57 protein-coding genes (2 of these 57 running past the window's edge) are annotated in these 55,710 nt (G+C 69.7%); 45 read left to right on the forward strand and 12 right to left on the reverse strand.

Translation table 11 applies throughout. The features are described from left to right. Nucleotides 1-1,023, reverse strand: the beginning of a protein-coding gene (gene tkt, locus ACIN94_RS23140) for a transketolase (protein ID WP_400709393.1). 1,074 nt of this gene lie to the left of the window's left edge; the window shows 1,023 of its 2,097 coding nt (coding positions 1-1,023); it begins with the start codon at nt 1,021-1,023; its stop codon lies beyond the left edge, outside the window. 321 nt (nt 1,024-1,344) lie between these two features. On the opposite strand from tkt, the gene ACIN94_RS23145 reads away from it, so the two are divergent. Next, nucleotides 1,345-2,298: a heme o synthase gene (locus tag ACIN94_RS23145; protein WP_400709396.1), complete on the forward strand. Its 954-nt coding sequence runs from the start codon at nt 1,345-1,347 to the stop codon at nt 2,296-2,298. 167 nt (nt 2,299-2,465) lie between these two features. Further along, nucleotides 2,466-3,608, forward strand: a complete 1,143-nt coding sequence (locus ACIN94_RS23150; RefSeq protein WP_400709399.1) for a PrsW family intramembrane metalloprotease — start codon at nt 2,466-2,468, stop codon at nt 3,606-3,608. A gap of 120 nt (nt 3,609-3,728) precedes the next feature. Here the strand turns inward: ACIN94_RS23150 and ACIN94_RS23155 are convergent, their stop codons facing one another. Next, nucleotides 3,729-4,718, reverse strand: coding sequence for a heme A synthase (locus ACIN94_RS23155; RefSeq protein ID WP_400709402.1), 990 nt, complete (start codon nt 4,716-4,718; stop codon nt 3,729-3,731). 211 nt (nt 4,719-4,929) lie between these two features. Between ACIN94_RS23155 and ACIN94_RS23160 the strand changes: the two genes are divergently transcribed. The 11 genes from ACIN94_RS23160 (at nt 4,930) to ACIN94_RS23210 (ending at nt 15,304) form a co-directional block, all read left to right on the forward strand. Further along, complete coding sequence (locus tag ACIN94_RS23160; protein ID WP_400709405.1) at nt 4,930-6,069, forward strand: NAD(P)/FAD-dependent oxidoreductase; 1,140 nt, start codon at nt 4,930-4,932, stop codon at nt 6,067-6,069. Next, nucleotides 6,069-6,437, forward strand: a complete 369-nt coding sequence (locus ACIN94_RS23165; RefSeq protein WP_400709408.1) for a (2Fe-2S)-binding protein — start codon at nt 6,069-6,071, stop codon at nt 6,435-6,437. The genes ACIN94_RS23160 and ACIN94_RS23165 overlap by 1 nt, the downstream gene beginning before the upstream one ends. Continuing rightward, nucleotides 6,434-7,816, forward strand: coding sequence for an NAD(P)/FAD-dependent oxidoreductase (locus ACIN94_RS23170; RefSeq protein WP_400709411.1), 1,383 nt, complete (start codon nt 6,434-6,436; stop codon nt 7,814-7,816). The genes ACIN94_RS23165 and ACIN94_RS23170 overlap by 4 nt, the downstream gene beginning before the upstream one ends. After that, nucleotides 7,813-8,706, forward strand: a complete 894-nt coding sequence (locus tag ACIN94_RS23175) for a dihydrodipicolinate synthase family protein (RefSeq protein WP_400709414.1) — start codon at nt 7,813-7,815, stop codon at nt 8,704-8,706. Before ACIN94_RS23170 ends, ACIN94_RS23175 begins: the two co-directional genes overlap by 4 nt. A 75-nt stretch (nt 8,707-8,781) precedes the next feature. After that, nucleotides 8,782-9,783 (forward strand): proline racemase family protein, encoded by a 1,002-nt coding sequence (locus ACIN94_RS23180; protein ID WP_400709417.1) that lies wholly within the window; start codon nt 8,782-8,784, stop codon nt 9,781-9,783. Between the two features lie 101 nt (nt 9,784-9,884). After that, nucleotides 9,885-11,054 carry a branched-chain amino acid ABC transporter substrate-binding protein gene (locus ACIN94_RS23185; RefSeq protein ID WP_400709420.1) on the forward strand — a complete coding sequence of 390 codons (1,170 nt, stop codon included), beginning with the start codon at nt 9,885-9,887 and terminating at the stop codon, nt 11,052-11,054. 64 nt (nt 11,055-11,118) lie between these two features. After that, complete coding sequence (locus ACIN94_RS23190) at nt 11,119-12,012, forward strand: branched-chain amino acid ABC transporter permease (RefSeq protein WP_400709423.1); 894 nt, start codon at nt 11,119-11,121, stop codon at nt 12,010-12,012. Next, nucleotides 12,009-12,974 (forward strand): branched-chain amino acid ABC transporter permease, encoded by a 966-nt coding sequence (locus ACIN94_RS23195; protein WP_400709426.1) that lies wholly within the window; start codon nt 12,009-12,011, stop codon nt 12,972-12,974. Before ACIN94_RS23190 ends, ACIN94_RS23195 begins: the two co-directional genes overlap by 4 nt. After that, entirely contained in the window at nt 12,971-13,738 is a 768-nt protein-coding gene (locus ACIN94_RS23200) for an ABC transporter ATP-binding protein (RefSeq protein ID WP_400709429.1), read from the forward strand. The genes ACIN94_RS23195 and ACIN94_RS23200 overlap by 4 nt, the downstream gene beginning before the upstream one ends. After that, nucleotides 13,731-14,438, forward strand: coding sequence for an ABC transporter ATP-binding protein (locus tag ACIN94_RS23205; RefSeq protein ID WP_400709432.1), 708 nt, complete (start codon nt 13,731-13,733; stop codon nt 14,436-14,438). The genes ACIN94_RS23200 and ACIN94_RS23205 overlap by 8 nt, the downstream gene beginning before the upstream one ends. 185 nt (nt 14,439-14,623) lie before the next feature. Next, entirely contained in the window at nt 14,624-15,304 is a 681-nt protein-coding gene (locus tag ACIN94_RS23210; protein WP_400709435.1) for a GntR family transcriptional regulator, read from the forward strand. Between the two features lie 5 nt (nt 15,305-15,309). Here the strand turns inward: ACIN94_RS23210 and ACIN94_RS23215 are convergent, their stop codons facing one another. The 4 genes from ACIN94_RS23215 to ACIN94_RS23230 all read right to left on the reverse strand — a co-directional run bounded on the left by ACIN94_RS23215 (nt 15,310) and on the right by ACIN94_RS23230 (nt 19,584). After that, the gene (locus ACIN94_RS23215; protein ID WP_400709438.1) at nt 15,310-16,227 is read right to left on the reverse strand and encodes an EamA family transporter; all 918 of its coding nucleotides are present in this window, start codon (nt 16,225-16,227) and stop codon (nt 15,310-15,312) included. Between the two features lie 63 nt (nt 16,228-16,290). Then, complete coding sequence (locus ACIN94_RS23220; RefSeq protein ID WP_400709441.1) at nt 16,291-17,664, reverse strand: glycosyltransferase family 39 protein; 1,374 nt, start codon at nt 17,662-17,664, stop codon at nt 16,291-16,293. A 200-nt stretch (nt 17,665-17,864) separates the two neighbouring features. After that, nucleotides 17,865-18,632, reverse strand: a complete 768-nt coding sequence (locus tag ACIN94_RS23225) for an ABC transporter permease (protein WP_400709444.1) — start codon at nt 18,630-18,632, stop codon at nt 17,865-17,867. 43 nt (nt 18,633-18,675) lie between these two features. Next, nucleotides 18,676-19,584, reverse strand: coding sequence for an ABC transporter ATP-binding protein (locus ACIN94_RS23230; protein WP_400709447.1), 909 nt, complete (start codon nt 19,582-19,584; stop codon nt 18,676-18,678). 180 nt (nt 19,585-19,764) lie between these two features. On the opposite strand from ACIN94_RS23230, the gene ACIN94_RS23235 reads away from it, so the two are divergent. From ACIN94_RS23235 to hisG, 18 genes are all read left to right on the forward strand, one after another. Continuing rightward, complete coding sequence (locus ACIN94_RS23235) at nt 19,765-20,532, forward strand: VOC family protein (RefSeq protein WP_400709450.1); 768 nt, start codon at nt 19,765-19,767, stop codon at nt 20,530-20,532. Between the two features lie 109 nt (nt 20,533-20,641). Further along, nucleotides 20,642-21,877, forward strand: coding sequence for a multidrug effflux MFS transporter (locus ACIN94_RS23240; protein WP_400709453.1), 1,236 nt, complete (start codon nt 20,642-20,644; stop codon nt 21,875-21,877). Between the two features lie 105 nt (nt 21,878-21,982). Next, nucleotides 21,983-22,771, forward strand: coding sequence for a helix-turn-helix transcriptional regulator (locus ACIN94_RS23245; RefSeq protein ID WP_400709727.1), 789 nt, complete (start codon nt 21,983-21,985; stop codon nt 22,769-22,771). Next, nucleotides 22,768-24,180 carry a Fe-S cluster assembly protein SufB gene (sufB, locus tag ACIN94_RS23250; protein WP_400709456.1) on the forward strand — a complete coding sequence of 471 codons (1,413 nt, stop codon included), beginning with the start codon at nt 22,768-22,770 and terminating at the stop codon, nt 24,178-24,180. The genes ACIN94_RS23245 and sufB overlap by 4 nt, the downstream gene beginning before the upstream one ends. Then, complete coding sequence (gene sufD, locus ACIN94_RS23255; protein ID WP_400709459.1) at nt 24,180-25,298, forward strand: Fe-S cluster assembly protein SufD; 1,119 nt, start codon at nt 24,180-24,182, stop codon at nt 25,296-25,298. Before sufB ends, sufD begins: the two co-directional genes overlap by 1 nt. Beyond that, the gene (locus tag ACIN94_RS23260; RefSeq protein ID WP_400709462.1) at nt 25,295-25,609 is read left to right on the forward strand and encodes a Rieske (2Fe-2S) protein; all 315 of its coding nucleotides are present in this window, start codon (nt 25,295-25,297) and stop codon (nt 25,607-25,609) included. Before sufD ends, ACIN94_RS23260 begins: the two co-directional genes overlap by 4 nt. A 41-nt stretch (nt 25,610-25,650) precedes the next feature. Then, nucleotides 25,651-26,388: a Fe-S cluster assembly ATPase SufC gene (sufC, locus tag ACIN94_RS23265; protein ID WP_400709729.1), complete on the forward strand. Its 738-nt coding sequence runs from the start codon at nt 25,651-25,653 to the stop codon at nt 26,386-26,388. Beyond that, a complete protein-coding gene (locus ACIN94_RS23270; protein WP_400709465.1) occupies nt 26,388-27,647 on the forward strand; it encodes a cysteine desulfurase in 1,260 nt (419 codons plus the stop codon). Before sufC ends, ACIN94_RS23270 begins: the two co-directional genes overlap by 1 nt. A gap of 19 nt (nt 27,648-27,666) precedes the next feature. Continuing rightward, nucleotides 27,667-28,104, forward strand: a complete 438-nt coding sequence (gene sufU / locus ACIN94_RS23275) for a Fe-S cluster assembly sulfur transfer protein SufU (protein ID WP_400709468.1) — start codon at nt 27,667-27,669, stop codon at nt 28,102-28,104. After that, nucleotides 28,101-28,466 carry a metal-sulfur cluster assembly factor gene (locus ACIN94_RS23280; RefSeq protein ID WP_400709471.1) on the forward strand — a complete coding sequence of 122 codons (366 nt, stop codon included), beginning with the start codon at nt 28,101-28,103 and terminating at the stop codon, nt 28,464-28,466. Before sufU ends, ACIN94_RS23280 begins: the two co-directional genes overlap by 4 nt. Nucleotides 28,467-28,830: 364 nt before the next feature. Continuing rightward, nucleotides 28,831-30,537, forward strand: coding sequence for a DEAD/DEAH box helicase (locus ACIN94_RS23285; RefSeq protein ID WP_400709474.1), 1,707 nt, complete (start codon nt 28,831-28,833; stop codon nt 30,535-30,537). Between the two features lie 388 nt (nt 30,538-30,925). Beyond that, a complete protein-coding gene (locus tag ACIN94_RS23290) occupies nt 30,926-32,689 on the forward strand; it encodes an ABC transporter substrate-binding protein (protein ID WP_400709477.1) in 1,764 nt (587 codons plus the stop codon). A gap of 113 nt (nt 32,690-32,802) precedes the next feature. Continuing rightward, nucleotides 32,803-33,798 carry an ABC transporter permease gene (locus tag ACIN94_RS23295; protein WP_400709480.1) on the forward strand — a complete coding sequence of 332 codons (996 nt, stop codon included), beginning with the start codon at nt 32,803-32,805 and terminating at the stop codon, nt 33,796-33,798. Next, nucleotides 33,795-34,679, forward strand: a complete 885-nt coding sequence (locus ACIN94_RS23300; RefSeq protein ID WP_400709483.1) for an ABC transporter permease — start codon at nt 33,795-33,797, stop codon at nt 34,677-34,679. The genes ACIN94_RS23295 and ACIN94_RS23300 overlap by 4 nt, the downstream gene beginning before the upstream one ends. A gap of 127 nt (nt 34,680-34,806) precedes the next feature. After that, the gene (locus ACIN94_RS23305) at nt 34,807-35,748 is read left to right on the forward strand and encodes an ABC transporter ATP-binding protein (protein WP_400709486.1); all 942 of its coding nucleotides are present in this window, start codon (nt 34,807-34,809) and stop codon (nt 35,746-35,748) included. After that, on the forward strand, nt 35,748-36,710 hold the full coding sequence (locus tag ACIN94_RS23310; protein ID WP_400709489.1) for an ATP-binding cassette domain-containing protein: 963 nt from the start codon (nt 35,748-35,750) through the stop codon (nt 36,708-36,710). The genes ACIN94_RS23305 and ACIN94_RS23310 overlap by 1 nt, the downstream gene beginning before the upstream one ends. Beyond that, nucleotides 36,707-36,970 carry a phosphoribosyl-ATP diphosphatase gene (locus tag ACIN94_RS23315; protein WP_400709492.1) on the forward strand — a complete coding sequence of 88 codons (264 nt, stop codon included), beginning with the start codon at nt 36,707-36,709 and terminating at the stop codon, nt 36,968-36,970. Before ACIN94_RS23310 ends, ACIN94_RS23315 begins: the two co-directional genes overlap by 4 nt. A 59-nt stretch (nt 36,971-37,029) precedes the next feature. Next, nucleotides 37,030-37,875, forward strand: coding sequence for an ATP phosphoribosyltransferase (hisG, locus tag ACIN94_RS23320; protein WP_400709495.1), 846 nt, complete (start codon nt 37,030-37,032; stop codon nt 37,873-37,875). Between the two features lie 156 nt (nt 37,876-38,031). Here the strand turns inward: hisG and ACIN94_RS23325 are convergent, their stop codons facing one another. Then, entirely contained in the window at nt 38,032-38,199 is a 168-nt protein-coding gene (locus ACIN94_RS23325; protein WP_400709498.1) for a DUF3073 domain-containing protein, read from the reverse strand. Between the two features lie 289 nt (nt 38,200-38,488). Here ACIN94_RS23325 and ACIN94_RS23330 point away from each other — a divergent pair, with 289 nt between their 5' ends. The 3 genes from ACIN94_RS23330 to ACIN94_RS23340 all read left to right on the forward strand — a co-directional run bounded on the left by ACIN94_RS23330 (nt 38,489) and on the right by ACIN94_RS23340 (nt 39,333). Next, nucleotides 38,489-38,683, forward strand: a complete 195-nt coding sequence (locus ACIN94_RS23330; RefSeq protein ID WP_400709501.1) for a hypothetical protein — start codon at nt 38,489-38,491, stop codon at nt 38,681-38,683. A 2-nt stretch (nt 38,684-38,685) separates the two neighbouring features. Further along, nucleotides 38,686-39,021, forward strand: coding sequence for an ArsR/SmtB family transcription factor (locus tag ACIN94_RS23335; RefSeq protein WP_400709504.1), 336 nt, complete (start codon nt 38,686-38,688; stop codon nt 39,019-39,021). Nucleotides 39,022-39,144: 123 nt separating this feature from the next. Next, entirely contained in the window at nt 39,145-39,333 is a 189-nt protein-coding gene (locus ACIN94_RS23340; protein ID WP_400709507.1) for a hypothetical protein, read from the forward strand. Nucleotides 39,334-39,377: 44 nt separating this feature from the next. On the opposite strand, the gene ACIN94_RS23345 is transcribed toward ACIN94_RS23340, so the two are convergent. Next, the gene (locus ACIN94_RS23345) at nt 39,378-39,779 is read right to left on the reverse strand and encodes an ArsR/SmtB family transcription factor (RefSeq protein WP_400709731.1); all 402 of its coding nucleotides are present in this window, start codon (nt 39,777-39,779) and stop codon (nt 39,378-39,380) included. 212 nt (nt 39,780-39,991) lie between these two features. Between ACIN94_RS23345 and ACIN94_RS23350 the strand changes: the two genes are divergently transcribed. From ACIN94_RS23350 to ACIN94_RS23365, 4 genes are read left to right on the forward strand one after another with little or no spacing between them, the layout of a single operon-like run. Further along, nucleotides 39,992-40,876, forward strand: a complete 885-nt coding sequence (locus ACIN94_RS23350; RefSeq protein WP_400709510.1) for an ABC transporter ATP-binding protein — start codon at nt 39,992-39,994, stop codon at nt 40,874-40,876. Next, entirely contained in the window at nt 40,876-41,610 is a 735-nt protein-coding gene (locus ACIN94_RS23355; protein WP_400709513.1) for an ABC transporter permease, read from the forward strand. The genes ACIN94_RS23350 and ACIN94_RS23355 overlap by 1 nt, the downstream gene beginning before the upstream one ends. Further along, nucleotides 41,607-42,752 carry a sensor histidine kinase gene (locus ACIN94_RS23360; protein ID WP_400709516.1) on the forward strand — a complete coding sequence of 382 codons (1,146 nt, stop codon included), beginning with the start codon at nt 41,607-41,609 and terminating at the stop codon, nt 42,750-42,752. Before ACIN94_RS23355 ends, ACIN94_RS23360 begins: the two co-directional genes overlap by 4 nt. Then, nucleotides 42,749-43,354 (forward strand): response regulator, encoded by a 606-nt coding sequence (locus ACIN94_RS23365; protein ID WP_400709519.1) that lies wholly within the window; start codon nt 42,749-42,751, stop codon nt 43,352-43,354. Before ACIN94_RS23360 ends, ACIN94_RS23365 begins: the two co-directional genes overlap by 4 nt. Nucleotides 43,355-43,390: 36 nt before the next feature. On the opposite strand, the gene ACIN94_RS23370 is transcribed toward ACIN94_RS23365, so the two are convergent. Both ACIN94_RS23370 and ACIN94_RS23375 read right to left on the reverse strand, forming a co-directional pair. Continuing rightward, entirely contained in the window at nt 43,391-44,239 is an 849-nt protein-coding gene (locus tag ACIN94_RS23370) for a siderophore-interacting protein (protein ID WP_400709522.1), read from the reverse strand. Nucleotides 44,240-44,403: 164 nt separating this feature from the next. Further along, nucleotides 44,404-45,453, reverse strand: coding sequence for an EAL domain-containing protein (locus tag ACIN94_RS23375; RefSeq protein ID WP_400709525.1), 1,050 nt, complete (start codon nt 45,451-45,453; stop codon nt 44,404-44,406). Nucleotides 45,454-45,631: 178 nt separating this feature from the next. Here ACIN94_RS23375 and ACIN94_RS23380 point away from each other — a divergent pair, with 178 nt between their 5' ends. The 5 genes from ACIN94_RS23380 (at nt 45,632) to ACIN94_RS23400 (ending at nt 51,257) form a co-directional block, all read left to right on the forward strand. After that, nucleotides 45,632-46,288 carry an acVLRF1 family peptidyl-tRNA hydrolase gene (locus ACIN94_RS23380; RefSeq protein WP_400709528.1) on the forward strand — a complete coding sequence of 219 codons (657 nt, stop codon included), beginning with the start codon at nt 45,632-45,634 and terminating at the stop codon, nt 46,286-46,288. Nucleotides 46,289-46,462: 174 nt separating this feature from the next. Continuing rightward, on the forward strand, nt 46,463-48,061 hold the full coding sequence (locus ACIN94_RS23385) for an ABC-F family ATP-binding cassette domain-containing protein (protein WP_400709531.1): 1,599 nt from the start codon (nt 46,463-46,465) through the stop codon (nt 48,059-48,061). A 114-nt stretch (nt 48,062-48,175) separates the two neighbouring features. Then, on the forward strand, nt 48,176-48,391 hold the full coding sequence (locus tag ACIN94_RS23390) for a helix-turn-helix domain-containing protein (RefSeq protein ID WP_012892441.1): 216 nt from the start codon (nt 48,176-48,178) through the stop codon (nt 48,389-48,391). A gap of 128 nt (nt 48,392-48,519) precedes the next feature. Beyond that, nucleotides 48,520-49,329, forward strand: a complete 810-nt coding sequence (locus ACIN94_RS23395) for an enoyl-CoA hydratase/isomerase family protein (RefSeq protein ID WP_400709535.1) — start codon at nt 48,520-48,522, stop codon at nt 49,327-49,329. 56 nt (nt 49,330-49,385) lie between these two features. Continuing rightward, the gene (locus ACIN94_RS23400; protein ID WP_400709538.1) at nt 49,386-51,257 is read left to right on the forward strand and encodes an ABC transporter ATP-binding protein; all 1,872 of its coding nucleotides are present in this window, start codon (nt 49,386-49,388) and stop codon (nt 51,255-51,257) included. Between the two features lie 9 nt (nt 51,258-51,266). Here the strand turns inward: ACIN94_RS23400 and ACIN94_RS23405 are convergent, their stop codons facing one another. Further along, on the reverse strand, nt 51,267-52,148 hold the full coding sequence (locus ACIN94_RS23405; RefSeq protein ID WP_400709540.1) for a sulfotransferase family protein: 882 nt from the start codon (nt 52,146-52,148) through the stop codon (nt 51,267-51,269). Between the two features lie 30 nt (nt 52,149-52,178). Here ACIN94_RS23405 and ACIN94_RS23410 point away from each other — a divergent pair, with 30 nt between their 5' ends. Beyond that, nucleotides 52,179-53,126, forward strand: coding sequence for an LD-carboxypeptidase (locus ACIN94_RS23410; protein ID WP_400709543.1), 948 nt, complete (start codon nt 52,179-52,181; stop codon nt 53,124-53,126). A gap of 126 nt (nt 53,127-53,252) precedes the next feature. Next, nucleotides 53,253-54,122: a hypothetical protein gene (locus tag ACIN94_RS23415; protein ID WP_400709546.1), complete on the forward strand. Its 870-nt coding sequence runs from the start codon at nt 53,253-53,255 to the stop codon at nt 54,120-54,122. 34 nt (nt 54,123-54,156) lie between these two features. On the opposite strand, the gene ACIN94_RS23420 is transcribed toward ACIN94_RS23415, so the two are convergent. After that, on the reverse strand, nt 54,157-55,710 hold the 3' portion of the coding sequence (locus ACIN94_RS23420) for a glycoside hydrolase family 15 protein (protein ID WP_400709549.1). Its footprint extends 207 nt past the window's final position; only the last 1,554 of its 1,761 coding nucleotides appear in the window; its start codon lies beyond the right edge, outside the window; it ends in the stop codon at nt 54,157-54,159.

The following is a 55,710-nucleotide window of genomic DNA, read 5'->3' on the forward strand; positions in this document are numbered from 1 at the left end:
CTCGGCCGCGCGCTCGGGGTTGGCCAGGCGCCAGCTCTGGTAGGCCTTCTCCCACTCGGCGCGGACCGCCCGGCCACGCCCGACGACCTCACGGGCGTGCTCCAGGACGTCGGCCGGGACGTCGAAGCTCTTGGCCGGGTCCTGCTTCATGATCTTCTTGGTGGCGGCGATCTCGTCGGCGCCCAGGGCCGAGCCGTGGGCCTTGCCGGTGTTCTGCTTGTTCGGCGCGGGCCAGCCGATGATGGTGCGCAGGCGGATGAACGACGGCCTGCCGGTCTCGGCGCGCGCGGCCTCCAGCGCCTGGTGAAGGGCCTCGACGTCCTCGATGTACTCGCCGTCGTCGGTCCAGTCGACGGTCTGGACGTGCCAGCCGTAGGCCTCGTAGCGCTTGGCGATGTCCTCGCTCAGCGCGATCTGGGTGTCGTCCTCGATGGAGATGTGGTTGCTGTCGAAGACGACGACCAGGTTGCCCAGTCTCTGGTGGCCGGCGAGGGCGCTGACCTCGTGGCTGACGCCTTCCTCGATGTCACCTTCCGAGGCGATGCACCAGATCATGTGGTCGAACGGGCTGGAACCCGCGGCCGCGTCCGGATCGAACAGTCCGCGCTCGCGGCGGGCGGCCATGGCCATGCCGACCGCGTTGCCGAGACCCTGGCCGAGCGGGCCGGTGGTGGTCTCGACGCCGACGGTGTGTCCGTGCTCCGGGTGGCCCGGGGTCAGGCTTCCCCACTGCCGGAGGGACTTGAGGTCGTCCAGGGACAGGCCGTAACCCGAGAGGTAGAGCTGGATGTAGAGGGTCAGGCTGGTGTGCCCGGCGGAAAGGACAAACCGATCCCGCCCCGCCCACGAGGGATCCGACGGGTCATGCCGCATCGTCTGCTGGAAAAGCAGGTACGCGGCGGGTGCGAGGCTCATCGCGGTGCCGGGGTGTCCCGACCCCGCCTTCTCTACGGCGTCCATTGCCAGGGCCCTGACGACGTCGACCGCCTGACGGTCCAGGTCGCTCCATTCGAGGGCTGGCACGAGTTCGCTGCTCAAGTGCTCGATCTCCGGATCTAGTCGTGTGATGGTGGCGCCGGTTTGGCATTTCCCGCCCACACCGGACACTAACGGGTTGACCTTGCCGACGTCGCGCAGGTCGATCGGGGCGAGTCCACAGGAGCGATGAACAACTTGGACAAAACGCCCATAAGGCATCCTGTCGTGCCGCTCCCGCACCCCATGCCGGAACCGCCCGCCCCAACAACTAGAGTTAAGTCTTCAAGGCTGGCTGGTGCCCGCATTCACGGATTCGCTCTAATCAGAGGTTACGCGTTGACCCCGCACGTGCTGGAAGCGCCTTAGATGGTGCTCACCGACAAGCAATCGACGGCCCCGTCCACGACGGGCACGGCAGACACCGCCGCGCCGCGTCCGTTCGGTGACGTCGTGAAGGCCTACGTCGCTCTCACCAAGCCGCGGATCATCGAACTGCTGCTGATCACGACGCTGCCGGTGATGTTCCTCGCGGCCCGCGGCCTGCCGCCGCTGTGGATCGCCGTGTCCACCCTGGTGTTCGGCACCCTGTCGGCGGGCAGCGCGAACGCGCTGAACTGCTACATCGACCGTGACATCGACGCCGCGATGCGCCGTACCCGGCGCCGCCCGCTGGCTCGCGACGAGGTTCCGCCGGGCAACGCGCTGATCTTCGGCGTCATCCTCGGCGTGTTGTCCACACTTGGACTGGGATTGACGGTGAATTGGCTCGCCGCCGGTCTGTCGCTGGCCGCGAACCTGTTCTACGTCCTTGTCTACTCGATGATCCTGAAGCGGCGGACCTCCCAGAACGTGGTGTGGGGAGGCCTGGCGGGATGCATGCCGGTGCTGATCGGCTGGGCCGGCGTCACCGGCAGCCTCAGCTGGGCCCCGGTGGTGCTCTTCGGAGTGGTGTTCTTCTGGACTCCGCCGCACACCTGGACCCTTGCCATGCGCTACAAGGAGGACTACGCCGCGGCGAAGGTCCCCATGCTCCCGGTGGTCGCCACCGAGCGCCGCGTGGTGCTGGAGAGCATCGCCTACACCTGGGCGACGGTGGCCTGCTCGCTGCTGCTGTGGCCGATCGCCGGGACCACCCTGCTCTACCCCGCCGTGGCCGTCGTGCTGGGCGCCGCCTGCCTGGTGGAGGTCTACCGTCTCCTCGGCCGCGTCAACGCGGGCAAGAGCGGGGTGGACCTGCGCCCGATGCGTTTCTTCCACTGGTCCAACGCCTACCTGGCGCTGCTCTTCCTCGCCGTCGCCGTCGACTCGATGCTCGTCTGAGCCGCGTCGAAGCACGCCTGTGCCTCCAGCCCGTTCGGAGAAGACCGGCCGTCCAACGGCCGTGACCTCCCACCCGTGAACCGGTGTGGCGTAGGTGTCCTGGGGTGGCCATCGGCAGGGGCGGAGCAGGAGGGGACACGTCGTGTTTGATCGGTTACGGTTACCGCATGGCAAGCCGTGATCCCCGGTGGGTGTTCAAGGACCGCCCATCTGTCGCGCTGATCCTCGGTCTTGTCCTGGCCGGCCTGTGCGCGCTCGCGTCGTTCTCCTTCGACGTGCTGAACGGTGATCCGGTCTACTTTTTCATCGCCCTGGCCCTGGCCCTGGCGCCGGTCCCGCTCCTGCTGGCCGCCGTGCTCGCGCTGGACCGGATGGAGCCGGAGCCGCGGAGCAACCTGATCTTCGCGTTCGCCTGGGGTGCGGGCGTGGCGGTGCTGGTCGCGGGTCTCGTCAACTCCTTCAACCTGATCTACATCGAGAACACCGTCCGGCTCGGCCACGACATCGCGCGCAACATCGCCGCGACCTTCGGCGCCCCGGTGGTCGAGGAGACGATGAAGGGGCTGGTCCTGCTGGGCCTGCTCAAGTTCAAGAGGGCGGAGCTCGACGGGCCCACCGACGGCATCATCTACGCCAGCATGGTCGGCCTGGGCTTCGCGATGAGTGAGAACGTCAGCTACTACGTGGCCGCGCTCAACGACAGAGGCCCGCAGGGACTCGCGGTGATCGTCGTGCTGCGGGGGATCCTGTCGCCGTTCGCGCACCCGCTGTTCACCTCGATGATCGGCGTCGCGGTGGCCTACGCCGCGCAGCACCGAGGCCGGGTGCGGATCCTCGTGATCGCGGCGGGCTGGATCGGCGCGATGCTGCTGCACGGGATCTGGAACGGTCTCACCTCCTATGTCGGCATCGGCGGCCTGGCCGTCGCCTACGTGCTGCTGATGATCGTGCTGTTCATCCTGATCGGGATCATCTTCCGTGACCGCAAGCGCATCATCGGCCTCATCCAGACCTTCCTGCCGGCCTACCAGGCGACCGGGCTGGTGAGCCGGTACGACGTCGACATGCTCTCCTCGCTGCCGGGCCGCCGCCAGGCCAGGCAGTGGGCCAAGGAGAACGGCGGCCGAGACGGGCTGCGGGCGATGAACGAGTACCAGCTGGCCTCCACCGAGCTGGGCCTGCTCCACGAGCGGGCCAGACGCCAGATGATCGGTGAGCACACGTTCAACGAGGAGCAGCAGGCGCTGCTGGAGTGCATGGCGGACGCCCGCGCCCGCTTCCCGCAGCCTCAGCCGGGCAGCTACCCCTGACCCCCGCCCGGCGGGGGCGTCCGCTCCGGCCGAACCGCGGTGTCGAGGGTGGTCTCGCGCGGTCCGGGAAAGACGGGAGCGGAGTCGAGGACCACGGAGTCCAGGAAGCCCTTCGTCAGGCTATGCGGGGACGGAGTCGAGCCTGCCCGGGCGGGCCGCAGGGGTGCCCAGCGGGCCTCGGGACCGCATCGCGAACACCACCCGCAGCGTGCAGATCCACACCAGAGTGGAGCCGAGCACGTGCAGGCCGACCAGGAAGGCGGGCACGGCCAGGAAGTACTGGACGTATCCGATGACCCCCTGCGCCAGCTCCACGGCCAGGAGCGTCAGCGCCGCCCGCCGCGCGCGGCCGGGCGCGTCGGTCACGTGCAGCGCGAACAGCAGCGCGAAGGTGAGCCCGACCACGAGGTAGACGACGTCGGCGTGGATCCTGGCCACGGTCTCGATGTCGAAGGCGAACCGGGAGGCTATCTCGTCCCCGGAGTGCGGCCCGGTGCCGGTCACCACCACACCCGCGACGAGGAGGACGGCCACCGCCGCTGTGAGCGCGTAGCCGAGCGTGCGGAGGTCGCGGTGGACCAGTCGCTCCGGCGCGGCGTCGCCCTCCTTCGAGCGGGCGTGGAGCGCGACGCAGGCGGCGATCAGGCCGACGGAGATCAGGAAGTGCACGCTCACGGTGACCGGGTTGAGCGCGCTGCGCACCACCAGCCCGCCCCAGAGCCCCTGCACGGCCACGCCGATCGGCTGCAGCCAGGCCAGGCGGATCAGGTCGGGGCGGCGGGGCAGGAACCTCAGCGCGGCGATCAGACAGGCCAGGCCGACGGCCAGGACCAGGAAGGTCAGCAGCCGGTTGCCGAACTCGACGGCCATGTTGAGCGATGAGATCTCGCCGTGGGCGGCCGGGACGAAGCTCTCGGGGGTGCATCTGGGCCAGGTCGGGCAGCCCAGCCCCGATTTGGTGACCCGGACCGCCGCGCCGGTCACGGTGATGCCCGCGTTGACGACCACCGCCGCCAGTGCCCAGCGCCGCACGGTGGCAGCCGTGGGGGACCACACGGTCTGCGTCAGGTTCACGGCATGCCGGCGGCTCTGGTCAAGGAGGTGCTTCACGGCTCAAATGGTAGGCGGCCGGGACGGTGGTCCCGTCGCTGCCCCAGGTGCTCGCCCGGAGCCGATCCGCACCCGCCCGGATGGCTTGCGCCGTGGACAGCCGGGTAGGGGCCGGGCTGGATCGGAGGAACAAGGGGGCGGCGGATGATTGATCCATTTAAGAATATGTGACATATTACTCCTGGTCCGGGTTTCGGGAGCGAGGTGAGTCGTGCCGGATGTCGTGGTGATCGGCGCCGGAGTGGTCGGAGCCGCGTGCGCCTACTACGCGGCGCGCGCCGGGCTGGACGTGGTCGTCGTCGATCGTGGGCCCGTGGCGGGTGGCACGACCGGTGCGGGCGAGGGCAACATCCTGGTCTCCGACAAGGAACCGGGTCCCGAGCTCGATCTGGCGTTGCTCTCCAACGGCCTCTGGCGAGAGCTCGCCGAGCTCGACGGATTCGAGTTCGAGTCCAAGGGCGGACTGGTGGTCGCCGAGACCGGCGAGGCGCTGGACGCGCTCACCGATCTGGCGGCCAAGCAGGGGGTCGAGCACGCGGCGGTCGCCCCCGGCGGCCTCCACGACTACGAGCCGTATCTGGCGGAGGGCCTGGCTGGAGGCGTGTTCTACCCGCAGGACGCCCAGGTCCAGCCCATGCTGGCGGCGGCCAGGCTGATCCGGGGGGGTGCCGACCGCTTCGGCCGCGGCGCCCTGATGCTGCGCACCGGCGTCACGGTCACCGGCTTCCTCCGCGACGGCGACCGGATCACCGGCGTCACGACCAGCCAGGGTGACATCCTCGCCGGGGCCGTCGTCAACGCCGCGGGAACCTGGGGCGGAGAGGTCGCCGCGCTGGCCGGGGTGCACGTCCCGGTCCTGCCCAGGCGCGGCTTCGTCCTGGTCACCGAGCCTCTGGAAAAGCCGCTGATCAGGCACAAGGTCTACACCGCCGCCTACGTCACCAACGTGGCCAGCGATGCGGAGGGCCTGGAGACGTCCGCCGTCGTGGAGGGAACCCCGTCGGGGCCGGTGCTCATCGGTGCCAGCCGCGAGCGCGTCGGCTTCGACCGTACGGTCTCCGTCCCGGTGCTGGAACGTCTCGCCCGCCAGGCCGTCGAGCTGTTCCCGGCGCTGGCCGAGCGCAGGGCGATACGGGCCTACTGCGGCTTCCGGCCCTACTGTCCCGACCACCTCCCGGTGATCGGCGAGGATCCCCGGACACCGGGGCTCCACCACGCCTGCGGTCACGAGGGCGCGGGCATCGGCCTGGCCCCGGCCACCGGCTACCTGATCGCCCAGACGCTGACCGGTGTCCGCCCTGGCCTGGACCTCGCCCCCTTCCGTCCGGACCGCTTCGACAAGGAGTCGTGATGGAGCAGCCGTACCATCTCGTGCGGGCGCGACCCGGGCCGGGGTTCGAGATCAGCGTGGACGGGGCCCCCATCCCGGTGATCCCCGGCCAGACCATCGGCGCCGTCCTGCACGGAGCGGGCATCCGCTCATGGCGCACCACCAGGATCGGCGGCCGCCCGCGCGGGCTGTTCTGCGGCATCGGCGTCTGCTTCGACTGCCTGATCACGGTCAACGGCAGTCCGTCCCTGCGGGCCTGTCTGACCGAGGCCCGCCCTGGAGACCGGGTGAGCACCCGCGAGGGAGCCGGATCCGACGAGCGCGGTGACCGGGCCAGGGACGGCGGGGCCCGTGAGAGGGCCGGCGAGGACACGGTGAACGGCCGGTGAGGCCCGGCTACGACCTCGCCGTCATCGGCGCGGGCCCCGCCGGGGTGGCCGGCGCGCTCACCGCGTCCCTCGCCGGGCTGGACGTCGTGCTGATCGACGCCGCGGCCAGGCCCGGCGGCCAGTACTTCCGGCACCTGCCCGAGGGCTTCGGCGCCGAGGCGCCCGGGGCCCTCCACCGAGGCCTGGACAGGTTCACCCGGCAGTGGGAGACACTCAACGGCCGCGCTGACGTGCTGCTCGGCCACAGAGTCTGGGCGGTCGAGCGTGCCGACGGGGCGGTGACCGTACGGTGCCTTGAGGGGGACCGTGAGGAACGGCCCCGCACGGTCGTCGCGCGCAGGCTGCTGATCGCCACCGGCGCCCACGACCGGCCCCTGCCGTTCCCCGGCTGGGATCTGCCCGGCGTGCTGACCGCGGGCGGGGCACAGGCTCTGCTGAAGGGCAACCTCGTCGTCGCGGGCCGGAGGGTCGTGGTCGCCGGGACCGGGCCCTTCCTGCTCCCGGTCGCCGCCGGGCTGGCCGGGGCGGGCGCCGACGTGCGCGGCGTCTACGAGGCCAACGGCCGCTTCGGGCTCGCCCGGCACCCGCTGCTCGCCGCGGGCAAGACCGGCGAGGCCCTCGGGTACGGCGCGAGCCTGGCCCGGCACCGGGTGCCGTACCACGGCCGCCAGGCGGTGATCGCGGCGCACGGTGAGGACGCGCTGACCCATGTCACGGTGGCGAGGCTGGACCGGGACTGGCGGCCGATCTCGGCGAGAACCGTCGAGTGCGACACCCTCGCCTACGGCTACGGCTTCGTCCCCCAGCTCGAACTGCCGGTCCAACTCGGCTGCGCGACCCACACCGGCGCGGACGGCGGCCCCGTCGTCACCGTGGACGCGGGACTGCGCACCAGTGTGCCCGGCGTCTACGCGGCGGGGGAGCCCACCGGCGTCGGCGGAGCCGTACTGGCCGAGGTCGAGGGGCGCATCGCGGGCCGGAGCGCCGCCGCGGACCTGGGCCGCCGGGTCCGGCCCCTGCCGCGCCTGTCCCGGCGCAGGGACCGTCTGGCCGCCTTCGCGAGGGCGCTGCTGGAGGCCTATCCGGTACGGCCGGGCTGGCAGGAGTGGCTCCATGACGACACGCTGGTCTGCCGCTGCGAGGAGGTGCCCCTGTCGGCCGTGCGCGAAGCCCGGGAACTGGGCGCCACCGACGCGCGCTCCGTCAAGCTGCTGGCCCGGCCCGGTATGGGCTGGTGCCAGGGCCGCATGTGCGGCTACGCCGTGGCGTGTCTCGCCGGTGAGGATCCTGCGGCGCCCCGGCGCCCGCTCGCCCAACCCATCCGGCTCGGCGACCTCGCCGCGGTGACCCGACCCCCCTTGGAAGGACGATCGCGATGACGACCCGTGTGAAACCCTGGCGCGGCGTGATGGTGGCCACCGCGCTGCCTCTCGGTGAGGACCTGTCGGTCGACTTCGACGGCTATGCCGAGCACTGCCGGTGGTTGGTCGCCAACGGTTGCGACGGCGTGGTGCCGAACGGCTCGCTGGGCGAGTACCAGACGCTGACGGCCGAGGAGCGGGCCAAGGTCGTGGAGACCGCGGTCGAGGCCGTCGGCGGTGACCGGGTCATGCCGGGAATCGCCGCCTACGGAGCGGCCGAGGCCCGCCGCTGGGCCGAGCAGGCCCGCGACGCCGGGTGCCGGGCGGTGATGCTGCTGCCACCGAACGCCTACCGGGCCGACGAACGGATCGTGGTGGAGCACTACCGCGAGGTGGCCAAGGCCGGTGTGCCGGTGGTGGCCTACAACAACCCCCTCGACACCAAGGTGGACCTCACCCCGGCGCTGCTCGCCCGGCTCCACGCCGAGGGCCTGATCGTGGCGGTCAAGGAGTTCACCGGCGACGTCCGCCGGGCTTACGAGCTCGCCGAGCTCGCCCCCGGCCTGGATCTGCTGGCCGGCTCCGACGACGTGCTGCTGGAGCTGGTCCTGGCCGGTGCGGTCGGCTGGGTGGCCGGCTACCCCAACGCGCTGCCCCAGTCCAGCGTCGCCCTGTACAGGGCGGCCGTCGCCCGGGACCTGGAGACCGCGCTCCCGCTCTACCGCGCGCTGCACCCGCTGCTGCGCTGGGACTCCAAGACCGTGTTCGTTCAGGCCATCAAGCTCTCCATGGACCTGGCCGGGCGCAGGGGTGGCCCGTGCCGGGCGCCGCGGCTGCCGCTGGTCCCCGAGGAGGAGGCCCTCGTCCGGGCCGCCACCGACAAGATCCTGGCCGAGGGCCTCCGGTAGGCGGCCGATCGCCCTCGCTCCATGATCGGGCGCACCGTTCCGCCCGCTCCACCACAGGTTCGAAAAGGAGAATCAATGAGGACGAAACGGGTCTTCCATGCGGTGGACTCCCACACCGAGGGCATGCCCACCCGGGTGATCACCGGGGGAGTGGGGGTCATCCCCGGCTCGACCATGGCCGAGCGCCGCGAGCACTTCCTGGCCGAGATGGACCACCTCCGGACCCTGCTCATGTACGAGCCACGCGGCCATTCGGCGATGAGCGGGGCCATCCTGCAGCCACCCACCCGGCCCGACGCCGACTACGGTGTGCTCTACATCGAGGTCTCCGGCTGCCTGCCGATGTGCGGCCACGGCACCATCGGCGTCGCCACCGTCCTGGTCGAGACCGGGATGGTCGAGGTCCTCGAGCCGGTCACCACCGTCCGGCTGGACACCCCGGCCGGGCTGGTCGTCGCCGAGGTGCGGGTCGAGGATGGCGCCGCCACCGCGGTGACCATCACCAACGTGCCCTCCTTCAGCGTCGGCCTGGACCGCACGGTCAAGGTGCCCGGCCTCGGCGAGGTCGCCTACGACCTGGCCTACGGCGGCAACTACTACGCGATCCTGCCGATCGAGTCGATCGGCCTGCCCTTCGATCGCTCGCACAAGCAGCAGATCCTCGACGCGGGCCTGGCCGTCATGGAGGCGATCAACGAGCAGGACGAGCCCGTCCACCCGCTGGACGCGGGCATCCGCGGCTGTCACCACGTGCAGTTCACCGCCCCCGGCTCCGGCGCCCGGCACTCGCGCCACGCGATGGCCATCCATCCCGGCTGGTTCGACCGTTCGCCCTGCGGCACCGGCACCAGCGCCCGGATGGCCCAGCTTCACGCCCGGGGCGAGCTCCCCCTCGGCACCGATTTCGTGAACGAGTCGTTCATCGGCACCCGGTTCATCGGGCGGCTCGTCGAGGAGACGGAGGTCACCGGACTGCCCGCGGTGGTCCCCACCATCACCGGACGGGCATGGGTCACCGGCACCGCCCAGTACTTCCTCGACCCCCGGGACCCCTTCCCCGAAGGTTTCCTGTTCTGAAAAGATCGACCCGCAAAGGCTAACGGTCCTATTTCGGCCCTTGACGTGAGCATTGTCCACAAAGTGCAATGTCACACATCATTAGCTGTGAGGAGCCGCACATGCGTGCCACCCCCCTGAAATCCTTCGCGTCGCTGGCCGTGGTCGGCCTCCTGGTCACCGGATGTGGTCAGGGACTGCTCGGCGGCGACGGCGACGACAAGGCCGCCAAGACGGACGGCCCGATCGTCCTCGGCATGCTGATCCCCCAGTCGGGCAGCGAGGCCGCCATCGGCCCTTATATGAGCAACGCGGCGCAGCTCGCGATCGACGAGATCAACGCCAAGGGCGGAGTTCTCGGTCGCAAGCTGGAGCTGAAAACCGCCGACGACGCCTGTGACGCCCAGTCGGCCGCGGCCGGAGCCAACAAGCTGGTCACCGAGGGAGTGGACATCTCGGTCGGAGGATACTGCTCGGGGGCGACGTTGCCCACCCTTCCGATCTTCGGCAAGGCGAACATTCCGATGATCATCCCGGCGGCCAACTCCCAGGAGCTGGTCGACCAGAAGCTCAAGCACGTCTTCCTGATCAACGGCACCGGCTCCCAGCAGGCCGGGGCGGCGGAGAAGTGGATCGCCAAGCAGGGTGTCAAGAGCGTCGTGCTGATGCACGACAACACCAGCTACTCCAAGGACATCGCGCTGCGCACCCAGACGCTGCTCGACGCCCCCGGTGGCGCCGAGGCCGTGCTCGTCGAGACGGTCACGCCCAAGGAGAGCGACTACAGCGCCAACATCACCAACGTGCTGGCCAAGAAGCCCGACTTCGTTTACTGGACCGGTTACTTCCAGGAGGGCGGCCTGATCGCCCGCCAGCTCCGCCAGGCCGGATACAGGGGCTCGTTCATGGTGGGCGACGGCTCGGTCTCGCCCAAGCTGATCGAGATCGCCGGCGCCGAGGCCGCCGAAGGCGTCTACGCCACGATGACCCAGACCCCCGACACGCTCAAGGGCGCCGAGGGCTGGATCTCGGACTACAGGAAGAAGTACAACGCCGACCCCGGCCCCTACTCCAACCAGGCCTACGACGCGGTGCGGCTGGCCGCCGAGGCGGTCACCCAGGCGGGCGGCACGGACGGCACCAAGGTCATCGCCGCGCTGGAGGCGATGGACGGGTTCCCGATGTTCTCCGGCCCGTTGAAGTTCACCCCCGAGCACACCCTGGCCAGCGGAGGCTTCCAGATCCTCGTCGTCAAGGGCGACGGGTTCACCCTCCAGGACTCCCTCGGATGACCAGTCGTAGCGAGGCCATCGGCAGGCGTGGCACGCCTGCCGTCCGGCCGGCGCAGGAGGCCTGATGGCCCAGCTCGTCTGGAACGGTCTGTTCGTCGGGTCGTTCTACGCCCTGGTCGCGTTGGGCTACAGCATGGTCTACGGGATCATCAAACTGCTCAACTTCGCCCACGGCGACCTCTACATGCTCGGCGCCTTCATCGGCTTCGCCGTCCTCGGCGCGGCCGGTGGGGTGCCCGCCTCGATGGCCCTGCCGCTGCTGCTCGCGGTGCTCCTGGCGACCATGATGGTCACCGGCCTGGCCGGGGTGGTGCTGGAGCGGGTCGCCTACCGGCGGCTGCGCCGCGCGCCCCGGCTCTCCCTGCTCATCACCGCGGTCGGCGCGTCCTTCGCCCTGGAGTACGGCATGCGGGCCGCCGCCGGCGCCGACCCACGGGTCTACCCGGTCCGTCTCGGCGGTACCTCGATGGAGGTGCTCGGCGCCCGGCTGACCCTCCAGCAGCTCGTGCTGGTCGGGGTGGCCGTGGTCCTGATGTTCGGGCTCAACCTGATGATCACCCGGACCCGTGAGGGCCGCGCCATGCGGGCCATCGCGCTCGACCCGCGTACCAGCTCGCTGATGGGCATCGACGTCAACGCGGTGATCTCCCGGACCTTCTTCCTCGGCTCGGCCCTCGCCGGGGCCGCCGGGGTGATGGCAGGGGCCTACTACGGCAAGATCGACTTCCTGATGGGCTTCCTGATCGGGCTCAAGGCCTTCACCGCGGCCGTCATCGGCGGGATCGGCAACATCCCCGGCACGATGCTCGGCGGGCTGCTGCTCGGGTTGCTGGAGTCGTTCGGCACGTTCTGGCTGGGCGGCGAATGGCGCGACGTGTTCGCCTTCGGGGTGCTGATCCTGTTCCTGACCGTGCGGCCTACAGGCCTGCTCGGCGAACGAGTGACGGAGCGGGTGTGAACAGCCCCGCCAAGGTCCGCCGGGTCGGCACCGACAGGCCCCCGACCCGTGCCTCGAAGCTGCTGCAGAACAGGTGGGCCGGGATCGCCGGGCTGCTGATCGCTCTGCTGGCGCCGTTCGTCAACGCCACGCCGTACGCGCTGTCGGTCATGACCAGCGCGGCCATCTTCGTGATGCTCGCCGCCGGGCTGAACATCGTGGTCGGCTACTGCGGCCTGCTCGACCTGGGCTACGTCGCCTTCTTCGCGGTCGGCGCGTACACCAGCGGGGTGCTGGCCACCCGCTTCGACCTGCCGCTGCCGGTCACCGTGCCCGCCGTCATCGTGGTCACGGTCATCGCCGGGATCGTCATCGGCGCGCCCACCCTGCGGCTGCGCAGCGACTACCTCGCCATCGTGACCCTCGGCTTCGGTGAGATCATCCGGATCACCGCGAACAATCTGGACGTCACCGGGGGACCGTCGGGCATCTACGGCATCCCGCACCTGGTCGACAGTCCGGTGGCCTTCTACTACCTGACCGTGGTGATCGTCTCCCTGGCCGTCCTCGGCGCGGCCCGCCTGGGCCGCTCCCGGCTCGGGCGGGCCTGGCGGTTCGTCCGTGAGGATGAGGACGCGGCCGAGGCCATGGGCGTGCACACCTACCGGGTCAAACTCGCCGCCTACGTCGCCGGAGCCGTCTGGGGCGGCCTGGCCGGAGTGCTGTTCGCCGCCCACCTGTCGGCCATCTCCCCGACCAGCTTCACCTTCCTGCAGTCCGCGCTGGTCCTGATGGCCGTCGTCCTCGGCGGCATGGGCTCGACCCCCGGGGTCGTAGTCGGCGCCGTCGTGATCAGCCTCCTGCCGGAGTTCCTGCGCGACCTCGCCGACTACCGGTTCTTCCTGTTCGGCGTCCTTCTCATCGCCGTCATGCTCCTGCGCCCGCAGGGGCTCTGGCCCGCCCGTTCCAGGGAGGTCTCGTGAACCTGCTGAGCGTGGAGGACCTGCGCCTGTCCTTCGGCGGACTGCTGGCCATCGACGGCCTCACGTTCTCGGTGGGCGAGGCGGAGATCGTCTCCGTCATCGGGCCCAACGGCGCGGGCAAGACATCGGCCTTCAACTGCGTCACCGGCTTCTACCGCCCCACCTCGGGCCGGATCACCCTGCGAGGCAAGAACATCCAGGGCCTGAGGCCGTCGGCCATCGCGGGACTCGGCGTCGCGCGGACGTTCCAGAACCTGCGCCTGTTCGGCGAGCTGTCGGTCCTGGACAACGTGCGCGCCGGATCCCACCTGTGGCTCAGGCAGAGCGTCTTCGATGCCCTGCTGCACACCCCCCGTTACCGCCGCACCGAACGCGAGTGCACCGAGCAGGCCCACCACTGGCTGGACTTCGTCGGCCTGCGCGGTGACCGGTACGGCGCGGCCCGGCACCTGCCCTACGGGGAGCAGCGCCGTACGGAGATCGCCAGAGCCCTGGCCCGCCGGCCGGACCTGCTGCTGCTGGACGAGCCCGCCGCCGGGCTCAACCACGGGGAGAAGGCCGAGATGCTCGACCTGATCAGGCGGATCCAGGCGCTGGGCGTGGCCATCGTGCTCATCGAGCACGACATGGGCCTGGTCATGGAGGTCTCCGAACGCGTGGTCGTGCTCAACTTCGGCAAGGAGATCGCCGATGGCCGCCCGCAGGACGTCCGCCGCGACCCGGCCGTCATCGAGGCCTACCTCGGGAGTGACGCCCATGCTTGAGATCCGCGGACTGGACGTCCACTACGGCGGCGTGCACGCCCTGCGCGACCTGTCCCTCACCATCGCGCCGGGGGAGATCGTCGCCCTGCTGGGCAACAACGGCGCGGGCAAGACCACCACGCTGTCGGCGGTCTCCGGCCTGGTGCGGCCCACGGCCGGACAGGTCGTCTTCGACGGGAACGATGTCACCGGGGACAGGCCCCACAAGATCGCCGAACGCGGCCTGGTGCACGTCCCTGAGGGCCGCAGGGTCTTCAGTACTCTCACCGTGCACGAGAACCTGCAGATCGGCGGCTATCTGGTCCGCGACCAGGCCGAGATCCGCAGGCGGATCGAGCGCGTCTACGAGCTGCTGCCCCGCCTGGCCGAGCGGCGCGTCCAGCAGGGCGGCACGCTGTCCGGCGGCGAGCAGCAGATGCTCGCCATCGGCAGGGCGCTGGTCACCGGGCCTAGACTGCTGCTGCTCGACGAGCCCTCCATGGGTCTGGCCCCGATGGTGGTCGCCTCGGTGATGGAGCTGATCGCCGGCATCAACGCCGAGGGCACCTCGGTGCTGCTCGTCGAGCAGAACGCCACCGCCGCCCTCAGGATCGCTCACCGCGGCTACGTGATCGAGAACGGCGCGTGCGTGCTGGACGGCCCCGCGGCCGAGCTGCGCGAGGACGCCCGGGTGGTCGAGGCTTACCTCGGCGGAATCTGACAGCGGAACGGTACGATCACCGTTGGTCACCTCGCCGGGAACCTCGGAGAGCTGGTCGCCGGCGCCGTGTCTCGCGGCCCGGGGGCCAGGGGTGTCCAAGAGCACGGGCAGGACGGGGGAGGGCCTGATGGTGTGGTGGCCACCGCCTGCGAGGCGTGGACGCGAGCGAGATGAGAGGCGCTGGGATGGCTCCTTCGGCGGGGGACCGGCTCGATCTACCGGTCGTGGGCGAACGGCAGAGTCTGCGGGAGCAGGTGGCTCACGCGCTGCGGGCCGCACTGATCACCGGTGAGATGCGGCCGGGAACGGTCTACTCGGCGCCGGCGCTGGCCGCCCAGTTCGGCGTCTCGGCCACGCCGGTGCGCGAGGCGATGCTCGACCTGGCGAAGGAGGGTCTGGTCGAGGCGGTGCGGAACAAGGGCTTCCGGGTCACCGAGCTGTCCGACCGCGACCTGGACGAGCTCACCGAGATCCGCCGGCTCATCGAGGTGCCCACGGTGGCGCGGCTGGCGGACGAGGCCCGGGCGGAGAGTTTCGAGCTGCTCCGTCCGGTGGCCCAGGAGATCGTCGACGCGGCCGAGCGCGGTGACCTGCTCGCCTACGTGGATGCCGACATCCGCTTTCACGTGGAGCTCCTGACGCTGGCGGGCAACGCTCACCTGGTGGACGTGGTGCGCGACCTGCGCAAGCGGGCCCGTCTGTACGGCCTGTCGGCCCTCTACGCGCGCGGTGGCCTCATCGACTCCGCCCGCGAGCATCTGGACCTGCTCGATCTGCTCTCCGCCGGCGACAAGGACGGTTCCGAGCGGCTGATGCGCGGCCACATCCAGCACGTCCGGGGCATCTGGGCCAGCACGCCGGAGTAGAGCCCTCAGCGGGCGCTGCGGGTCGCACCCACGCTGGCGACGACCACGCACCCGATGGCGGCCCATTCGCGCACGTCGAGCACCTCGCCCAGCACGAGCAGTCCGACCATCGCGGCCGCCGCCGGCTCCAGGCTCATCAGGATGCCGAACACCCGCTTGGGCATCCTGCGCAGGGCCTCCAGCTCGATCGAGTAGGGGATGACCGACGACAGCAGGCCCACTCCGAGCCCGATCAGCAGCAGCTCGGGCCGGAGCAGGTCGGTGCCGCCCGTGCCGATCCCCACGGGGGCGATCACCAGGAACGACACGATCATTGCGAAGGACAGGCCGGTCGTGCCGGGGAAGCGCTGGCCCACGGCGGCCGACAGCAGGATGTAGCCCGCCCAGCAGACCGCCGCGACCAGCGCGAACGCGATCCCGGCCCAGCTGATCCGCGATGACGCGGCCCCCCAGGGGGCCAGCAGCGCCACGCCTGATCCGGCCAGGAGGACCCAGAACAGATCCAGGCGGCGGCGCGAGGCGGCCACCGCCACCCCGAGCGGGCCGAGGAACTCGATCGCCACCGCGATGCCCATGGGCAGCCGGGCCAGCGCCTCGTAGAACGACAGGTTCATCGCGCCCAGCGTCACGCCGAAAGCCACTCCCAGCCCGAGGTCCGCGCGGGTCAGTCCCCTCAGCCGGGGCCGGGCGACCACGCCCATGATGAGTGCGCCCGTCGCGATCCGCAGGAACACCACCGCGCTCGGCGGCAGCTGGGAGAACAGATCCTTGGCGAAGCCCGCGCCCACCTGGACCGACAGGATGGCCAGCAGGACCAGTCCGGATGGCGGGATGGCGTCGGAGGCTGCCCGCAGCAGCGCTCCCGGCCTGGGCAGACCCGGCCTGTACGGCTCGGCGGGCCCACGCAGGGAATCGGCTGTCATGAGGGAGGGCTCCTTGAGCCAGGGGCTACGTGGTCTTTCACACCTTACCGAGTCGCGCACACCCTACTGGGCCGCGGGCCGCCGCCGGTGCGACGTCCGCGATGCGGGATCGGCCCACCGGGTGTAGAGCGCCACGGTCATGCTGGGCCTCCGTCCCACGCGCCATGCCTGGCGCCGGGTGAATCCCGCCGGGACCAGTGCGCCGATCCTCTCACCCCCCGTGGCGATCTTCCGGAGGCTCCCGCGCCAGAGCATCCAGACCCGCTCGTGCCCGTCGAGGGCAGCGGCGATGTCGGTGCGTTCCGGGTAGTCGAAGGACCCCGGCAGGGGAGCGGGGTCCCTGAGCAGCACGTCGTCGGCGAGGTCCCGCCCTCCGTAGTAGAGCATCCCCGTCCGCAGCCACGATCCGCCGTACATGATCGCGTCGCCGGGGAGAGCCCCGTACGCGATGATCCGCACCGCGCGGGGGAAGTTCTCGTGGTGCCCGTCCTCCCTGCGGAGATCCAGTTGCCCGGGCAGCCCCGCGATCAGGGTGGTCGCCAGGAGGAGTGTGGCGAGCACATGGGACATCGAGGCGAGCGCCAGACCGGCCAGCAGCGCGTACGCGGGCACCGTGGCGAACAGGTAGCGGTCGACGTAGACGGGGGCGGCCAGGTGGGACAGGCCGAACAGCAGGATGGGCGGCAGGAGTGCCCAGCCGGCCAGGAGCGTGACCCAGAGCCGGTGGGGGCGGTGCCGGCGCAGCAGGAGCGGGGCGGCCGGCGCCAGTGCCACCAGGACGTAGCCCGCGGGCGCGGTGCCCGCGGCCGTACAGGGCAGGGCCAGGAAGACCGTGGGGTCGGGCAGTTCGATCCAGCTGATCGCGTGCCGTTCGTTGAAGCCGACCGCGGCCCAGACGGCTCCGGGAGCGCACCCGGCGGCCATGAACGGCAGCATCCTGACCAGAACGCCCCTGCCGTACAGTGCCACGGCGAGCAGGTGGGCGGACAGCACGAGCAGGGCGAACACCTGCGTGCAGCCGAGCAGCGCGACGGCCGCGGCGTACTTCCACCAGCCGCGCCGCTCAGGTTCCTCGACCGCGCGGTGCAGCGTCCAGGCGGCCAGCACCGCGGCTGCGGCCGCGAAGGCGTAGGAGCGGACGTTCTGCCCGTGGTAGGAGACCGACGGCAGGAACACGTAGACGGTGGCGGCCGTCACCCCGGCGGGCAGGGAGTGCAGGCGCCGCCCCAGATCGGCGATGAGCGAGGCCGCCACCCCCGTGGCGATCGCCGAGGGCAGCCGCAGCCACCACTGGGCCTGGCCGAACTCCAGCCACAGGTGCATGAAGGCGTAGTAGGGCAGGAAGTGCCCGTCGATGTGCTGCGTCAGTTCCCACAGCCCGGTCGCACTCCGGCGGGCCGCACTGAGGGTGGCCATCTCGTCCGACGACTGGGACACCGTTGATGAGCCGACGACGGCGACAATCGTTGCGGCAAGACCCATCGCCAGGTTTGGCCATATTCGCCCCGGTTGTCGTGTCGCCGGTGCGCATGAAGAACGCGCTCCGGTAATGATCACCCGGGGATGCTAGAGGTTCTTGATCATTTATTGCGGGAGGTTCGGGTAATGGCTGCTCAGAGAATGCCAAAGATTCCCGGTCACTCCCAGCGGAACGTCCGCGAGGTGAGGAAGAGCGAGACCGTGGCCCACACCGCCAGGATCGCCGTCGCGGCCATCGGCAGGCCGGTGCCCTCGGTCAGGACCGAGCGGAGCCCGCCGGCCAGGGCGGAGATCGGCAGCAGTTCGAGGACGGGCTGCACCGAGGCGGGGAACTTCGACATCGGGAAGATCACGCCGCCGCAGCCGAGCAGGATCAGAAAGACCAGGTTGGCCGCGGCGAGAGTGGCCTCGGCGCGCAGGGTGCCCGCCATCAGCAGGCCGAGCCCGCTGAACGCGGCGGTGCCCAGCAGGATCAGCAGGAGTGCGGCCAGGGGGGAGCCCGCGGGCCGCCAGCCCAGGACGGACGCCACTCCGCTGATGACCACCACCTGGATGATCTCCACGGCGATCACCGCGAGCGTTTTGGCCAGCATCAGCCCGGTCCGCGACAGCGGGGTCGCGCCCAGCCGCTTCAGCACGCCGTAGCGGCGCTCGAAACCGGTCGCGATGGCCTGTCCGGTGAAGGCCGTGGACATCACGGCCAGCGCGAGCACGCCGGGAGTCATGAAGTTCACCCGGGGGCCATCGCCGACGTCCACCAGCGGCGCGGCCGAGAACCCGACGAGCAGCAGGATCGGAATGACCATCGTGAGCAGGAGCTGCTCGCCGTTGCGGAACATCGCCCGGATCTCCGCGCCCGTCTGCGCCAGCACCATCCGGTGCAGCGGCGCGGCCCCCGGGGCGGGGGTGAGGTCCAGGGTCGTCACAGCGCTCTCCTGCGGTCTGGCGTGAGCAGTACTCGGTGAAGGGTCATCGGAGCTCCCGGCCGGTCAGCTCCAGGAAGACGTCTTCCAGGGTGCGGCGCTCGATGCTGAGATCGTCGGCGGTGACGCCCTCGGCGGCACACCAGGCGGTCACGGTCGCCAGCAGTTCGGGGCCGACCTGTCCCTCGACGATGTAGTGCCCCGAGGGCGACTCCTTGGCCGTGCTTCCGGCGGGCAGGGCGGTCAGCAGCTCGTCCAGGGTGAGTCCGGGCCGGGCGCGGAAGCGCAGCTGCCGTTCGGCGCCGGTGAGCGAGGACGGGGTGCCCTCGGCCACCACCGTGCCATGGTCGATGATCACGACCCGGTCGGAGAGCTTCTCCGCCTCATCCATGTGGTGGGTGGTGAGTACCACCGAAACCCCGCAGGCCCGCAGGTCGTCCACCAGCTCCCAGCACGCGTGCCGGGCCTGGGGGTCCAGCCCCGCGGTCGGCTCGTCGAGGAAGACCAGCTCGGGGCGGCCGATGACGGCTCCGGCCAGTGAAACGCGCTGCTGCTGGCCGCCGGAGAGCCTGCGGTACGGCGTGCGGGCGTGCTCGGTCAGCCCGAGCCTGCCCATCAGCGCCACCGGGTCCAGCGGATTGGCGTGGAAGCGGGCCATCAGGCGCAGCCACTCCCCGCAGCGCATCGCCGGGGGCACGCCCCCCGCCTGGAGCATCACTCCGATTCTCGCCCTGAGCTCCGGGTTGGACGGGGCGAGTCCGAGCACCCTCACGGTGCCGCCGTCGGCGCGGCGGAATCCCTCGCAGATCTCGATGGTCGAGGTCTTGCCCGCGCCGTTGGGCCCGAGAATCGCGGTGACCGCGCCACGGGCGGCACTGAGGGTGAGGCCGTCGATCGCCGTCGTCCGGCCGTATCTCTTGACCAGGTCGACGATCTCGACGGCTGCGGATTCCATGGCCACGAGTTTAGGCACTGTACCGGCCGGTCACGTTCCCGGACCTGCTGCCCGGAGCCCACCATGCCCGGTAAAAGGCTTCGGGCGGATCCCGTCAAGGGCCCTGATCGCCTGCCAGGTGACCCAAGCCGCCCATGTAACGCTGGGTGCGTCCCGAATCATGACGTGAGGAGGTTCGGCGTGTCCGAACGGAGTGGCTGCAAATCCGGCGTCCCGTGCTGGGCCGATCTGTCGAGCACCGACGTCACCCTGTCGGTCCGGTTCTACCGGGAGATCTTCGGCTGGGAGGCGGTGTTCGACCCGCGCCCGGAGTCCGGCGGGTATGGAAGGTTCACGCTGAACGGGAAGGCCGTGGCGGGCATCGAGCCGAGTTCCGGAGAGGGAGTGCTCTCCGCCTGGAACACCTACGTGGCCATCGACGACGCCGAGATCACGGCCGCGAGGGTCCGTGAGGCCGGGGGAAGGGTCGTCATGGAGCCGGCGGGCTGTTCCGGCGGGGGCTTCACAACCGCCTTCCAGGACCCCTCCGGGGCCTTCGTCATGGCATGGCAGATGGGCCGGCACCAGGGCGTGGAGATCTCCGGTGAGCCCGGCGCGCTCGCCTGGAACGAGCTGGTCACCGGGGACACCGCCGCGTGCGGGTCCTTCTATCCGGCCGTCTTCGGCTGGGAGGTCAAGGAGGCAGGCACGGGAGTCACCCCGTACGTCGAATGGCAGGTGGACGGCCAGTCCGTCGCCGGGATGGCCCGGACGGGCCCGCCCCTTCCGCCGGACACGCCGCCGCACTGGCTGACCTGCTTCGCGGTCGGGGACGTCGCCGCCACCGTGGTGAAGGCCCGGGAACTGGGCGGCACCGTGGTGGACCTGAGGGAGCCGACGCCCCGGGGAACGCTGGCGGTGCTGGCGGATCCCCAGCTCGCGGTCTTCGCGGTCATCGGACAGACATGACCTTCTATGGAATTTCCCCGTTCTGGGAATGGGGATGACCTGACCGTGGTTTGAGATCCCTGGCCCTTGCGGGCCCACTGTGGCCTGTAAGGGTAAAGGGGATCTTGGCATGAGCACGGCGGTCGCCGAACCGGAGGTCGCGCCGGTCGCGCGGCGCAGAGGACTGTTGCTGCTCATTCTGGGCGCGCTGTCCGCGATCGGACCCCTCTCCATCGACATGTACCTGCCCGCGTTCCCCGGTATCGCCGGGGAGATGAACGCCGGGCAGGCTCAGGTGCAACTCACCCTGACCGCCTGTCTCGTCGGCGTCTCCATCGGGCAGGTCGTCGCCGGTCCGCTCAGCGACGTGCGCGGCCGCCGGATGCCGCTGCTGGTCGGTATCGCCGCCTATGCCGTGGCCTCGCTGCTGTGCGCCTTCTCGCCCTCGATCTACGGGCTGATCGGCTTCCGCCTGCTCCAGGGCATTGCCGGCGGCGCCGCGCTGGTGATCGTCCGCGCGGTCGTCCGCGACCTGTACGAGGGAGCGGCCATCGCCCGTATCTTCGCCACCCTCATGCTCGTCAGCGGTCTCGCGCCGATCCTGGCCCCGATCGCGGGCGCGCAGCTGCTCAACCACACCTCCTGGCGCGGCGTGTTCGTCTCACTGAGCGTCGTCGGACTCCTCCTGCTGGCCGCCGCGCTGTCCGGGGTGCGCGAGACCCTTCCCCGCGACCGGCGCGAGAGCGGGGGCCTTGGGCACACCCTCGTCACCTTCGGGCGCCTGCTCCGCAACCGCGCCTTCATGGCCAGCGCGCTGGCGGGAGGTCTCGGCTTCGGCGGCATGTTCGCCTACATCTCCGGCTCGCCATTCGTGCTCCAGCAGGTGTATGGCGTCTCGCCGCAGACCTTCTCGCTGGTGTTCGCGCTGAACGCGCTCAGCCTGACCCTCACCGCGCAGATCGGCGGCCGGCTCGCCGGACGCAGGGTGGCTCCCGCACGGCTGATCCTCATCGGCCTGTTCCTCTCGATGGCCGGAGCGGGGATGCTCCTCGTCACCGCACTTTTCGACCTGCCCCTCGCGATGCTGATCGCGGCGCTGTCCGTGATGATGTGCGGGGCCGGGTTCGTCCTGCCGGGCACCGGTGCGCTCGCGCTGGCCGGCCAGCCCCAGCAGGTGGCGGGGAGCGCCTCGGCGCTGACCGGCGTGCTGCAGTTCGCCCTCGGTGCGATCGCCGCCCCGCTCGTCGGGCTGGGTGGCGAGGGCTCGGCGCTGCCGATGGCCTCCGTCCTGGCCGGGCTCACCTTTGCCGCTTTCGCCGTCTTTGTCGGCCTGCGGAGAGCTCCGGCCGGCGTTTCCATGGGTTAGGTAAGGCTCGCCTGCGTGACAAATTGCATTGCCGGTGGGCCGGCCTCCGGTTTGTCAGCCGGGAAGGAATTAGGCCACACTGATGTTGTGAAATACGTGACCCAGATGACAGGCACCGAGGAGACCGCCGCCGGGCGTATCTCCGGCGTGTCCGCCGAGCACAGCACGCGTGCGCGTGTCGCCCGGCTCATCCTGGAGCACGGCCCCATCACCGCCGCCGCCCTCGGCGAACGGCTCGGCCTCACCCCGGCCGCCGTCCGCCGTCATCTGGACGCGCTGCTGGCCGAGGGAATGATCGAGCCTCGTACGGCCCGGCCCCGCGGTCAGCGGGGAAGAGGACGGCCGGCGAAGCTGTTCGCCATAACCGACGCCGGGCGCAGCGCCTTCGAGCACGCCTACGACGGACTCGCGGGAAACGCGCTACGGTTCCTCGCCGAGCGCGTGGGTGAGGACGCGGTGGCGGAGTTCGCCCGGTCGCAGGTGTCCGGCCTCGTCGGCCGGCTGCAGCAGGAGATGAGCAAGGTCCCCGCCGACCAGCGGGTCCGTGTTCTGGCCGAGGCCCTGTCGGCCGACGGCTATGCGGCCTCGGCGAGCAAGGCCAGTCTCGGCGGCGAGCAGCTGTGTCAGCATCACTGTCCGGTGGCGCACGTGGCGGCGGAGTTCCCGCAGCTGTGCGAGGCCGAGACGGAGGCGTTCGCGCAGATTCTCGGCACGCCGGTGCAGAGGCTTGCGACCATCGCCCACGGCGATGGGGTGTGCACCACCCACGTGAGCCCGCACAGAGCGACCGAGCCGGGTGCGGGAGAAGCGAGCGAGCGGGCACCCGCGCAGGCGCGACCACCCATAAGGCAACAAACGATCGATGACGCATCGAGCAAGGAGACCGGAAGGTGACTGTCACCGACCGCCCGGAGCTGGAAGGCCTCGGTAATTACAAGTTCGGCTGGGCCGACTCGGACGCTGCCGGATCGACGGCCCGTCGCGGCCTGTCCGAGGAAGTCGTCCGTAACATCTCCGCGCTCAAGAACGAGCCGGAGTGGATGCTGGACCTTCGACTGAAGGGCCTGCGTCTTTTCGGCAAGAAGCCCATGCCGAACTGGGGCTCCGACCTCAGCGGGATCGACTTCGACAACATCAAGTACTTCGTGCGCTCCACCGAGAAGCAGGCCGCCTCCTGGGAGGACCTGCCCGACGACATCAAGTCCACCTACGACAAGCTGGGCATCCCCGAGGCGGAGAAGCAGCGCCTGGTCGCCGGCGTCGCCGCCCAGTACGAATCCGAGGTCGTCTACCACAAGATCCGCGAGGACCTTGAGGAGAAGGGCGTCATCTTCGTCGACACCGACACCGCCCTCAAGGAGCACGAGGAGCTCTTCAAGGAGTACTTCGGCACCGTGATCCCGGTCGGCGACAACAAGTTCGCCGCGCTGAACACGGCCACCTGGAGCGGCGGCAGCTTCATCTACGTGCCGCCGAACGTCAACGTGGAGATCCCGCTCCAGGCCTACTTCCGGATCAACACCGAGAACATGGGCCAGTTCGAGCGGACCCTGATCATCGTGGACGAGAACTCCTACGTCCACTACGTCGAGGGCTGCACCGCGCCGATCTACTCCTCCGACTCGCTGCACAGCGCGGTCGTGGAGATCATCGTGAAGAAGGGCGCCCGCTGCCGCTACACGACCATCCAGAACTGGTCGAACAACGTCTACAACCTGGTCACCAAGCGCGCCGTCGCCTACGAGGGCGCGACCATGGAGTGGATCGACGGCAACATCGGCTCCAAGGTCACCATGAAGTACCCGGCCGTCTACCTGATGGGCGAGCACGCCAAGGGTGAGACGCTGAGTGTCGCCTTCGCGGGCGAGGGCCAGCACCAGGACGCCGGGTCCAAGATGGTGCACCTCGCGCCGAACACCAGCTCCACAGTGATCTCCAAGTCCGTCGCCCGCGGCGGCGGCCGTACCTCCTACCGCGGTCTGGTCCAGATCGAGGAGGGCGCGCACGGCAGCGCCAGCACGGTCAAGTGCGACGCGCTGCTGGTCGACCAGATCAGCCGTTCCGACACCTACCCCTACGTGGACGTGCGTGAAGACGACGTCTCCATGGGACACGAGGCCACGGTCTCCAAGGTCTCTGACGACCAGCTCTTCTACCTGATGAGCCGCGGTCTGAACGAGGACGAGGCCATGGCGATGATCGTGCGCGGCTTCGTCGAGCCGATCGCGCGCGAGCTCCCGATGGAGTACGCCCTCGAACTGAACCGCCTGATCGAACTGCAGATGGAAGGAGCCGTCGGCTGATGGGCCTCGAAACCAAACCCCTGTCGACCCTCCACGAGAAGGCCTCCTACGACGTGGCGGACTTCCCGGTCCCCACCGGCCGTGAGGAGGAGTGGCGGTTCACCCCGCTGTCGCGCCTGAAGGGCCTGCACGACGGTGCCGCCGCAGCCGGCGGTGTGGTGGTCCACGTGGATGCCGCCCCCGAGGTCACCGTGGAGACCGTGGGCCGTGACGACCAGCGGCTCGGCAGGTCCTACGTGCCGGCCGACCGGGTCAGCGCCCAGGCCTACGCCGCCTTCGAGAAGGCGACCGTCCTCACGGTCCCGCGCGAGGCCGTCGCCTCCAAGCCGACCGTGATCACCCTGACCGGATCCGGCGAGGGTGCCGCCTACGGCCACATCCTGGTCACGCTCGAGCCGATGGCCGAGGCCGTCTTCGTCCTGGACCACCAGGGGAGCGCGACCTACGCCGACAACGTCGAGTTCGTCGTGGGCGAGGGCGCCACGCTCAAGGTCGTCAGCCTGCAGGACTGGGCCGACGACGCCGTGCACGTCTCCCACCACCACGCCCAGCTCGCCAAGGACGCCACCTTCAGAAGCTTCGTGGTCACCCTCGGCGGCGACCTGGTACGGCTCTCGCCGTCGGTCTCCTACTGCGGCCCCGGCGGCGACGCCGACCTGACCGGCCTGTACTTCGTGGACGCCGGACAGCACCTGGAGCACCGCCTGCTGGTGGACCACTCCCACCCCAACTGCAAGAGCAACGTCACCTACAAGGGCGCGCTGCAGGGGCAGGACGCACACGCCGTGTGGATCGGCGACGTCATCATCCGTGTCGAGGCCGAGGGCACCGACACCTACGAGCTCAACCGCAACCTCCTGCTCACCGACGGCGCCCGCGCCGACTCGGTGCCGAACCTGGAGATCCTCACCGGCGAGGTCGCCGGAGCGGGTCACGCCAGCGCCTCCGGCCGCCTGGACGACGAGCACATCTTCTACCTCCAGGCCCGCGGCATCCCCTTCGAGGAGGCGCGCCGTCTGGTCATCCGGGGCTTCTTCGCGCAGCTGCTGGAGAAGATCGAGCTTCCCGAACTGCGTGAGCGGGTGCTCGCCAAGGTTGAGGCGGAGCTTGAGAAGTGACATTCGAAAAGGTCTGCAAGCTCAGCGACATCCCCGATGACGGAGTGATCGGCCTCGAGGTGGGGGGGACCCCGGTCGCCCTGGTCCGCCGGGGCTCGGAGGTCTTCGCCCTGCACGACGTCTGCTCCCACGCCGAGGTGAAACTCAGCGAGGGCGAGGTCTACGACGAGACCCTGGAGTGCTGGCTGCACGGCTCGTGCTTCGACCTGCGCTCCGGCAAGCCCACCGGGCCGCCCGCCACCAAGCCCGTCCCCGTCTACCACGTCAAGATCGACGGCGATGACGTTCTCGTCTCGCTCTCGAAGGAGTAATAACAGTGTCTGATTCGAGCCGAGTCCGCTCGGGGTCCACCCTGGAGATCCGTGACCTGCACGTCGCCGTCGAGGACAAGGAGATCCTGCGCGGCGTCAACCTGACCGTCCGGGCCGGCGAGACCCACGCCATCATGGGCCCCAACGGTTCGGGCAAGTCCACGCTCGCCTACGCGCTCGCCGGTCACCCGAAGTACACCGTCACCGGCGGACAGGTCCTGCTGGACGGCGTCGACCTGCTGGAGCTGTCGGTCGACGAGCGTGCCCGCGCCGGCCTGTTCCTCGCCATGCAGTACCCGGTCGAGGTCCCCGGCGTCAGCGTCTCCAACTTCCTGCGCTCGGCGGTCACCTCCGTGCGCGGTGAGGCTCCCAAGCTCCGCGAGTTCGCCAAGGACCTGAAGACCGGCATGGACGCCCTGTCCATCGACGCCGCCTTCGCCCAGCGCAACCTGAACGAGGGTTTCTCCGGCGGTGAGAAGAAGCGCCACGAGATCCTCCAGCTCGAGCTGCTCAAGCCGAAGATCGCCGTTCTCGACGAGACCGACTCCGGCCTCGACGTCGACGCGCTGCGCGTGGTCTCCGAGGGCATCAACCGCTTCCGCGCCTCCGGCGAGACCGGAGTCCTCCTCATCACCCACTACACCCGCATCCTGCGCTACGTGAAGCCGGACTTCGTCCACGTCTTCGCGGCCGGCCGGATCGTGGAGCAGGGTGGCCACGAGCTCGCCGACAAGCTCGAGGCCGAGGGCTACGAGGCCTACACGAAGGCCTCCGCCTGATGAACGCCGGCTTTGACGTGGAGAGGATCAGGAAGGACTTCCCGGTCCTCTCCCGCGAGCTGCCCGGCGGTCGGCCGCTGGTCTATCTCGACTCGGGCAACTCCGCGCAGAAGCCCACCCAGGTGATCGAGATCATGCGCGAGCACCTGGCCATGCACTACAGCAACGTCGGCCGTGCCATGCACGCGCTGGGCGCCGAGTCCACCGAGGCGTACGAGACCGCCCGCGACAAGATCGCCGCCTTCGTCGGCGCGCCGAGCCGCGACGAGATCGTCTTCACCAAGAACGCCTCCGAGGCGCTCAACCTGGTGGCCTACGCCTTCGGTAACCCCACCAACTCCGACCCCAGATTCCGCATGGGGCCCGGCGACGAGATCGTCATCTCCGAGATGGAACACCACTCCAACATCGTGCCGTGGCAGCTGCTCGCGCAGCGCACCGGCGCCACGCTGAAGTGGTTCCCGGTCACCGACGAGGGCCGCCTGGACCTGTCGGGCCTCGAAGAACTGGTCACCGAGCGCACGAAGATCGTTTCGATCGTGCACCAGTCCAATGTGCTCGGTACCGTCAACCCGGTCGACCAGGTGCTTGCCAGGGTCCGCCAGGTCGGGGCGCTGATGATGCTGGACGCCTCGCAGTCGGTGCCCCACCAGCCGGTGGACGCCGCCGCGCTCGGGGTGGACTTCCTCGCCTTCACCGGGCACAAGGTCGTCGGCCCCTCCGGGATCGGTGTGCTGTGGGGCCGCGGGGAACTGCTTGAGGCCATGCCCCCCTTCATGGGCGGCGGGGAGATGATCGAGGCGGTCTGGATGGACCGCTCGACCTACGCCCCCGCGCCGCACAAGTTCGAGGCGGGCACCCCGCCGATCGTCGAGGCCGTCGGTCTCGGCGCCGCGGTGGACTACCTGTCCGCGATCGGTATGGACGCCATCGCCCGGCACGAGCGCGAGCTCACCGGCTACGCGCTCGGTGCGCTGGGAGAGATCCCGGGCCTGAGGGTGATCGGCCCGGCCAACCTCGACCAGCGCGGCGGCACGGTGTCGTTCACCCTCCAGGGGATTCACCCGCACGATGTTGGGCAGATCCTGGATGACAACTTTGGGGTGGCGGTGCGCGTGGGGCATCACTGCGCCCGTCCGCTGCACCTGAGGTTCGGGATCCCCGCCACCACGCGGGCGTCCTTCTACCTTTACAACACCCCGGCCGAGATCGACGCCCTGGTTCGCGGCCTTCACCACGTGCAGAAGGTGTTCGCCTAGCCATGCCGGAGCAGTTGAGATGATCGCCGAGTCCATGTACCAGGAGCTGATCCTGGAGCACTACAAGCATCCGCAGGGACGTGGTCTACGCGACCCCTACGACGCCGAGGTCCATCACGTGAACCCCACGTGTGGCGACGAGATCACCATGCGCGTGAAGCTGGGCGACGGCGGCAAGGTCGAGGACGTCTCCTACGACGGCCAGGGCTGCTCGATCAGCCAGGCCGCCGCCTCGGTGCTGTACGAGCTGGCCGCCGGCTCGACCGTGGACGAGACGCTCGCCGTGGTGGAGGAGTTCACCCGGCTCCTGCAGAGCAGGGGTCAGGTCGAGGCGGACGAGGACGTGCTGGGGGACGCGGTGGCGTTCGCCGGGGTCGCCAAGTTCCCGGCCCGGGTGAAGTGCGCGCTGCTGGCCTGGATGGCATACAAGGACGCGGTTGTGAGGAGTTCTGCATGAGCAAGCCTGTTGAGACGCCGACGGCGGCGTATGACGGGGAGACGACCCTTGACGAGGTCATGGAGGCGCTCAAGGACGTCGTGGACCCCGAGCTCGGCATCAACGTCGTCGACCTCGGTCTGATCTACGGGGTCAACCTCGACGCCGCGGAGGCCGGTACCCCTCCGATCGCGACCATCGACATGACGCTGACCAGCGCGGCCTGCCCGCTGACCGACGTCATCGAGGACCAGGCGCACTCAGCCCTGGAGGGCATGGTCTCCGATGTGAAGATCAACTGGGTCTGGCTTCCGCCGTGGGGCCCGGACAAGATCACCGATGACGGGCGTGAGCAGCTGCGGATGCTCGGTTTCAACGTCTGATCCCCGTTCTGGTACGGTTCGCACCTCCCGAGGTGTGGGCCGTACCGGATTGTGTGAGAGGATGCCCCATGCCGGGAAGAAAAGCCCGGCTCGGAGCGTTGGCTCCAACAACGGGCAAGCGTCCGCATGATGTCGGACGCCCCGGAACACCTGGCGCTGCGAAGGCCGGGTATGCTTGATCGTGGTTTGACTGCGTGCGGGTAAGCTAGACCCGCCCCGTGCGGTGCGCCTCGACTTGCACCGCACTACCGCCCCGAATGCGGGCGTTGATCAAGCGCGGCCTCAGGCCGCGCGCTCCAGGCTCGTCCTTTCGCAGAAGTGACGTGCCCCGTTCTTCTATCGAAAGGCACGAATCTTCGTGACCATGCTTGACGCTGCCCTGCCCGAAATCACCGACATCCCCGAGGTTCCCGCCGGGCCGTCCGAGTTCATCCTCCTCGGCCTGCCGAAGCCCCTGGTGACCGGGCTTTCCCGCCAGGGCATCGACAGCCCCTTCCCCATCCAGCGGGCGACGATCCCCGACATCCTGGCCGGCAACGACGTTCTGGGCCGAGGCCAGACCGGCTCCGGCAAGACGCTGGCCTTCGGCCTGCCCATGATGGCCCGCATCGCCGGGAGCAAGGCCCGCCCGGGCCACCCCCTCGCCGTCGTGCTGGTGCCGACCCGCGAGCTGGCCATGCAGGTGACCGACGCGCTCGAGCCGCTCGGCCGGGGACTGTCCCTGCGGATGAAGACCGTCGTCGGCGGCATGTCCATGGGCCGCCAGATCGAGGCGCTGCGTCGCGGCGTCGAAGTCGTCGTGGCCACGCCCGGCCGGCTGACCGACCTGATCCAGCAGGGCGAGTGCACGCTGGACCAGGTCCAGGTGACCATCCTGGACGAGGCCGACCACATGTGCGACCTCGGCTTCTTCCCGGTCGTCAGCGCGATCCTGCAGCAGACCCCGGCCGACAGCCAGCGCCTGCTGTTCTCCGCCACCCTCGACGGCGACGTGGACAAGCTGGTCCGCCGCTTCCTCACCAACCCGGTGACCCACTCCATGGCCCCGGCCGCGTCCTCGGTGGACACCATGGAGCACCACGTGCTCGAGGTGCACCGCGACGACAAGTTCCCGGTGACCGCGGAGATCGCCAACCGCGAGGGCCGCACCATCATCTTCGTGCGCACCCAGCACGGAGTCGACCGGCTGTGCAAGCAGCTCGCCCAGGTCGGCATCAAGGCGGGCGGCCTGCACGGCGGCAAGCGCCAGAACCAGCGCACCCGCATCCTGGCCGAGTTCAAGGAAGGTGCGATCAACGTTCTGGTCTGCACCGACGTCGCGGCCCGCGGCATCCACGTCGACAACATCAGCCTCGTGCTGCACGTCGACCCGCCGCAGGACCACAAGAGCTACCTGCACCGCGGCGGCCGTACCGCTCGCGCCGGGGAGAAGGGCACCGTCATGACGCTGGTGCTCCCCAACGAGCGCCGGTCCACCGACGCGATGACCCGTCGCGCGGGCATCAAGCCCTTCCGCCTCAAGGCCACCCCAGGGCATCCGCGCCTGGAGGAGGTCGCCGGTGCGCGCAGGCCCAGCGGTGAGCCGATCCCGGTCTGGGAGCCCTCGGCTCCGGCCCCCAAGCAGCGGGAGCGTCGCGGCTTCGGCAACGGTGGCGGCCGTGGCCCGCGCCGGTTCCGTGACCGTCCCGGCCACGGCGGCGAGGGCCACCAGCCCCGCGAGCGCTCCTACGGTGACGACAGTCGCGGTGGCGAGCGCGGCAACAACGGCAGCGTGAGCGACGTGCGCGGCCAGTACCGTTCCGAGCGTCCCAGCGGTGGCTACCGCGGTGACCGTCCCAGCGGTGGTGGCTACCGTGGCGACCGCCCCGCAGGCGACCGTGAGCCCTTCCGCGGTGAGCGTTCCACCGGCGGCGGATACCGCGGCGGTGAGCGGCGTGAGCCGTTCCGCAGCGGCGAGCCGTTCCGGGCCGAGGGCCGTTCCGACAGCCGCGGTGACAACCGCGGCGGCTCGCGTGGCGCGGGCTTCCGCGGTGGCCGCGGCGATCACACCACCGGTCGTTACGGCCGCTGACCGTCACGGCGGGCACCCGGAGGGCCACCACGGTGGCTGATCGGGCCGTGGTCCGCCGAGACTGATCGAAGCTGAGAAATCCGAAGGGGCCGGTACGGCAGTCGCCGTACCGGCCCCTTCGCCGTGCCCGGGCCCCGGTCTCTCCGGCACGCTCGGCTGCCTGTTGGGGGCGTGGAGACTCAGGGCCGCCCGGTGACCTCCGCGGCCGCCGGTTCTGTCAGGGTCTTTCTCCGCTGATTACCCCGATGGCAACTGAACCGGTCCAGTCAACTATTGACACGTTAGACATATGGACTTTACGGTCACGATACTTATCCGGTTCAGTAATCGCATGCGGTTGCGCGGAAGTCGAGTGGGAGCGCTCCCATGCTGTAGAGGAGAATAAACGATGCGGACTCGATGGCGGTTCCTGGCCCTTGGCGCGGTGACCTGCCTGCTCGCGGCAGGCTGCACGGGGGGCTCCACACAGCCGTCCGCCCCCAGCTCGCCACCGCAGGCCTCGGGCGGCTCGGCCCCGGCCTCCGCGGCCGACGGCTCCTTTCCGCGCAACGAGACCCTCTACACCAGCGGCACCCAGTGGGGTCCGCCGGCCAACTGGAACCCCCTGCGGACCTGGGACTCGGCCACCGGGACCAAGGGGCTCGTCTACGAGACGCTCTTCCTGTACGACCCCCAGACGGACACGTTCACGCCCTGGCTGGCGGAGAGCGGCACCTGGACCGGCGACAGGACCTACGAGCTCAAGCTCCGCAAGGGCGTCACCTGGGCCGACGGCAAGCCCTTCACCGCCGCCGACGTGGTCTTCACGGTCGAGCTCGGCAAGATGAAGACGGTTCCCTACGCCAACCTGTGGACCTGGCTGGAGAAGGCGGAGGCGACCGACGACCAGACGGTGACGTTCACCTTCTCCAAGGCCAACCACCAGCAGTGGGCCAACTGGGTCTACAACAACGCGATCGTCCCCAAGCACCTCTGGGAGGGGCGCTCGGAGGAAGAGGTGATGAACGGGACCAACGACAAGCCGGTCGGCACCGGACCGTACGCCTACCACAGCCACGACCAGGACCGGATGGCCTGGGTCAAGCGCGACGGGTGGTGGGCCACGGCGGCGCTGGGCAAGGACGTCAAGCCCAAGTACGTCGTCGACATCGTCAACTCCAGCAACGAGGTGGCGATGGGCCTGCTGCTGCAGAAGGGCCTGGACCTCAGCAACAACTTCCTGCCCGGTGTGGCCAACCTGGTCAAGGGCGACTTCGGCATCCAGACCTACTATTCCGAACCGCCCTACATGCTGTCGGCCAACACGGCCTTCCTGGTCCTCAACACCAAGAAGAAGCCGATGGACGACCCCGCCTTCCGCAAGGCGGTCGCCAGTTCCATCGACACCAAGAAGATCGTCGAGGGCGTCTACGGCAACCTGGTCAAGGCGGCCGGCCCCACGGGCCTGCTGCCCCAGTGGGACAAGTACGTCGACCAGACCGTGGTCGCCGAGAAGGGCTTCTCCTTCGACACCAAGAAGGCCAGGAAGCTCCTGGCGGACGCCGGGTACAAGGACACCGACGGTGACGGGTTCGTGGAGAACAAGGACGGCTCCAAGGCCTCACTGAAGATCATTGTCCCGGCCGGGTGGACCGACTGGATGGAGGCGAGCCGGGTCATCGCGGAGGGCGCCAAGGCCGCGGGCATCGACCTCACCGCCGAGTTCCCCGACTACGGCGCCCTGGTCGATCAGCGCGGGTCCGGCAAGTTCGACCTGCTGATCAACAACGAGCGGCAGCTGTCCAACACCCCCTGGATGTACTACGACTACATCTTCCAGCTGCCGGTCAACAAGCTGCAGAACACCGTCAACTTCGGCCGCTACGAGAACGAGAAGGCCTGGGACCTCGTCGCCGAGCTCGACGGCAAGAAGATCGATGACGTCGAGGGGATGAAGCAGGTCGCCTCGGAGATCCAGAAGATCCAGCTGGACGACATGCCGGTGATCCCGCTCTGGTACAACGGCCTGTGGGCGCAGACCAGCAACGCGGTCTGGACGAACTGGCCCTCCTCGGCACCCGGCACCCCCAAGTCCCCGCCGACCATGTGGCGCAACTGGCTTGAGTTGGGTGGCGTCCTGACCCTCACCGAGCTCAAGCCGGCCGGCGGCTGACCGGCGATCCCGCCCCCCTCCCCCTCTCGGGCGTGTCCGCGAGGAGCTACGGAGGCCCTCGCGGGCCACCAGAGAGGGGAAGGGGGTTCATCTCGCCGATTCGGGAGGATCGCTTGCGACGCTATTTCGGCAGGAAGCTGCTCGTCTACGGGCTCACCTTCATCATGGCCGTCACGATCAACTGGATGATCCCGCGCTTCATGCCGGGCGACCCCGTGCAGAGCATGCTCGCCAGGGCCAACGTCTCACAGCCTGACGCCGTGGAGGCCATGCGCGCGCACTACACCAGCCTGTTCGGGCTCGACCTGCCGCTCTGGCGGCAGTACGGCAACTTCTGGGCCGCGCTGTTCCAGGGTGACCTCGGGATCAGCATCTGGCTGTTCCCCACGCCCGTGACCGACGTCATCGTGCGGGCCGTGCCGTACACGCTGGCCCTGCTCATCCCGGCCATCCTGCTCAGCTGGTGGGCGGGCAACAGGTTCGGCGCGTTCGCGGCCAGGCGTAGGTGGCTGGACAACACGGCGCTGCCCATCGGCTACGTGCTCACCGCGACCCCCTACATGTGGCTGGCCATCCTGCTGGCCTGGGGGCTGGGCATCGTCGCGGGTGTCTTCCCCGTCTCCGGCGGCTACAGCTTCGCCATGCGGCCGAACTGGTCCTGGGAGTTCGTCGGCGACCTGGCGTTCCACTGGTTCCTGCCGTTCGCCTCGCTCTTCCTCGTCGCGTTCGGCGGATGGGCGATCGGCATGCGCAACATGATCATTTATGAGCTGGAGGCCGACTACTCCACCTACCTGGCCTCGCTCGGGGCGCCCCAGCGGCTGATCCGGCGCTACGCGTTCAGGAACGCCGTGCTGCCGCAGATCACCGGGCTGGCCCTGCAGCTCGGGGTGCTCGTGGCGGGCGCCCTGGTCACCGAGATCGTGTTCTCCTATCCGGGGCTCGGCCATCTCATCCTCCAGGCGATCCAGAACCAGGACTTCTTCCTGCTGCAGGGGGCCTTCCTGTTCATCGTGGTGGGCGTGCTGGTCGCCAACTTCATCATCGACGTCGTCTACGTCCTGGTCGATCCGCGGACCAGGGCGGGAATGGGAGGCGAGGCGGCATGACGGCCATCCCCGTGAAGCGCTCCGAGGGCATTCCCGCGAGGCGTCGCGAGGCCCTGTACTTCGCGGTCCGCAACGGCAAGCTCCTCGCCGGACTGGCCGTACTGCTCCCGCTGCTCGTTCTGGCCGTCTTCGGCCCGCTGCTGACCCAGGGTGATCCGAACGCCTACGTCGGCCTCCCCGCCGCAGCGCCCTCGGGCGAGCACTGGTTCGGCACCACCATGTTCGGCCAGGACATCTTCGCCCAGTTCGTGTACGGCCTGCAGGCCACCTTCCTGGTGGGGGTGCTCGGCGGCGGGCTGGCCGCGTTCATCGGCATGGTGATCGGCTTCACCGCCGGTTACCGGGGCGGGCTGGTCGACGAGGTGCTGAACATGCTCACCAACATCATCCTGGTCCTGCCCGCGCTGGCGGTACTCCTGATCATCAACGCCTATCTGGGGATCCGCAGCGTCGGCGTGCAGGCGCTCTTCATCGGGCTCACCTCCTGGCCCTGGGCGGCCAGGGCCATCAGGGCCCAGACCTTCTCGCTGCGCTCGCGGGATTTCGTGGACCTGGCCCGGCTGAGCGGCGTGCGCACCTGGAAGATCATTTCCAGGGAGATCGCGCCCAACATGAGCTCCTACCTGTTCATGACGTTCATCCTGCTGTTCGGCGGATCGATCCTGATCGCCGCCTCGCTCGACTTCATCGGGCTCGGACCGAGCCAGGGCGTCTCGCTCGGCCTGATGCTCAACAACGCGGCCCGCTGGAGCGCGCTCCATCTGGGCCTGTGGTGGTGGTTCGTACCACCGGGGGCCGGAATCACCGCCATCGTCGGTGCTCTCTACGTCATGAACGTCGGCCTGGACGAGGTGTTCAACCCGAAACTGCGGGAGCTGTAGTGGACAAGCCAGACAGGAGGCCGGGGCGACCAGAGGGAGGCCTCGTGATGTCGCGGGGGACCGACCCGCGCGCGGACGGCATGACCCCGAGTGTGAACGACCTGCGGGTCCGCCTGATGGAGGTCTCGTGACCCTGAGCGTGAAGGACCTGCGGGTCCATTACAGGACTCTGCGCGGAGAGGTGAAGGCGCTCGACGGCGTCACCTTCGACGTCGGAGACGGGGAGATCCTCGGGCTGGCGGGGGAGTCCGGCTGCGGCAAGACCACCCTCGGCAAGAGCCTGATCAGGATGGACGGCCGGATGCGGCTGGCCGGAGGCACCGCCGAACTCGACGGTGAGGAGCTGCCGATCGGGGACGATCACCGGATGAACCGCTTCCGCTTCAGGGAGGTGTCCATCATCCCGCAGTACTCCATGAGCGCCATGAACCCCACCCGCAAGATCGGCAGGATGGTCGCCGAGCTGCTCAGCTCCCGGGGGGAGCGCCTGGACACCGACGAGCTGGTGCGCCGCCTGGCCCTGGTCGAGCTGCCGGTCGAGGTCCTGCAGCGGTATCCGATCGAGCTGTCCGGCGGTATGAAGCAGCGCATGGTGATGGTCATCTCCACCCTGCTCGACCCCTCCCTGCTCATCGCCGACGAGATCACCTCCGCGCTCGACGTGTCGACCCAGCAGGCCGTGGCCAGGACGCTCGTGGAGTTCCGGGACCGGGGCTTCGTGCGCAGCATGATCTTCATCACCCACGACATCTCGCTGACCTACCAGATCGCTGACACGATCATGGTCATGTACGCCGGAAAGCTCGCGGAGAAGGCCCCGGCGGGCGTGATCGTCACCGAGCCGCGCCACCCCTACACCCGGCTGCTGATCTCCTCGCTGCCCGAGGTCGGCGTCCGGTACGCCGACCGACGGCTCTCCGGCATCCCCGGCGAGCCGCCCTCCCTGCTGGACCCGCCCACCGGGTGCCGGTTCAGGGACCGCTGTCCCCTGGCGTTCGACAGGTGCGCCGAGGAGCCCCCGGTGGTCGAGGTCGACCCCGGCCACCACGTCGCCTGCTGGAAGGTCTGATGCTGAAACTCGACGGAGTCACCAAGACCTACAAGGTGGGCGCTTTCGGCGGGAGGACCCTGACCGCCGTCGACGATGTGAGCCTCGCCCTGCGGCCCGGTGAGGTGGTCTCCCTCATCGGCGAGAGCGGCAGCGGCAAGACCACCATCGGCAAGATGGTCCTCGGGCTGCTGTCCCCGTCGGGAGGTTCGATCACCCTCGACGGGGCTCCCGCGAAGCCGGGCAAGGCTTACTACCGCCACGTGCAGGGCGTCTTCCAGGACCCGTTCAGCTGTTACAACCCGGTATTCAAAGCCGACCGCGTGCTACGGATGATCAAGGATGAGTATTTCCCCGGGGTCGCCGCCACGGAGTGGGACGGCAGGATCGAGGAATCACTCAAGGACGTCAGGCTCAACCCCGGCCAGGTCCTCGGTAAATACCCGCACCAGCTCAGCGGCGGTCAGCTACAGCGTCTGCTGATCGCCAGGGCGCTCCTGCTCGACCTCAGGTTCCTGGTCGCCGACGAGATCACCAGCATGCTCGACGCCTCCACCCGGATCGACGTGCTCAACCTGCTCGCCGACCTGAAGTCGCGCGGTCTCGGCGTGCTGTTCGTCACCCACGACCTCTCGCTGGGAAACTACATCAGCGAGCAGACCGTGGTCCTGTACCGGGGGCAGGTGGTGGAGGCGGGCTCCACGGACAAGGTGTTCGGCGCCCCCCTGCACCCCTACACGGTCAGGTTGCTCGCCTCGGTGCCGCAGCTCAGCGCCAAGTGGGACGGCGCGCCCGCCGTTTCCGCGGACGACGGGCCGCAGGGTCCCTCCGCCCTGGTGGAGGCCGAGCCCGGCCACTTCGTCAGGCAGGTCGATGACCGGCGGATCACCGTACCCCGTCCAGACGGTGGACGTGCACACATGCGGGCCCGGAGGCCCATTAGGCTGGGAGGGCACATCCGACGACGCCGAGAGAGATCATGAAGACCTTCGAAGAGCTGTACGCCGAGCTGTCCGACAAGGCGCGTACCCGGCCCGAGGGCTCGGGGACCGTGGTCGCGCTGGACGCCGGGGTCCATGCCATCGGAAAGAAGGTCGTGGAGGAGGCCGCCGAGAGCTGGATGGCGGCCGAGCACGAGTCGAACGAGCGGGCCGCGGAGGAGATCTCCCAGCTCCTCTACCACGTGCAGGTTCTCATGATCGCGAAAGGGATCGGGCTGGACGAGGTCTACAAGCATCTGTGAGCCGGTGAGCCCGGCTTCAGCCTCGTAGAAACCGACATCCATGTAAGGAGCTCCACGCCATGCTGCGTCTCGCCGTTCCCAACAAGGGCGCCCTCACCGAGGCCGCCCAGACGATACTCAAGGAAGCCGGATACCGTCCGCGCAAGGACAGCAAGGAGCTCGTGGTCGTCGACCCCGACAACTCCTGCGAGCTGTTCTTCCTGCGTCCCAAGGACATCGCCGTCTACGTCGGCGAGGGCACCCTGGACGCCGGGATCACCGGCCGCGACATGCTCCACGACTCCGGCGCGCAGGTCGAGGAGATCATGCCGCTCGGTTTCGGCAGGTCCACCTTCCGCTTCGCCGCCAACCCGGGCCAGTTCACCTCTGTCACGGATCTCAAGGGCAGGCGCGTCGCCACCGCCTATGCCGGGCTGCTGAACGCCTACCTCGCCGAGCAGGACGTCGAGGCCCGGGTGATCAAGCTGGACGGCGCGGTCGAGACCGCCATCCGGCTGGGCGTGGCCGACGCCGTGGCCGACGTCGTGGAGACCGGCACCACGCTGCGCAACATCGGCCTGGAGGTGTTCGGTGAGCCGATCACCCGCTCCGAGGCCGTGCTGATCAAGCGGATCGGCGCCACCGAGACCCCGGGGGTGCGGCAGCTCAGCCGCCGCCTGCAGGGCGTGCTGGTGGCGCGAGACTACGTGATGATGGACTACGACATCCGGGCCGAGCGGATCGATGAGGCCATCGCCCTCACCCCGGGCATGGAGGGTCCCACGGTCTCCCCGTTGCACCGGGAGGGCTGGGTCGCGGTCCGCGCCATGGTGCCGCGTAAGGGGCACCAGCAGGTGATGGACCAGCTCTGGGAGATCGGGGCGAAGGCCATCCTGGTCACCGCCATCTTCGCCTGCCGCCTCTGAGTGGCCGCCCCGCCCCGGTCGTCCGGGGCGGGGCCACCTCGATCATCAGGCCGCCGGGCCGGGAGCCGGCTGGACATCGCCGGCCGTCTCCACGAGAAGGAGGCCGGGCGCGACCGGAGTCACGCGCCGGAGCGGTGAGTGCGTCCCCTCTCGGGTCTAACGGTCGGCCGGCTCGTCGGCGGGAATGTCAACTTCGTCGTTCGGCGCGGAACGGTCACCGGCACCGAGTTCCTTGCGCAACCGCGCGAGATCGATGTCGTGGCTGCCGTACTTCAGCTCACGGGCCACCTTCGTCTGCTTCGCCTTGGCTCGACCCCGCCCCATTGGCTGTACTCCCTCTTGTAGGCCGTCCCCGGCCTCTGGTCCCTGTGCTTCATCGCATTGGCATGACTTGACACGCTATATCAAGCCTTGCCGGATAGTAGCCACGCTTGGAGATGCCCCCCATCCTGACCCGATCTGGATCGGTGGGGCGACATCCGGAACGGGCTTCCGCTGGCATTCTACCGAGAGTCCTTACGATTTGAACAATTATGCAATTTGCTACATCATAAGTTTCTGTGCTCACCGTACAGGCGATGGGTGCTGGTCGAACTGACGGGAGGTGAGGGGCATGAGCGAGTTCGCCACCGAGCTACGGGCACGCGTCGACGAGGTCATCGTCGAACTGCGGCGTATGCGGCAGGCTTTCGACGACCACGCTGTCGAGGTGCTGTCCGGACGGCTGGAGAACCTGCTGCGCATAGCCGAGCAGCATGGCGTTGACGTGCGATACACGGGCGACGCACCCGCAGACGGGGCGGCCTGACCATGCCGGTGCCCCTGTACCAGGCCAAGGCCGAGTTCTTCCGCACGCTCGGACATCCGGTCCGGGTCCGAGTGCTCGAACTGCTGCAGGACGGTCCTCTGCCGGTCCGGGACCTGCTGAGCGCGATCGACGTCGAAGCCTCCAGCCTCTCCCAGCAACTGGCGGTGTTGCGCCGCGCCGGTATCGTGACCGCCACCCGCGAGGGGCCCACCGTCGTGTACGCCCTGTCCATCCCCGATGTGGCCGAGCTGATGGTTGCCGCACGGTGGATTTTGACCGAGTTGCTGGCAGGCCAGGGTGAGCTGCTGGCCGAGTTGCGTGCGGAGACCCGTAGGTGACGGTGGCCGGTGCGGGCTGCGACTGCGTGCCCGGTTCAGCGGATCGCCTCCCCGCTGCTCGGATGGGACGCCTGTGCGCCGTGCCCATGATGGATGACCACTCCTCCCACCACAGGAACCGGAATGGCTGACCAGAAGAGAAAGACCCTCGAAGAGCGGATCGCGGACCGTCAGGCGCAGAGACCCCCGCTCCGGGACGGCAAGCATTTCGAGCACGGACCCGCGAAGTTCGTCTTCGTCTTCCTCATCACGCTCGTCGTGTTGATCCATGTCGTCGGCCTCGGCATTGTCATGGCGATGGACCTCGGCTAGCGACTCCGGGCACGGTCCGTGCCTCACGCGGCACCGCGCCCATCTCACCTGGTCGGCGCGTCCGCCCCGTCCTCGCGCGCCGAGGCCCGGAGGTCTTCCAGGAGTTCGGCCTGACCCGAGAGCACGCCGGTGAGAATCGACCGCGCCATCCTCAGAAGCTCGGCGATGTCGGGGCTGGTGAGCGAGTAGTACACGCCGGAGCCCTCCTTGCGCGACACCACGAGGTTGGCGCGGCGGAGCACCGCCAGCTGCTGCGACAGGTGCGCCGGCTCGATGCCCACCTCGGGCAGCATCTCCGCGACCGAATGGTCGCGCTCGCTGAGCAGCTCCAGCACCCGGATGCGCGAAGGGTGCCCCAGCGCCTTGAAGAACTCCGCCTTCAACTGGCACAGCGGCCTGCTCACCGCGGCATCCTCCCTGTCGTGACCCTGGGGGCCGATGCCCATTCCGGACCTCATCGCCTTACGCAATTGCCAATCTTAGCAACCAGGGTGATCGAGAAAACCGGCTGCCGCGCGACGGCCGGCCACCCGCGCGGCACGCCCGTAGCCGGCGGCGAACAGTAAGCCCGGCCGCCCGGCGCGTCTGACAAATGTCACCGCCAAGCCTGGACGGCAGGCACTGACGATCACGCGGGAGCGCTTCTAGCGTTGGGGACATGTACGCCATCGCCTTCAACGACGTGAGCAAGAGCTACGGGAACGTACTCGCCGTCGACGGGCTGGACCTCACCGTCGAGGCCGGCAAGACCGTCGCCCTGCTCGGCCCCAACGGGGCCGGCAAGTCCACTTCGATCAACATGCTGCTCGGCCTGCTCCGCCCGACCCGGGGCGGGATCGAAGTCCTCGGCCGGTCCCCGGACGAGGCGGTGGCCCGGGGGGAGGTCGGCGCCATGCTGCAGAGCGGCGAGCTTATCCCCGAGCTCACCGTCCGGGAGCTGGTGGACTTCGTCCGGCGGCTCTACCCCGAGCCGCTCGGCCTCGACGAGATCCTGAAGATGGCCGACCTCACCGACCTGGTGAAGCGGCGCGCCAACAGGCTGTCCGGCGGCCAGGCCCAGCGGGTCAGGTTCGCCCTGTCCATCGCCGGCGCGCCCCGGCTGCTGGTCCTGGACGAGCCCACCGCGGCCATGGACGTGGAGTCGCGGCTGCGGTTCTGGGAGAGCATGCGCGCCTACGCGGAAGGGGGGCGGACCGTGCTGTTCGCCACCCACTACCTTGAGGAGGCCGACGAGAACTCCGACCGGGTCGTCGTGATCGCCCGGGGCCGCGTCGTGGCCGACGGCACCGCCGCGCAGATCAAGGCGGGAGCAGGCGGCCAGGAGGTCCGCTTCACCCTGGACGGGCAGTCCACCGCCGGACTGGACGCGCTGCCCGGGGTCACCGCCGTGAAGTTCCAGGAGGGCGTCGCCACGCTGCGTACCGCCGACCCCGACGCCACGGTGGCCGCCCTCTACCGGGGCACCTCGTTGGACATCCGCGACCTGCGCATCACCGGCGCCGACCTCGAAGACGCCTTCCTCGCCCTCACCCAGGAGCCATGATGCTCAACTACATCAAGATCGAGGCGCTGCGGATGCTGCGCAACATGCGTTACGTCATCTTCGTGGTGGCCTTCCCCGTCGCGTTCTACCTCCTCTTCTGCAGCGTCTACGGCAACGAGACCGGCCCCGACGGAGTGCGGGCGAACATCGTCATCATGGTCTCGATGAGTGCGTACGGCGCGCTGGCGGCCTCGATGATGAGCACCGCCGTACCGTGGGCGCAGGAGCGGCAGAGCGGCTGGCTCCGTCAGCTGCAGATCACCCCGCTCTCCAACTTGACGATCATCATGACGAAGCTGGTCACCTCGCTGCTGCTGGTGCTCCCCGCCATCCTGTTCGTCTGCGCCGCCGCCGTGCTCTTCCAGGGCGTCTCACTCCCTCCGGGGCAGTGGGCCGGGCTGATCCTGACGATGTGGGTGGGAGTCATCCCGTTCGCCGCACTGGGGCTCACCATCGGGTCGCTGCTGCCTCCCGACACCGCGCAGCCCGTGGCGATGATCGGGATGTTCGTGCTGGCGATCCTGGGCGGTCTGTGGTTCCCGGTGGAGACGATGCCTTCGGCGATGAAGGCCATCGCGCACGCGATGCCGTCCTTCAACTACGCCGACATGGGGCAGAGCATCGTCGCCGGGCACGGCGCGCCGCTCTCGGGTGTCCTGACCGTCGGCGCCTGGGCGGTCGCGCTGGGCGTGATCGCGGTGTTCGCCTACAGGCGGGCCACCGTACGGGCATGAAGATCGAATCGATCTTCACCTTCGGTGGGACGGGAGCCGGTGAGCGGCCGTCCCGCCGACGGCGGTTGGCGGGGATGTCCATCGGCCTGGTGTACCTGTGCTTCCCGGTTCTGGACATCGTCAACGGCGAGGTGACCGGCGCGAGGGCCGTGTGGGGCGCCCTCGGGCTGGTCGCCTACCTCGCCTGTTTCCTGGCCACCGCGCTGATGCCGCGGGAGTCCGGCGAGCTGACCCCGCTGACCCGCGGTCTCCTCGTCGGCATCACGCTCCTGACCGCCGGCCTGCCGTTCCTCTTCGGCGGCGGCTGGCTGACCCTGCCGATCTACACGACCGTCGTCTACAGCATGGCGCTGCGCCCCTCGCTGGCGCTGCCCGGCATGCTGGCAATGGGCGGCGTCGTCGTGCTGGTCGGCCTGCTGGAGGAGAACGACCCCGCCACCACCGTGGTGCTGCTCCTGCAGGTCGTCACCCTCGGCGTCCTGTTCATGAGCGTGCGCAACACCCGGCTGCTGGTGGTCCAGCTCCGCCGGGCGCAGGGCGAGGTGGCGCGGCTGGCCGCGAGCGAGGAACGGCTGCGGATCGCCCGGGACCTGCACGACCTGCTCGGCCACAGCCTGTCGCTGATCGTGCTGAAGAGCGAGCTGGCCGGGCGGCTGGCCGAGAACGGCTCGGAGCGGGCCACGGCGGAGCTCCGCGACATCGAATCGGTGGCCAGGCAGGCACTGGTCGAGGTACGCGACGCCGTCAGCGGCTACCGGCACCGCGGCCTGTCGGACGAGCTGGACGGCGCCCGCGCCGCGCTGGAGGCGGCGGGGACACGGGTGACGATCCGGCTCGCGGGGACCCCGCTGCCCGACGCGCTGGACGGCCTGCTCGGCTGGGCGGTGCGCGAGGGGACCACCAACGTCATACGGCACGCGGGGGCGACCCGGTGCGAGATCGAGGTGACCCACGACGGGGAGGTCACCGTCCTGGAGATCGTGGACGACGGGCGGGGGGCGGCGCCGTACGGGCCGGGCAGCGGGCTGGCCGGGCTGACCGAGCGGGTGGAGGCGGCGGGCGGGACGGTGTCCGCCGGGCCGTACGAGAGGGGCTTCGCCCTCAGGGTCGCGGTCCCGCAGGCCGTAGGGTCACGGACATGATCCGGGTTTTGGTGGTGGAGGACCAGGCGATGGTCCGGGGCGCGCTGGCCTCGCTGCTCGGCCTGGAGCCGGACATCGAGGTGGCGGGGGAGGCGGCTTCGGGGGAGGAGGCGCTCGCCGTGGCGCTCAGGACCCGGCCCGACGTCGCTCTGCTCGACATCGAGATGCCCGGCGGCGACGGGATCACCGCCGGGGCGCGGATCCGTGAGGCGCTGCCCGGCTGCCACATCATGATCCTGACCACCTTCGGCCGCCCCGGCTACCTGCGACGGGCGATGGAGGCGGGCGCGGTGGCGTTCCTGGTCAAGGACAGCCCTGCCCGCGAGCTCGCCGCCGCCATCCGCCGGGTCCGCGACGGCGAGCGCGTCATCGACCCCGGTCTGGCGGCCGTCGCGCTCAGCGCGGGTCCCAACCCCCTGTCACCTCGCGAGCGCGATGTCCTGGCGGCCGCGGTCGACGGCTCCACCGTCGGTGACATCGCCGACCACCTGCACCTGTCGGAGGGCACGGTCCGCAACTACCTGTCCTCGGCCATCCAGAAGACCCGCGCCCGCAACCGGATCGAGGCCGTCCAGCGGGCCCAGGCCCAGGGCTGGCTCTGACCTCGGGCACCGGCGCGGGGGTGGCGATACCGCGGCTCAGGAGGACAGCGCCGCGGTCTCCTCCTCCTCCTCCTCGATCTGCCGGTTCCACTCCTTCTTGGAGGCGCGCCAGGCCTCGTCGTCGCGGCCGAGGCGCCAGTAGCCGGAGATGGACAGCTGCGACAGCGGGACGCCGCGTTCGGTCCGCAGGTGACGGCGGAGGGCCTTGACGGAGCCGGCCTCCCCGTGGACGAAGGCGTGCGGGGTGCCCGTGGGGAAGTCGAGCTCGCGTACGGCCGCGACCAGTGACTCGCCGACCGGCGCCTCGCCCCGGTGCACCCATACGATCTTGGCGTCGCCGGGGGAGTCGAGCGGCTGTTCCTCCCTCGGTCCGGCCACCTCCAGGAACACGTGGGCCTGGGCGCCGGACGGCAGGCGCTCCAGGGACGCGGCGATGGCCGGCAGCGCGCTCTCGTCACCCACCAGCAGGTGCCAGTCGGCCTGCGGGTCGGGTGCGTAGGCGCCGCCGGGACCCAGGAAGTGGATCTCGTCGCCGGGCCGTGCCCGGGCCGCCCAGGGCCCGGCGAGGCCGTGGTCGCCGTGGTAGACGAAGTCGAGCGTCAGCTCTGCCGCCTCCGGGTCCCACGCGCGGACGGTGTAGGTCCGGGTGGCGGGCCACTGGTCGCGGGGCATATCGCGCTTGATCGCCTCCAGGTCGAACGGCGCCGGATAGGTCACCCCGGGCGGGGGGAACAGGAGCTTCACGTAGTGGTCGGTGAACTCGCCCGCGCAGAACCCCGCGAGCCCGTCGCCGCCGAGAACCACCCGGATCATGTGCGGGGTGAGCCGCTCCACCCGCCGCACTTCACCGCGGGTCGTCTTCCGCGTGGGCTTGCCCTCTGCCATACGCCACTTCCGATCGACTCAGCTTAGGTACGCCTAAGTCGTAGCATATGGCCATTTGGCATTGTCCTTCAGGGCGGCGCCGGCGGGCCGGGGCGCTCATTAAAAATCTACAACGTAAAGTTGCGTGCATGGGAAATCCCGGAGGAGGCCGCAGCCGGCGATCGCTAGCGCTCGGCGGTCACCTGGCGGATCAGGTCGGACACCCGGACGATCCCCATGCAGCGGCCGAACTCGTCCACGACCACCAGATCGTCGTAGACGCGGTCGGCGTCACGGCCGGCGAGCTGCATGGCGGCGATTGCCGAAGTGGTCTTGGGGACCGTGCGGGCCGGCTCCGCCAGGCGTACGGCGGGCTTCTTGCCGTGCAGGGCGTGGCCGAAACGGCTGGCGATGGAGAGCAGGAACCGGCTGCGGTCGAGGCTGGCCCTCGGACGCTGGTATTCGTCCACCAGGATCACGCTGGTGATGGAGGGCGCGCCGCTGAAGGCTCTGACCGCCTCCTCGGCGAGCGCTTCGCAGGGGAGGGTCGCCGCGGGCATGAGGAACTCCTGGACGCGGGGCCCGTGCATGATCTGGTCCGGTTCCTGATCGAAGGAGGGGAGCGGTACGTGGATCCGGCCGGACGGCCCCGGGACGAGCAGCGGGCCCTGTGCCAGCCGTACTCCCCAGTTCCGGACCGCGGTGAGTTGCCCCTCCTCGGCCACGCCCGGGGCCAGGACGTGGGCGCCCACGTCTCGGGCGAGCCTGGCCAGTGCCTCCGCGAGCGCCGCGCGGCGCGGGTCGTGGGTGACCCGCGCCATGAGTTCGGTGGAGAGCACCGCCAGGTAGGGTGCCGCGTCGGTGAGCAGGTCCATCGGGATGTGGCCCACTCCCAGGTCTCCCACTGCGATCAGGTAGCCGATGGCGCGGAGCCCGTCCAGCCCGGTGAGCAGGGCTCGGCGTTCGGCCCTGGAGAAGCCGCCCCGGAGCACGAGGATCACTTCCCGGGGCCGCCGTCCTGACACGCGCAGTGCCTCGTGGAGTGGTGCCAGCGCGGCTGAGCCGCCGATCACGGCCTCCGCGGGCAGGCCGATCACCAGCGGGAGCAGGAGTTCGCTCCTGGCGGCGTCGAGGAGCGTGGCGGCGAGGGAGGCGACGTTCCCGTGGTGCTCGCCGACCGCTTGGATGGCGATGACGTCCCCCGTGTCGAGGTCGATGATCGGTGTGATGTTCATGGGGGCCGCTGCGGAGGCCGTAGGAAGGTGTGTTCGACTCACCACGTACAGATGATGGACCACGCTGGGTGATTAAATATGCGACGTTCGGTGATGTTCACCGATATTTCGCCGTTCGTTGGAGTCGGCGGCCGGAGGGTCCGCGGGTGTGAGGTGGCACCCGCTAGTGTCCCGTCTCATGAGCTCACGACCTGCCAAGGGAGGGGGGCGCTGGGTCTCGGTGGGGCCGGAGCGCCTGGGCCGCTGGGTGGAGGGCTTCGTCGAGCGGCACGGCCCGCCGAGCGTGACGGCCGCCGATGAGGTGGTGCGGCTCCAGGGTGCCGACGGTGCCGTTGCGGAATGCCAGGTGCCGTTCCCGCCGCTGACCTCCTCGGGAGGTGGCCCGCTGGCACGCCTCATCACCCATGCGCGCCAGGAGCGCCGGGTTGGCGTGTTTCTGGTGCGGCTCGGCGGTCATGCCGCCGGGATCTTCCAGGGTGACGAGCTTGTCTCCTCCAAGGTGGGGTCGCGGCTGGTCCATGGCCGCAGTGCGGCGGGCGGCTGGTCCCAGCAGCGTTTCGCCCGGCGTAGGGAGAAGCAGGCCGGCCAGGCGCACGACGCGGCGGCCGAGGTGGCGCTGCGGATTCTCGGCCCGCACGTGGCCGAGTTGGAGGCGGTGATCCTGGGGGGTGATCGGCGCGCGGTGGACGCCCTGCGGCCTGATCGCAGGCTCACCCCGATCTTCGCGCTGGAGACCGGGCCCTTCCTCGCGGTCCCCGATCCCCGGCTGGTCGTGCTCCGGGACACCCCGGCCCAGTTCCGAGCGGTCCGCATCAGAGTGATCGACCCCGGTTAATCAGGGGAAAGCGGCCGTCGGTGCGCCGTACACTGATCGGTATGCACACTTCCGACTGACGCCGCCCCGATGAGGCGGGACAGCTGAACCGAGAGCCGGAGGAGACAGGGTGCGGCGGGTTCGGCCACAGCGAGGTGAGCCTGTTTATTTCCAGTCTGGGAGTGTTCTCCAACCATGATCGTAGCTTCTGACATCGAACTGCGCGCCGGGGCCCGGCTGCTCATCGAGGGCGCGTCGTTCCGGGTCAATCCCGGTGACAAGATCGGGCTTGTGGGCCGTAACGGCGCCGGTAAGACCACGCTGACCAGGGTGCTCGCGGGTGAGGGCGTGCCGGCGGGCGGCACCGTCTCCACCAGCGGGGCCGTCGGCTACCTCCCGCAGGACCCTCGCACCGGTGACCTGCAGGTGCTCGCCCGGGATCGCATCCTGTCCGCGCGCGGGCTGGACGAGGTGCTCCGGGAGTTGCGTGAGGCGGAGCTCGGCATGGCGTCCGCGGATGTGCGGGTGAGGGACCGCGCGGTGCGCGCCTACGGGCGGCTGGAGGACCGGTTGCACGTGCTGGGCGGGTATGCCGCCGAGTCGGAGGCGGCCTCGATCGCCTCCAGTCTCGGTCTGCCCGACCGGGTGCTGGGCCAGCCGCTGGAGACGCTGTCCGGCGGGCAGCGCAGGAGGGTGGAGCTGGCACGCATTCTTTTCAGCGGAGCGGAGACTCTCCTTCTTGACGAGCCGACAAACCACCTCGATGCAGACTCAATCGGGTGGCTTCGTGATTTTTTACGATCGCATCAGGGCGGCTTGATCATAATCAGCCATGATGTCGGCCTTCTTGAAGCGACGGTAAACCGGGTTCTCCACCTCGACGCCAACCGTGCGACGGTCGACACCTACAACGTCGGCTGGAAGACCTACCTGGCCCAGCGGGAGACCGACGAGAAGCGCAGGAAGCGCGAGCGGGCCAACGCCGAGAAGCAGGCCTCGGTGCTGATGTCGCAGGCCGACAAGATGCGGGCCAAGGCCACCAAGGCCAAGGCCGCGCAGGACATGCAGCGCCGCGCCGAGCGGCTGCTCTCCGGCCTGGAGGTCGAGCGGCGCAGCGACAAGGTCGCCAGGCTGCGTTTCCCCGAGCCCGCGCCCTGCGGGCGCACCCCGATCGCCGCGGAGGCTCTGTCGAAGTCCTACGGCTCGCTGGAGGTCTTCACCGATGTGGACGCGGCCGTGGACAAGGGGAGCAGGGTCGTCATCCTTGGCCTGAACGGCGCGGGCAAGACCACTCTGCTGCGCATTCTGGGCGGCATCGAGCAGCCCGACACCGGGGTCGTCAAGCCTGGCCACGGGCTCAAGCTGGGCTACTACGCCCAGGAACACGAGACGATCGACCCGGATCGGACCGTCCTGGAGAACATGCGTTCGGCGGGGGGAATGCTCGCTGACGTCGAGCTCCGCAAGGTCCTGGGCTCGTTCCTGTTCACCGGAGACGACGTGGACAAGCCCGCCGGGGTGCTCTCCGGAGGGGAGAAGACCCGGCTGGCCCTGGCCACCCTGGTGCTGTCCGCAGCCAACGTTCTGCTCCTTGACGAGCCCACCAACAACCTCGATCCGGCGAGCAGGGAGCAGGTTCTTTCGGCACTAAGGTCCTATTCTGGGGCTATTGTGCTCGTAACGCATGATGAGGGTGCTGTCGAGGCCCTACAACCAGATAGGGTGATCTTGCTGCCTGACGGAGTTGAAGATGCATGGAGTGATGAATTTTCCGATCTTGTGGCACTTGCCTGATCTTAATTTGAGCGGGTACGGATCTTTTCCCATGGAGTAGGTAGCCGATCTCGCTGAAATGACTGATCATGGCGTGAGTAACGCTGCGGAAGTCTGGCACTACAGGAGGTACTCGTGGCCGAGACTCTTAAGAAAGGCACCCGGGTGACCGGGGCCGATCGCGACAAACTGGCCGCCGATCTGAAGAAGCGCTACAGCGCGGGTGAGAGCATCCGGGCGCTGGCGGCTTCGACCGGCAGGTCGTACGGCTTCATCCACCGCATCCTGAGCGAGTCCGGTGTGACTCTGCGCGGGCGCGGGGGCGCCACTCGAGGTAAGTCAAAGCGCTGACCCGCCTCGGAACGCGCGTCCGCAGCCGCCCGTCCCAGCGCCACGACGTCTCGCCCGAGCTTATAGAACCTCATTCTGGAGAGCAGATAGGCTCGGGCGAGACGCAAGGCGACAGCTGGGAGCGGGCGATGACGGAAGTGGCGTTCGGGGGGAGGGCGGAGAAGATCTCCCTCGAGGAGATCGGTCTGCGCTTCGAGGTGGACGGTGAGATCGCGACGATCACGCTGGACCGGCCGGACAGGAGGAACGCGCAGACGTTCGCGACCTGGTCGGCGCTGGCTCAGATCGGTGACACCCTGCCGCGGCAGGTGAGGGTCGTCGTGATCAGAGGTGAGGGGCCGTCCTTCTCGGCGGGCATCGACCTGCGGATGTTCACCCCCGAGGGGGTTCCCGGCCAGGGCTCGTTCGCGACCTCCGCGACACTTGACGACTCGACCTTCGAGCAGCGGATAGCGCAGGCCCAGCAGGGGTTCCTGTGGTTGCGACGTCCCGAGATCGTCTCGGTCGCGGCCGTGCAGGGGCACGCGATCGGTGCCGGGTTCCAGCTTGCGCTCGCCTGCGACCTGCGGGTTCTCGCCGACGACGCCAAGCTGTGCATGAAGGAACCCGCGCTCGGGCTGGTCCCCGACCTGACCGGCACCAAGCCGCTGGTCGACCTCGTGGGCCTGTCCCGGGCCGTTGAGATCTGCCTCACGGCCCGCACCGTGGGAGCGGAGGAGGCAGCCAGGATCGGCCTGGCGGAGCTCGTCGTCGCGCCGGAGGAGCTGGCGGGAGCCGTCGCCGATCTGACCGCCGCGCTGCTGGCCACCCAGAGGGACGCGGCGACGGCGACCAAGCGGCTGCTTCAGGGCTCCTCCGGGCGCACTCTGGAGGAGCAGTGCGCCGCCGAGCGGCGTGAGCAGGTCGTGCGGATCAAGTCCCTGTTCGCCGGAAGCTGACGGGGAAAGGGAATGAAGGTGTCCTTTCCGGCGCTCCCACCGGGAAAGGAGGCCAGATGGTGATGACGGGCGGCTTCGGCCCGCAGGCGATGCACTCGCTACGGCGTGACAGCTCGGTGACCAAGGAGCGTCTGGCGCCGGGCACGGTCCGGCGTATCGCGCGATACGCGCGGCCGTTCTCGCGGCACATCGCGGCCTTCCTGACGCTCGTCGTGGTCGGCTCGGGCATCGTGATCGCCAACCCGCTGCTGATGAAGGCGATCATCGACGACGGGATCATCCCGAAACGGCCCGGGCTCGTGGTCACCCTCGCGGTGGTCATCGCGGTCCTGGCGGTGGCGGACGCGGTGCTCACCTTGGGCCAGCGCTGGTTTTCGGCGCGGGTCGGCGAGGGCCTGATCTACAACCTGCGCACCGAGGTCTTCGACCATGTCCAGCGGATGCCGGTGGCGTTCTTCATGCGGACCCAGACCGGTGCCCTGGTCTCCCGGCTGAACAGCGACGTGATCGGCGCGCAGCGGGCGCTGACCAGCACGCTGTCGTCGGTCGTGTCCAACGTGGTCATGCTGGTCCTGGTGCTCGGCGCCATGCTGGTGCTGTCCTGGCAGATCACCCTTGTCGCCCTCGTGCTGCTGCCGATCTTCGTCTTCCCCGCCAAGTGGGTCGGCAGGAAGATGTCGGGGCTCACCCGCCGGCAGATGGAGCTCGACGCCGAGATGAGTTCCATGATGACCGAGCGGTTCAACGTCGCCGGTGCCATGGTCGCCAAGCTGTACGGCAGGCCCGACGAGGAGGCCGTGGCCTTCGGCGGCAGGGCGGGGCAGGTGCGCGACGTCGGTGTCACCGTCGCGATGTACGGGACGGTGTTCCGGGTCGCGCTGGGTCTGGTCGCGGCGCTGGCCACCGCCCTGGTGTACGGCGCGGGCGGGCTGCTGGCCGTCGACGGTGTCTTCGAGATCGGCACCCTGGTGGCCCTCGCCGCCCTCCTGATGCGCCTGTACGGCCCGCTGACCAGCCTGTCCAACGTGCATGTCGATGTGATGACCGCGCTGGTCAGCTTCGACCGGGTCTTCGAGGTGCTCGACCTCAAGCCGATGGTGGCCGAGAGGCCGGACGCCCGGGCCGTTCCGGACGGGGCGGCCTCCGTGGAGTTCGACGACGTCCGGTTCCGCTATCCCGCCGCCTCGGAGGTGTCGCTGGCCTCGCTGGAGGCGGTGGCCCGGCCCGACACCGGGCCCGGCCAGGAGGTGCTGCGCGGCGTCACCTTCGCCGCCCGCCCGGGCGAGATGATCGCGCTGGTGGGCCACTCCGGTGCGGGCAAGACGACCATCACGAGTCTGGTCTCACGGCTCTACGACGTCGACGAGGGCGCGGTCCGGGTCAACGGCCTGGACGTGCGGGAGGCCACCTTCGACTCCCTGCGTGACACCGTGGGCGTGGTCATGCAGGACGCTCACCTGTTCCACGACACCATCGGCGCCAACCTCGCCTATGCCCGGCCCGGGGCCACCGAGGAGGAGATGTGGGACGCGCTGCGCGCCGCGCAGATCGCCCACCTGGTGGAGGAGCTGCCCGAGGGCCTGGAGACGGTGGTGGGCGACCGGGGTTACCGGCTGTCGGGTGGGGAGAAGCAGCGGCTGGCCCTGGCCAGGCTGCTGCTCAAGGCACCCCGGGTGGTCGTGCTCGACGAGGCCACCGCGCATCTGGACTCCGAGTCCGAGGCCGCGGTCCAGCAGGCGCTGAAGACCGCGCTGAGCGGTCGGACCTCGCTGGTCATCGCGCACCGGCTGTCGACGATCCGCGAGGCGGACCAGATCCTGGTGGTGCAGGACGGCCGCATCGTGGAGCGGGGCCGCCACGAGGAGCTGCTGGCCAGGGGTGAGGTCTACGCCGAGCTCTACCGCACCCAGTTCAGTTCGCAGTCGTGATCGGGCCGGTCACCGGTAGCCCAGGCGGCTGAGTTCCTCGCGGGCGACCTTCTCCACCAGTTCGGCGTCCTGGCCTCGGAGCCGGGTGCGCCAGGCGCCGACCTTGGGCACGTTCCTGCCGTACAGGGCGACTTTGGGCACCCGGGTCTCCAGGAAGGCCGAGAGCTCCTCCAGCGCCTGGGCGGGGGAGGTGATCAGGTCCTCGTAGCGCAGGGTCAGCAGTTGCTCGCGGGGGAGCTCCTTGTGCAGGGTGGCCGAGAGCCGGACCGCGCTGCGCCAGCGCAGCGCGCACTTGCCGGCAGTGGGCATGGCCTTCCAGCGGTCGCTGTGCTCGGCCGCTCTGACGCCGAAGAAGGGGTTGGGAAACTCCGTCTCGTCGTTGAGCATGACCGGTTTGAACCAGGCCAGGGTGGCCGGGTCGGCCAGCATGTCGGCGGCCACGTCGCGCCCGTCCCTGATGAGCTGGACGAACCGGGCGTCGGGGAAGGCCTGCAGCAGCACCGAGGCGCTGTAGAGCAGGTCGGGACTGGCGTCGCCGAACCGGGCCACCGCGCCCGGGGTCGCGCAGGGGCCGTCTCCGGTCACGCCTCCCGCCTCCCGGCAGGGGGCCGGGCAGTCGCGGCAGGCGCCTGGGAGGATCTGCCAGGCCTCTGCCAGGGCGTCGCGGAGGACGCGGGTGGCGCCCATGCCCCGGCCGGCGAGGGACGGGCGTCTGGCGAAGGCGTACACGACGTGGGCCACGGCCGGGCGTCCCATGGTGAGGTGGAAGCCAGGAGAGCGTTTCAGGGCACGGGCAAGCAGGTCCGCGCCGGAGTGAGGGGCGGCGAGCACGAACACCGGCTGGCGGACCTTGATTCCGTTGACCACGAGGATGTGAGGCGGAGGTCGCATATGTGAGCCCAGTGTGGCACCGTTTGAGGGGTGAACGAACCGGCCCCGTCCATCCCAGCCCGGTCAGAAAGCCTGATCGTTCCGCGCCCGTTGCGACCCGGTGACGTGGTGGCGGTGGTCGCCCCGTGCGGGCCTCCCGATCCGGTGCGGCTGGCGCGCGGTGTCCGTGTCCTCGAAGGTCTGGGGTTGAAGGTCGCCACCGGGGCCCATGTGCTCGACCGCGACCGCTACCTGGCCGGGTCCGACGCCGACCGGGCCGCCGATCTGCAGGAGGCCTGGTGCGATCCGGCCGTGGCCGCGGTGATCTGCGCCCGGGGCGGCTACGGCGCCACCCGGATCCTGGACCTGCTCGACTGGGACGCGCTGCGGGCCGCCGGGCCCAAGACGCTGGCCGGTTCCAGTGATGTCACCGCGCTGCACCAGGCGTTCTCCGTCGAGCTGGGTGTCGCCTCCTGGTTCGGGCCCATGCCCGCCTGCGCCACGGTCAGCGATCCCGAGGGGCCCGAGCCGCGTTCTTTCGGGCACTTCACGGAGGCTCTGTTCGGCGGCACGTCACCGATCATCGGTGACCGGGTGATCGTTCCGGGCAGGGTGGTCGCCCCGGTCACCGGGGGTAACCTCAGCCTGCTGGCCGCGCTGTGCGGCACGCCGTACGCGCTGCGGGCGCGCGGGCGGATCGTGCTGCTGGAGGACGTCACCGAGGAGCCTTACCGGATCGACCGGATGCTCACCCAGCTGCTCGGGTCGGGGGCGCTGGACGGCGCGGCGGGGTTCGTCCTGGGCTCCTGGGAGGACTGCGGTGATCCCTATCCGGTGCTGGAGGAACGGCTCGCGCCGCTCGGGGTGCCGGTGATCGCCGGGCTTCCGGTGGGACATGGGTCCCCGCAGCTCAGTGTGTTGCTAGGGGCACTTGGTGTTATTGATGCGGAATCGTGTTCTCTGACCGGCTCAACCATCGACCCCGTGGAGGCAGTCTAGGTGCGGACCTAGGAGGAAACCGGCAGAAGGGACGCGTGCGTGAGGCTGTTCCGGCGGAATCGTAACCGACAGGCCAACCGGCGCCGTGACCGGAGGGCCGATGGGCCGCCGCGTCCGATCGAGGAAGTGGATCTCGACTCCCTTCTTGAGCTGGTCGCCGGCGCCCTGGGTTACACCTGCTCCTTCGCCACCGACGGTGGCACGCTGACGCTGTCGGGCCCGCGCCGGATCGTGGTGCGGCTGGCCGGGCTGCACGCGGAGGCGCGCCGCCGCTCGCGGGAGGACTGGCCGATGCTCGTCTCCGAGCATCTGGCCCACGCCCTGGCCACCGTGGACGAGCCGTTCGACGCCTGCGACCTGGCCGAGGTCCGCCCGCTGCTGCGGATCCGGATCCAGTCCGACGACGACCTGGGGGCGGCCCGGGTGGTCGGCCGTCACCTCAGCACCGACCTGGTCGAGGTGCTCGTCGTCGGGGACGGCGCCGCCGGGCGGCCGGTCCGTCCCGAGGAGGCCGGCTGCTGGCCGATCACCGCCGCCCAGGCACTGGATCTGGCCGTGGACAACGCCCGCGGCGACGACCCGCTCTCGGTCACCGAGGCCGATCTCGGCGGCGTGGCGGTCCGGCGGCTGAGCGGCCCCACCGCGAGTGCCGCCGCCCACCTGCGCCGCCTGGGCGACTACCTTGCCGTCCCGGCCGACGGCGTGCTCGTCGCGCTGCCCGACCCCGCCACGCTGGTCGTCCATCCGGTCGAGGGCATCGGCGTGGTCCGTGCGATCGAGCGGATGCGGCTGTTCGCCCAGCGGGAGTTCGACCGGGGCGCGGGCGCGCTCAGCCCCCAGGTCTACTGGTGGCACGATGGCCGCCTCACCCTGGTGCGGGCCGACCTGACCAGCCAGGACGGGCAGACCCGGCTGGTGGTGGCCCCGCCGCCGGAGTTCGCCCGGGTTCTCGCCGCCCTGGCGGTCCGTCCCGACGACGGGATCGACCGGCTCTGACGGCATCGGCGGGGCGAGGCGCCGTGAGATCGGCTCAGCTCAGCGCGCGGGCCGTGTGGATCAGCGGCACGTGGCTGAAGGCCTGCGGGAAGTTGCCGACCATGCGCCCGTAGCGGGGGTCGTACTCCTCGGCGAGCAGGCCGACGTCGTTGCGCAGCGCCAGCAGGCGCTCGAACAGCTCGACGGCCTCGTCCTTGCGGCCGATCATCGCCAGTGCCTCGGCCAGCCAGAAGCTGCACGCCAGGAACGCGCCCTCGCCGCCGGGCAGGCCGTCCACGTGGTTGTCGGTGGCCACCGGATAGCGCAGCACGAAGCCGTCGACCATCAGTTCGTTCTGGATCGCCTCCACCGTGCCGATCACGCGCGGGTCGTCCGGTGGCAGGAAGCCGAGGATCGGGATCAGTAGCAGGGCGGCGTCCAGCTCGCGCGAGCCGTACGACTGGGTGAAGGTCTGGCGCACGCTGTCGAAGCCCTTGTCGCAGATCTCGGCGTGGATCCGGTCACGTAGTTCCTTCCAGTGTTCCACCGGTCCCATCTGGCTGAAGTCCTCCGCCTGCTTGATCGCCCGGTCGAGGGCGACCCAGCACATCACCTTGGAGTGGGTGAAGTGACGGCGCGGGCCACGGACCTCCCACAGGCCCTCGTCGGGTGCGTCCCAGTTCTCCTCCACGTATCCGAGGAGTTCGCGCTGGATGGTCCAGGCCCGCGTGTCCGGCTCTATGCCCGACAGCCGCGACAGGTACAGGGCGTTCAACACCTCCCCGTAGACGTCCAGCTGGAGCTGGTTGACCGCGCCGTTGCCGATCCGGACCGGCCGGGACTCCTCGTAGCCGGACAGCCAGTCGAGCTCCAGCTCCGTCAGCCGGCGTTCCCCCGACACGCTGTACATGATCTGCAGGTCCTGGGCGCGGCCGGCGATCGCCCGCAGCAGCCACGTTCTCCAGGCGCGGGCCTCCTCCAGGTATCCGCCGCCGACGAGGGCCTCCAGCGTCATGGTGGCGTCGCGCAGCCAGCAGAAGCGGTAGTCCCAGTTGCGGACCCCGCCGAGGTCTTCGGGCAGGGAGGTGGTGGGGGCGGCGACGATGCCCCCGGTGGGCTCGTAGGTGAGTGCCTTGAGCGTGATGAGGGAGCGGACCACGGCCTCGCGCCACGGGCCCTGGTAGGTGCACTGCCGCGCCCACTCGGCCCACTGCGCCTCGGCCTCGGCAAGCTGCTCGAAGGGGTCGATCTCGGCCGGCCTGGGCTCGTGTGAGGGGTGCCAGGTGAACACGGAGGCCAGGCGCTCGCCGGCGGAGACCCGGAATCTCGCCCTGTGCGCGTAGTCGCCGCCCTGCAGGGGGACGGGGGAGCGCAACCACGTCGAGTCGGGGCCGCCGACGGCCTGCAGCAGGCCGTCGGTGCGGCGTACCCAGGGCACGATCCGGCCGTAGTCGAAGCGGATGCGGATCTCGGTGGCCATCTCCACCGTTCCCGACACGCCCTCCACGATCCTGACCAGATCGGGGTTGGCCTGCCGGGCGGGCATGAAGTCGATCACGCGGACCGTGCCGCCGGGGGTGTCCCACTCGCTCTCCAGCACCAGGGACTC

The sequence above is a fragment of the Streptosporangium sp. NPDC087985 genome (assembly GCF_044741965.1).
In the GTDB taxonomy this organism is placed as follows: domain Bacteria; phylum Actinomycetota; class Actinomycetes; order Streptosporangiales; family Streptosporangiaceae; genus Streptosporangium.

Bases quoted from the DNA above. Each gene is read 5' to 3' on its own strand.
- ACIN94_RS23145 (WP_400709396.1), top strand. From the start codon at position 1,345: ATGGTGCTCACCGACAAGCAATCGACGGCCCCGTCCACGACGGGCACG.
- ACIN94_RS23150 (WP_400709399.1), top strand. From the start codon at position 2,466: ATGGCAAGCCGTGATCCCCGGTGGGTGTTCAAGGACCGCCCATCTGTC.
- ACIN94_RS23165 (WP_400709408.1), top strand. From the start codon at position 6,069: ATGGAGCAGCCGTACCATCTCGTGCGGGCGCGACCCGGGCCGGGGTTC.
- ACIN94_RS23175 (WP_400709414.1), top strand. From the start codon at position 7,813: ATGACGACCCGTGTGAAACCCTGGCGCGGCGTGATGGTGGCCACCGCG.
- ACIN94_RS23180 (WP_400709417.1), top strand. From the start codon at position 8,782: ATGAGGACGAAACGGGTCTTCCATGCGGTGGACTCCCACACCGAGGGC.
- ACIN94_RS23185 (WP_400709420.1), top strand. From the start codon at position 9,885: ATGCGTGCCACCCCCCTGAAATCCTTCGCGTCGCTGGCCGTGGTCGGC.
- ACIN94_RS23190 (WP_400709423.1), top strand. From the start codon at position 11,119: ATGGCCCAGCTCGTCTGGAACGGTCTGTTCGTCGGGTCGTTCTACGCC.
- ACIN94_RS23205 (WP_400709432.1), top strand. From the start codon at position 13,731: ATGCTTGAGATCCGCGGACTGGACGTCCACTACGGCGGCGTGCACGCC.
- ACIN94_RS23210 (WP_400709435.1), top strand. From the start codon at position 14,624: ATGGCTCCTTCGGCGGGGGACCGGCTCGATCTACCGGTCGTGGGCGAA.
- ACIN94_RS23215 (WP_400709438.1), bottom strand. From the start codon at position 16,227: ATGACAGCCGATTCCCTGCGTGGGCCCGCCGAGCCGTACAGGCCGGGT.
- ACIN94_RS23230 (WP_400709447.1), bottom strand. From the start codon at position 19,584: ATGGAATCCGCAGCCGTCGAGATCGTCGACCTGGTCAAGAGATACGGC.
- ACIN94_RS23240 (WP_400709453.1), top strand. From the start codon at position 20,642: ATGAGCACGGCGGTCGCCGAACCGGAGGTCGCGCCGGTCGCGCGGCGC.
- ACIN94_RS23245 (WP_400709727.1), top strand. From the start codon at position 21,983: ATGACAGGCACCGAGGAGACCGCCGCCGGGCGTATCTCCGGCGTGTCC.
- sufD (WP_400709459.1), top strand. From the start codon at position 24,180: ATGGGCCTCGAAACCAAACCCCTGTCGACCCTCCACGAGAAGGCCTCC.
- ACIN94_RS23270 (WP_400709465.1), top strand. From the start codon at position 26,388: ATGAACGCCGGCTTTGACGTGGAGAGGATCAGGAAGGACTTCCCGGTC.
- sufU (WP_400709468.1), top strand. From the start codon at position 27,667: ATGATCGCCGAGTCCATGTACCAGGAGCTGATCCTGGAGCACTACAAG.
- ACIN94_RS23280 (WP_400709471.1), top strand. From the start codon at position 28,101: ATGAGCAAGCCTGTTGAGACGCCGACGGCGGCGTATGACGGGGAGACG.
- ACIN94_RS23285 (WP_400709474.1), top strand. From the start codon at position 28,831: ATGCTTGACGCTGCCCTGCCCGAAATCACCGACATCCCCGAGGTTCCC.
- ACIN94_RS23290 (WP_400709477.1), top strand. From the start codon at position 30,926: ATGCGGACTCGATGGCGGTTCCTGGCCCTTGGCGCGGTGACCTGCCTG.
- ACIN94_RS23300 (WP_400709483.1), top strand. From the start codon at position 33,795: ATGACGGCCATCCCCGTGAAGCGCTCCGAGGGCATTCCCGCGAGGCGT.
- ACIN94_RS23310 (WP_400709489.1), top strand. From the start codon at position 35,748: ATGCTGAAACTCGACGGAGTCACCAAGACCTACAAGGTGGGCGCTTTC.
- ACIN94_RS23315 (WP_400709492.1), top strand. From the start codon at position 36,707: ATGAAGACCTTCGAAGAGCTGTACGCCGAGCTGTCCGACAAGGCGCGT.
- hisG (WP_400709495.1), top strand. From the start codon at position 37,030: ATGCTGCGTCTCGCCGTTCCCAACAAGGGCGCCCTCACCGAGGCCGCC.
- ACIN94_RS23325 (WP_400709498.1), bottom strand. From the start codon at position 38,199: ATGGGGCGGGGTCGAGCCAAGGCGAAGCAGACGAAGGTGGCCCGTGAG.
- ACIN94_RS23330 (WP_400709501.1), top strand. From the start codon at position 38,489: ATGAGCGAGTTCGCCACCGAGCTACGGGCACGCGTCGACGAGGTCATC.
- ACIN94_RS23335 (WP_400709504.1), top strand. From the start codon at position 38,686: ATGCCGGTGCCCCTGTACCAGGCCAAGGCCGAGTTCTTCCGCACGCTC.
- ACIN94_RS23340 (WP_400709507.1), top strand. From the start codon at position 39,145: ATGGCTGACCAGAAGAGAAAGACCCTCGAAGAGCGGATCGCGGACCGT.
- ACIN94_RS23345 (WP_400709731.1), bottom strand. From the start codon at position 39,779: ATGGGCATCGGCCCCCAGGGTCACGACAGGGAGGATGCCGCGGTGAGC.
- ACIN94_RS23350 (WP_400709510.1), top strand. From the start codon at position 39,992: ATGTACGCCATCGCCTTCAACGACGTGAGCAAGAGCTACGGGAACGTA.
- ACIN94_RS23355 (WP_400709513.1), top strand. From the start codon at position 40,876: ATGCTCAACTACATCAAGATCGAGGCGCTGCGGATGCTGCGCAACATG.
- ACIN94_RS23360 (WP_400709516.1), top strand. From the start codon at position 41,607: ATGAAGATCGAATCGATCTTCACCTTCGGTGGGACGGGAGCCGGTGAG.
- ACIN94_RS23365 (WP_400709519.1), top strand. From the start codon at position 42,749: ATGATCCGGGTTTTGGTGGTGGAGGACCAGGCGATGGTCCGGGGCGCG.
- ACIN94_RS23370 (WP_400709522.1), bottom strand. From the start codon at position 44,239: ATGGCAGAGGGCAAGCCCACGCGGAAGACGACCCGCGGTGAAGTGCGG.
- ACIN94_RS23375 (WP_400709525.1), bottom strand. From the start codon at position 45,453: ATGAACATCACACCGATCATCGACCTCGACACGGGGGACGTCATCGCC.
- ACIN94_RS23380 (WP_400709528.1), top strand. From the start codon at position 45,632: ATGAGCTCACGACCTGCCAAGGGAGGGGGGCGCTGGGTCTCGGTGGGG.
- ACIN94_RS23385 (WP_400709531.1), top strand. From the start codon at position 46,463: ATGATCGTAGCTTCTGACATCGAACTGCGCGCCGGGGCCCGGCTGCTC.
- ACIN94_RS23395 (WP_400709535.1), top strand. From the start codon at position 48,520: ATGACGGAAGTGGCGTTCGGGGGGAGGGCGGAGAAGATCTCCCTCGAG.
- ACIN94_RS23400 (WP_400709538.1), top strand. From the start codon at position 49,386: ATGGTGATGACGGGCGGCTTCGGCCCGCAGGCGATGCACTCGCTACGG.
- ACIN94_RS23405 (WP_400709540.1), bottom strand. From the start codon at position 52,148: ATGCGACCTCCGCCTCACATCCTCGTGGTCAACGGAATCAAGGTCCGC.